Origin of the sequence: Lutibacter citreus, assembly GCF_003260195.1 — a bacterium.
In the GTDB taxonomy this organism is placed as follows: domain Bacteria; phylum Bacteroidota; class Bacteroidia; order Flavobacteriales; family Flavobacteriaceae; genus Lutibacter; species Lutibacter citreus.
Genome location: NZ_QEIH01000013.1, coordinates 1 through 57671 on the forward strand (window position 1 = coordinate 1; position 57671 = coordinate 57671).

General features: G+C 28.4%; 47 protein-coding genes (1 of these 47 running past the window's edge). 3 read left to right on the forward strand and 44 right to left on the reverse strand.

All coding sequences use genetic code 11. From position 1 onward, the window contains the following. The first annotated feature begins 100 nt into the window (after positions 1-100). From DAD81_RS19305 to DAD81_RS19315, 3 genes are all read left to right on the forward strand, one after another. A complete protein-coding gene (locus DAD81_RS19305) occupies positions 101-706 on the forward strand; it encodes a phage integrase N-terminal SAM-like domain-containing protein (protein WP_111709960.1) in 606 nt (201 codons plus the stop codon). A 504-nt stretch (positions 707-1210) separates the two neighbouring features. Continuing rightward, on the forward strand, positions 1211-2353 hold the full coding sequence (locus tag DAD81_RS19310) for a saccharopine dehydrogenase family protein (protein ID WP_111709961.1): 1143 nt from the start codon (positions 1211-1213) through the stop codon (positions 2351-2353). A 1124-nt stretch (positions 2354-3477) separates the two neighbouring features. Beyond that, on the forward strand, positions 3478-4932 hold the full coding sequence (locus tag DAD81_RS19315; protein WP_157961197.1) for a hypothetical protein: 1455 nt from the start codon (positions 3478-3480) through the stop codon (positions 4930-4932). 1388 nt (positions 4933-6320) lie between these two features. Here DAD81_RS19315 and DAD81_RS19320 read toward each other — a convergent pair. From DAD81_RS19320 to DAD81_RS19530, 44 genes are all read right to left on the reverse strand, one after another. After that, positions 6321-8684, reverse strand: coding sequence for a GumC family protein (locus DAD81_RS19320; RefSeq protein ID WP_111709963.1), 2364 nt, complete (start codon positions 8682-8684; stop codon positions 6321-6323). A gap of 3 nt (positions 8685-8687) precedes the next feature. Beyond that, a complete protein-coding gene (locus DAD81_RS19325; RefSeq protein WP_179950082.1) occupies positions 8688-9476 on the reverse strand; it encodes a polysaccharide biosynthesis/export family protein in 789 nt (262 codons plus the stop codon). 227 nt (positions 9477-9703) lie between these two features. Next, a complete protein-coding gene (locus DAD81_RS19330; RefSeq protein WP_111709965.1) occupies positions 9704-11095 on the reverse strand; it encodes an undecaprenyl-phosphate glucose phosphotransferase in 1392 nt (463 codons plus the stop codon). Positions 11096-11101: 6 nt separating this feature from the next. Beyond that, positions 11102-11842, reverse strand: a complete 741-nt coding sequence (locus DAD81_RS19335; protein ID WP_111709966.1) for a WecB/TagA/CpsF family glycosyltransferase — start codon at positions 11840-11842, stop codon at positions 11102-11104. Positions 11843-11862: 20 nt separating this feature from the next. Further along, a complete protein-coding gene (locus DAD81_RS19340; protein ID WP_111709967.1) occupies positions 11863-13023 on the reverse strand; it encodes a glycosyltransferase family 4 protein in 1161 nt (386 codons plus the stop codon). A gap of 5 nt (positions 13024-13028) precedes the next feature. Continuing rightward, the gene (locus DAD81_RS19345) at positions 13029-14204 is read right to left on the reverse strand and encodes a glycosyltransferase (protein ID WP_111709968.1); all 1176 of its coding nucleotides are present in this window, start codon (positions 14202-14204) and stop codon (positions 13029-13031) included. A 1-nt stretch (position 14205) separates the two neighbouring features. After that, complete coding sequence (locus tag DAD81_RS21170; RefSeq protein ID WP_111709969.1) at positions 14206-14727, reverse strand: acyltransferase; 522 nt, start codon at positions 14725-14727, stop codon at positions 14206-14208. A gap of 12 nt (positions 14728-14739) precedes the next feature. After that, positions 14740-15669: a phosphotransferase gene (locus DAD81_RS19355; protein ID WP_111709970.1), complete on the reverse strand. Its 930-nt coding sequence runs from the start codon at positions 15667-15669 to the stop codon at positions 14740-14742. Further along, entirely contained in the window at positions 15669-17018 is a 1350-nt protein-coding gene (locus tag DAD81_RS19360; protein WP_111709971.1) for a hypothetical protein, read from the reverse strand. The genes DAD81_RS19355 and DAD81_RS19360 overlap by 1 nt, the downstream gene beginning before the upstream one ends. Positions 17019-17120: 102 nt before the next feature. Further along, positions 17121-18044, reverse strand: coding sequence for a nucleotide-diphospho-sugar transferase (locus DAD81_RS19365; protein WP_111709972.1), 924 nt, complete (start codon positions 18042-18044; stop codon positions 17121-17123). An 18-nt stretch (positions 18045-18062) separates the two neighbouring features. After that, positions 18063-18884 (reverse strand): glycosyltransferase family 2 protein, encoded by an 822-nt coding sequence (locus tag DAD81_RS19370; RefSeq protein ID WP_111709973.1) that lies wholly within the window; start codon positions 18882-18884, stop codon positions 18063-18065. Then, positions 18866-20164, reverse strand: coding sequence for a hypothetical protein (locus tag DAD81_RS19375; protein WP_111709974.1), 1299 nt, complete (start codon positions 20162-20164; stop codon positions 18866-18868). The genes DAD81_RS19370 and DAD81_RS19375 overlap by 19 nt, the downstream gene beginning before the upstream one ends. A 66-nt stretch (positions 20165-20230) precedes the next feature. Next, positions 20231-20839, reverse strand: coding sequence for an acyltransferase (locus tag DAD81_RS19380; protein ID WP_111709975.1), 609 nt, complete (start codon positions 20837-20839; stop codon positions 20231-20233). A 3-nt stretch (positions 20840-20842) separates the two neighbouring features. Next, positions 20843-21511 carry a CatB-related O-acetyltransferase gene (locus tag DAD81_RS21205; RefSeq protein WP_111709976.1) on the reverse strand — a complete coding sequence of 223 codons (669 nt, stop codon included), beginning with the start codon at positions 21509-21511 and terminating at the stop codon, positions 20843-20845. A gap of 16 nt (positions 21512-21527) precedes the next feature. Next, on the reverse strand, positions 21528-22508 hold the full coding sequence (locus DAD81_RS19390) for a hypothetical protein (protein ID WP_111709977.1): 981 nt from the start codon (positions 22506-22508) through the stop codon (positions 21528-21530). A 119-nt stretch (positions 22509-22627) separates the two neighbouring features. Beyond that, positions 22628-23611, reverse strand: coding sequence for a glycosyltransferase family 2 protein (locus tag DAD81_RS19395; RefSeq protein ID WP_111709978.1), 984 nt, complete (start codon positions 23609-23611; stop codon positions 22628-22630). 3 nt (positions 23612-23614) lie between these two features. Then, positions 23615-24745, reverse strand: a complete 1131-nt coding sequence (locus tag DAD81_RS19400) for a polysaccharide pyruvyl transferase family protein (RefSeq protein ID WP_111709979.1) — start codon at positions 24743-24745, stop codon at positions 23615-23617. Positions 24746-24750: 5 nt separating this feature from the next. Continuing rightward, positions 24751-26121 (reverse strand): Coenzyme F420 hydrogenase/dehydrogenase, beta subunit C-terminal domain, encoded by a 1371-nt coding sequence (locus DAD81_RS19405; RefSeq protein WP_218939739.1) that lies wholly within the window; start codon positions 26119-26121, stop codon positions 24751-24753. A 3-nt stretch (positions 26122-26124) separates the two neighbouring features. Further along, positions 26125-27651 (reverse strand): MATE family efflux transporter, encoded by a 1527-nt coding sequence (locus DAD81_RS19410; RefSeq protein WP_111709980.1) that lies wholly within the window; start codon positions 27649-27651, stop codon positions 26125-26127. A 167-nt stretch (positions 27652-27818) separates the two neighbouring features. Further along, the gene (locus DAD81_RS19415) at positions 27819-28601 is read right to left on the reverse strand and encodes a hypothetical protein (RefSeq protein WP_111709981.1); all 783 of its coding nucleotides are present in this window, start codon (positions 28599-28601) and stop codon (positions 27819-27821) included. After that, positions 28602-30137: a lipopolysaccharide biosynthesis protein gene (locus DAD81_RS19420; protein ID WP_111709982.1), complete on the reverse strand. Its 1536-nt coding sequence runs from the start codon at positions 30135-30137 to the stop codon at positions 28602-28604. Beyond that, the gene (locus DAD81_RS19425) at positions 30138-31493 is read right to left on the reverse strand and encodes a UDP-glucose dehydrogenase family protein (RefSeq protein WP_111709983.1); all 1356 of its coding nucleotides are present in this window, start codon (positions 31491-31493) and stop codon (positions 30138-30140) included. Positions 31494-31577: 84 nt separating this feature from the next. Further along, positions 31578-31997: an adenylyltransferase/cytidyltransferase family protein gene (locus DAD81_RS19430; RefSeq protein ID WP_111709984.1), complete on the reverse strand. Its 420-nt coding sequence runs from the start codon at positions 31995-31997 to the stop codon at positions 31578-31580. A gap of 216 nt (positions 31998-32213) precedes the next feature. Beyond that, on the reverse strand, positions 32214-33164 hold the full coding sequence (locus DAD81_RS19435; protein WP_111709985.1) for a GDP-L-fucose synthase family protein: 951 nt from the start codon (positions 33162-33164) through the stop codon (positions 32214-32216). 148 nt (positions 33165-33312) lie between these two features. After that, positions 33313-34431: a GDP-mannose 4,6-dehydratase gene (gene gmd, locus DAD81_RS19440; protein WP_111709986.1), complete on the reverse strand. Its 1119-nt coding sequence runs from the start codon at positions 34429-34431 to the stop codon at positions 33313-33315. Between the two features lie 12 nt (positions 34432-34443). After that, entirely contained in the window at positions 34444-35442 is a 999-nt protein-coding gene (locus tag DAD81_RS19445; protein WP_111709987.1) for a mannose-1-phosphate guanylyltransferase, read from the reverse strand. Between the two features lie 557 nt (positions 35443-35999). After that, the gene (locus tag DAD81_RS19450) at positions 36000-36467 is read right to left on the reverse strand and encodes a UpxY family transcription antiterminator (protein ID WP_111710070.1); all 468 of its coding nucleotides are present in this window, start codon (positions 36465-36467) and stop codon (positions 36000-36002) included. 845 nt (positions 36468-37312) lie between these two features. Then, positions 37313-38143, reverse strand: coding sequence for an N-acetylmuramidase domain-containing protein (locus tag DAD81_RS19455; protein ID WP_111709988.1), 831 nt, complete (start codon positions 38141-38143; stop codon positions 37313-37315). Positions 38144-38330: 187 nt separating this feature from the next. Continuing rightward, positions 38331-39608, reverse strand: a complete 1278-nt coding sequence (locus DAD81_RS19460; RefSeq protein WP_111709989.1) for an ATP-binding protein — start codon at positions 39606-39608, stop codon at positions 38331-38333. A 325-nt stretch (positions 39609-39933) separates the two neighbouring features. Further along, the gene (locus DAD81_RS19465) at positions 39934-41214 is read right to left on the reverse strand and encodes an eCIS core domain-containing protein (protein ID WP_111709990.1); all 1281 of its coding nucleotides are present in this window, start codon (positions 41212-41214) and stop codon (positions 39934-39936) included. Positions 41215-41356: 142 nt separating this feature from the next. Continuing rightward, positions 41357-42445, reverse strand: a complete 1089-nt coding sequence (locus DAD81_RS19470; RefSeq protein ID WP_111709991.1) for a M12 family metallopeptidase — start codon at positions 42443-42445, stop codon at positions 41357-41359. Between the two features lie 62 nt (positions 42446-42507). Next, positions 42508-43947: a contractile injection system tape measure protein gene (locus tag DAD81_RS19475; RefSeq protein ID WP_111709992.1), complete on the reverse strand. Its 1440-nt coding sequence runs from the start codon at positions 43945-43947 to the stop codon at positions 42508-42510. Continuing rightward, positions 43931-44527, reverse strand: a complete 597-nt coding sequence (locus DAD81_RS19480; protein WP_111709993.1) for a hypothetical protein — start codon at positions 44525-44527, stop codon at positions 43931-43933. The genes DAD81_RS19475 and DAD81_RS19480 overlap by 17 nt, the downstream gene beginning before the upstream one ends. A gap of 17 nt (positions 44528-44544) precedes the next feature. Beyond that, positions 44545-47046, reverse strand: a complete 2502-nt coding sequence (locus tag DAD81_RS19485; RefSeq protein WP_111709994.1) for a hypothetical protein — start codon at positions 47044-47046, stop codon at positions 44545-44547. Beyond that, the gene (locus tag DAD81_RS19490) at positions 47043-50054 is read right to left on the reverse strand and encodes a hypothetical protein (RefSeq protein ID WP_111709995.1); all 3012 of its coding nucleotides are present in this window, start codon (positions 50052-50054) and stop codon (positions 47043-47045) included. Before DAD81_RS19490 ends, DAD81_RS19485 begins: the two co-directional genes overlap by 4 nt. Further along, positions 50051-53269, reverse strand: coding sequence for a baseplate J/gp47 family protein (locus tag DAD81_RS19495; RefSeq protein WP_111709996.1), 3219 nt, complete (start codon positions 53267-53269; stop codon positions 50051-50053). Before DAD81_RS19495 ends, DAD81_RS19490 begins: the two co-directional genes overlap by 4 nt. 5 nt (positions 53270-53274) lie before the next feature. Then, entirely contained in the window at positions 53275-53691 is a 417-nt protein-coding gene (locus DAD81_RS19500; protein WP_111709997.1) for a GPW/gp25 family protein, read from the reverse strand. A gap of 122 nt (positions 53692-53813) precedes the next feature. After that, positions 53814-54107 carry a PAAR domain-containing protein gene (locus DAD81_RS19505; protein ID WP_111709998.1) on the reverse strand — a complete coding sequence of 98 codons (294 nt, stop codon included), beginning with the start codon at positions 54105-54107 and terminating at the stop codon, positions 53814-53816. Position 54108: 1 nt separating this feature from the next. Continuing rightward, complete coding sequence (locus DAD81_RS19510) at positions 54109-55782, reverse strand: phage baseplate assembly protein V (RefSeq protein ID WP_111709999.1); 1674 nt, start codon at positions 55780-55782, stop codon at positions 54109-54111. A gap of 3 nt (positions 55783-55785) precedes the next feature. Then, on the reverse strand, positions 55786-56547 hold the full coding sequence (locus tag DAD81_RS19515; RefSeq protein WP_111710000.1) for a CIS tube protein: 762 nt from the start codon (positions 56545-56547) through the stop codon (positions 55786-55788). After that, positions 56544-56717: a DUF5908 family protein gene (locus DAD81_RS20775; RefSeq protein WP_157961198.1), complete on the reverse strand. Its 174-nt coding sequence runs from the start codon at positions 56715-56717 to the stop codon at positions 56544-56546. The genes DAD81_RS19515 and DAD81_RS20775 overlap by 4 nt, the downstream gene beginning before the upstream one ends. A gap of 11 nt (positions 56718-56728) precedes the next feature. Beyond that, positions 56729-57181 carry a phage tail protein gene (locus tag DAD81_RS19520; protein WP_111710001.1) on the reverse strand — a complete coding sequence of 151 codons (453 nt, stop codon included), beginning with the start codon at positions 57179-57181 and terminating at the stop codon, positions 56729-56731. A 3-nt stretch (positions 57182-57184) separates the two neighbouring features. Beyond that, positions 57185-57616 (reverse strand): phage tail protein, encoded by a 432-nt coding sequence (locus tag DAD81_RS19525; RefSeq protein ID WP_111710002.1) that lies wholly within the window; start codon positions 57614-57616, stop codon positions 57185-57187. Between the two features lie 27 nt (positions 57617-57643). Further along, a protein-coding gene (locus DAD81_RS19530) for a phage tail sheath C-terminal domain-containing protein (RefSeq protein WP_111710003.1) crosses the window boundary here: on the reverse strand, positions 57644-57671 show its 3' portion. Its footprint extends 1886 nt past the window's final position; the window shows 28 of its 1914 coding nt (coding positions 1887-1914); its start codon lies beyond the right edge, outside the window — the gene reads right to left on this strand; it ends in the stop codon at positions 57644-57646.

Genomic DNA, 57671 nt, shown 5'->3' on the forward strand with positions numbered 1-57671 from the left:
AACAATAAAACTGTTTAATACTGATAACAAACTACTTATACTCTTGAACACTTCAAATTCGATATTAAAATCAAATTAATTTTAATATATTTGAAATGCTATGAATCAAAATCACATCTCTTCTACAAAAGTTACTTTAAAAAAGGTAATTCACAGAAAAAAATCAGTTATTCTATTTATATTCAAATATGATGATAAAATAATTAATTTTTTGCGGCAAAAAAGTATTTTTAGATGGAGTAAAACTTTAAAAAGTTGGTATTGTGAATTTACTGATATAAACCTGAAAATTGTAAAAAAAGATATTGTTCCATTTCTTAAATTTACTTTTGATAAAGATAGTTTCAATTCTGAAAAATTAAAATATTATAAAAACAGAAATCTTTCTGATGAAAATAAAATACTTATAAATTATTATGTAAAGTATTTAAAAGGAAAAAAATATAGTGATAGTACTATTAAAACATATTTTGGATTTCTAGCTGATTTTATTGATTATGTACAACCTAAAATCATTTCCGATTTAACAAATAGAGATATTGAAAAATTTTTAGAGGATATGTTTGTTGCCAGAGAATATGGTATAAGTTCACAGAGACAATTTATTAGTGCTATTAAGTTATTTGCGGTTTTTTACCCAGAATGTAAAATTAAAGGTCTTGAGCTAACACTGTATTTTCCTGAAATAGGAAAACTAAAAAATTAAACAACTTATTACAAAAAAAGATAAAAAAAAGTTTCCATCCCAAAAAAACCTATAAAAAAGTAGGAATCAATTTAAAATTACTCATCATTGAGCAAATTCATTTTTTTAGCAGATTAGAATCGGGTATTTTTACATAAACCTTTTTAAGAGCATTTTTTCAACTCCCTATCTTTCCATGAAATTATATATGATGGTTTATTTTTTGTATTTTACATTATGCAAAGAAAAAAAAGAAAAAAATACTATTTTCAAGATAAACTTTTAAAAATAAAAGGTAATTTACTGGTGGCTTTATTATTTCTTTTAATTTGTATTGTATCTTTTTTTGTTTATAATTTAATTTATTAGGATTCTTACATTTTTACTAGATATAAATTTAGGTTTTGTTTTTATAATAATAAATAGATTATAACTAATAATTAAAACTGTAAAATTCTTTAGACTTAAGTTATAAAATCATTTCTAAATTCTAAAAGTTAGCCTAAAAATTTGTAACTTTCTTATATGAGAAAGCATTATAATATTGTTATTGCAGGAGCCGGTGGAATAGCAAAAGCAGTTGGTTTATTATTGGTGGAATGGAGTGAGGTAACACCAACTCTTTACATTGGAAATCGAACGCTTTCAAAAGCGTTAAAGGTAGCAAAATGGATTAAAGAAGGCACTAACAAACCTTGCTTCATTAAAGGTTTTCACCTTCCGGAAGAAGGCATTACCAATGAAATGGAAGAAATAATGCAGCAAAGTGATATTCTACTTGACTGCCTACCCGGTAGCTTAGCCCCTAAAATGGCTCAGTTTTCTAAAACTTTCCAATTACATTATGCAAACCTTACAGAATATGTTGCAGAAACTGAAAAAATAAAAGAATTGGCAAAGGATGCCAAAACAGGATTTGTACTTCAAACAGGTTTGGCCCCTGGCTACATAAACTTACTTGCGAACTTGCTTTATAAACAATTTTGTAATGACTTTGAAGTTGTTAAAGTAGACAAGCTAGAATTTAAAGTTGGAGCTCTAACTAAGCATGCCGTTTCACCACATTATTATGGATTTACATGGAGTCCGGTGGGTGTAGCAACTGAATATGTAAAAAACACTTTAGTTCTTAGAAATTTCAAAAAAACAATACTACCCGCCTTGTCGGAAACAGCTACAATTATTATTGATGGCATTACTTATGAAGAAGACTTAACATCTGGTGGTGCGGCAGATTTACCCGATGCACTATCAGATAAAGTATGTTCACTTGATTACAAAACCTTACGACATCCTGGACATTACAAATGGGTTAAACAACAACTAAGCAAATTAGGAAATACACCTAATGCCATTAAGTATTTACAACAAAAAATGCAAGGAATAATACCCCATATGGAAAATGACCAAATTATTTTATACGCTGCAGTTGAGGGTAAAGATAAATTAGGTGTTTTACGTAGACGAGAAATTAGCAAACGTATATTACCTCAAAAAGTAGGAAAACATAAATTGAGAGCTATTCAAACAACTACTGCAGCTCCTTTGGTTCAATCCGCTCAAATGTTGCTTGAAAACAATCTCCGTGGAGTTATCTTACAAAGCCAAATTAACCCTAAGGAATTTTTAAACGGAAATTATATTGTACCCATTTATGGAGAAGTGTAACTTAGAATTACCATTATACTTTGCCAAAATTCATGCTTACAGTTATTGCAATGAGTACTACAACTATACATCATTGACTATATTCAGAATGGTCAAATTTGTACATGAAAATAAAGTTCTTTGGAATAATAGAATATTAGGTATCAGTAAACTAGACGAAATAAAAAGATTAAAAGAACATCACTTTATACAGAAACCTTTATTTAAAACAAAAAACTGATTCAAATTTTTTTTCATCTTCTAACGGATAAAAAATAGTTTGAACCGAATAAATAAGCAAAAAAAGTTCAACCAATATTCAGTATAATACAAAATAATTTTCTTTTATTTCGGAGGTTAATTTCCATCTATTAATATAACACCAAGTTTTTTGGCTAGTTTTTCTAATTCAACTTCGTGCCCTTGAATATCACCATTTATATAATATTTCATAAACATATCCAATAATACTACTCCGAGTAAAATTAGTTTTAGAAATTTCTTCCTATTTCTCTATGAAACCATTTCTGATTCAAAATATTTTCTAGGTGAAATTTGTGAACATTGGGATACTAACTAACAAAAGAAATAATGAAAGATTATTTATATTTAGGAACAAATTAAACTATATATAGTTTTAAATATACCAATATTACTAAAGAAATTACAATTTAAATAATATTCTCATTATAAAGCTGTTAAAATCCGAAACAGTATGGTTCCCCCTTACTTTTTCTATGTTTATTTCTTGTAATAATTCAATTAAAAATAGTTATTTTTGCATCTTATTATTAAAAACAAATTTAAATTCTTTTAAACCCCAAAATTTAAATATTATGAATAATTACAATCGTATTAAAATCAGAAAATTCAACAATTACCTAACTCTAGGTACACTTCAAATAACTTTTAATTTAAAAATGACAAATTAATAAAAAAAACCTGAAATATTTGAAGAAAAATTAATCTCAAAGAACAATCTTAAAGTCTAAAATTATCCTTTTGAATAATAAAATACAAATGAAAGATTCAAAAAATCTTTTAAAAATTATAAAACTCAAAATAAAAACATCAAAATCAATTTGTTGTTTGGAAAATATAGACTTTATATTAAAATAAATTAAACCCCAAAAACCCCACCCAACATGATGAAAATTCCTATTTATTTCGTAATTCTATTTCTCACATTATCTTGTGTTGAAGATGATATTCTAATTACTGAGCAAGAAATTGTAAATAAAATTGATACACCTAAAATTATTAACTACACATATTTATTTACTGAACAAGCAAAAAACACCCTTAAAGAAAGATTTGAAACTGATTATGTTACAGGCTCTGGTTTTACTTCTGATTTTAGCCATATAAAAGATGCTCTACCTGATTTTTTAACTTCCCCTGACAAATATAGACCAGAGTTTGGCCTTAATTGGAATATCACACGAGGCGGAGAAATAATACATCAGGCAGGCTTGTATGCTTATGCTATGGAGGATGTTGAGATTGCTAATGTAGTTGCTGCTGAACTATTAGAAACAATTAACATGAATGACTTAAAGGATCCTTTTTGGGATATAAATCATAATTTTAGTATTCATTATGCATTAATGATTCAGACTTCAAAAGTCAAAAAATTAAAGGATACATATTATTTAATAAAGGGTCTTACAGATATTTTAACAGAGAATGAAAAAAATGACATTGAAACATGGTTTAAGGACTATAAAAATTTAGTACAGAATTGGTTTATGTCTCGTATGGACCACTATTTAGGAGCTAATTGGGAAAATATAGGTATTAGCAGAGCATATCCTGAAGGTCTTTTTCCAATTCAATACAATGATCCATTTCCTATTAAAAATAGCAAAGGTAATAACATGGTTGAATATGCGGTAACTTGGTTTCAAGACCACTTTAATAATAGAGTACTAGACCAAGTTGCTTACTTGCATTCTTGGGCCGTTTATAACGAAGATTTAGAGCTAGAACATTGTACTCGTGAATTTTTTAAATTGGCAATAAAATATGTGACTTGGTCTGATGGTACTTATTGGGAATTGATAAGAAATAATTCTAAAGACAATACACTTGGTGTATTTTATACTAATATTTCCTTAACTTCTTTGATTTATATGGCACATTTAGACTCCCAAGCAAATCATTTTCCAAACGATAAATTATATGATTTTAAAACTACCGACGGTATAATAAAAGGGTCTACCAATTTAACCGTAAAACCATATTTAGGAGGTAGTACGACTGATGGTATTACTAAAAAAAGTATAAAAACTTTAATTATGGGGCAATCTAAATATTTAAGAAATTCTGCAAATGGTGGTTGGAACGATGTAAGATTTAATAACGGAAAACCAATGTCTACGGTAAACACAAGAGAAAATTCAGTTATAGCTGCAATAGCTAATATCTACTATCAAGATAAAGACCTTAAAGATTATTATTTATATAATACTTCTGTTGGTTATCCACAAAAATTTGCTATTTATGAAGGTTACGGAACGGCTGAAGATTCTGGAGGATGGGCTAATCTTATAATTGGCGGCGCTTGGTTTGAACAAGAACAAAATTACAACAAATTCTAAACATAAATTTAAAAAGTATAATAATGCTTTATATTGAAATAAAACGTTATTATACTTTTTAAGTTAAGCAGTCATTTATTATTTCTCGAGAAAATTGTTGTCCCCACAACGGTAGTAATTCAAGAAAAGTAATAATACGACTGCCTTTAATTATTTCATTTTTTAATTATTAATTCAAATCTGGTTTTTATTAATAAGCCAATTTTATGCCCTTAACTCCATTTGAAAAATTAACACAACTAAAAAAACATAAAATACCAAAAATCTTTTTTCCTCAATTATATTATGAAGTTATATAGAGAGAGTTTTTCTATTTTATAATTAAGCAGCCATATATCATTTCTCGAGAAAATTGTCGTCCCCACAACGGTAGTAATTCAAGGAAAGTAATAATACGACTGCCTTTAATTATTTCATTTTTTCAATTATAAATTCAATTCTTATGTTTAATTAATAAGTTGATTTTGTGCCCTTAACTCCATTTGAAAAGTTGGTGCAAGCAATGAAAATCTAAAAAAATATTATATACTAACAGTCTTTTTTTCTCAATCATATTATATAGTTGTAAAAAAAGTTCTTATTTTTTATTAAGCAGCCATATATCATTTCTCAAGAAAATTGTCGTCCCCACAACGGTAGTAATTCAAGGAAAGTAATAATATGACTGCCTTTTAATTATTTCATTTTTTTAATTATAAATTCTATTCTAATTTTTAATTAATAAGCTCATTTTGTGCCCTTAACTCTATTTGAAATTATGTATTTATAAATTGTTTATACCTAATTATTTGATAATAAAACTTTAAGTTGATTATTCATTATAATAACTGTATGAGAATCTAACCTAATTACTATGAATTTGTGATTTTTAAAAGAGTTAAAACTCGATCTAGAGCAACAACATCTAAAGAATTCTACTATATTTAAACTCTAAATTAGCTTAAAGATTCCTCTACAGGGATTAATATTCAATCACCTTTAAGTTTATTTATTCATTTTTAAATTATTACTAATACTAAAAGCTTAATAATAATCTTAAGGTCAGTATGTATTTTTTCACCTAAAAATGTAAAATTCAAAATATTATTCAATTCAATAAGCTTTGAGATCCAAATTAACAAGTAAAATATGAAAATTGATATTGATATTGATATACATTCAAAGAAAAGTAATATTTGACTTATGTTATAAAAGAGATGAATCTTTAAATTCATAGTCATGCTCCTTGAGACATTCCATTATAAATTTCTATCAATAAAAAAATCAGAACTTAATACATTTAAATTTGTCATAATTTTTATTAAGCATAAACTTAAACTAATAGTAAAGAATTTGATACTTCCAATAAAAAGGAAGCATAATAACCTATCTTACTATTATAAAAGACATTAAAGTTTAAGTAGTTTTTTCCACCAAGACTTTTTAGTTAACTCTTCCCCATAACCATATCCATATCCATATACATAACCCCTTTCTAAATCAATATCATTCAGTACAACAGCCATATTAGATAGCCTTTTTTCTTCATATAATAACGCTGGAATTTCTAACATTCTTTTATCTAAATAATCTGCTCTAATAGCATACAAAAACAAATCAGCATGTTTACTTATTAACAGTGTGTCTGTTACTAATTTTACTGGAGAAGTATCTACAATAACATAGTCATAGTGCTCTTTTCCATACTTTAAAACTTCTTCAAAACGGCTACTTTGTAGTAATTCAGATGGGTTTGGAGCAACAACTCCAGCATGTATTACATCAATATTAAGGTTCTTTACAGTAGAAATTACATTTTTAATTAATAAAGATGTATCCGTTAAATAATGTGACAATCCTTTTCCAAATTTTATATCTAAGTATTCTTCCAATTTAGGTTTTCTCAAATCTGATCCAATCAATAACACTTTCTTATTAGATAGTGCCAAAACAGATGCTAAATTAACAGCAATAAAAGTTTTTCCTTCTCCAGAAACTGTAGAAGTCACAAAAATAGTTTTTGATTTTCCTTCAAAACCAACCAACATAAAATCTAAATTTGTTCGTAACATTCTAAAAGATTCAGCAATACCGCTTCTTTCCTCTTTACCTACCACTATTTTGTTAGTGCCCAAATATTTTGGAATATCTCCTATATAGGGCGCTTTTACAACAGCTTCAATATCTTTTCTGCTATGTACCTTATTATCTAATAAAAATTTAATATATAAAATAACAATTGGTATTATTAAACCTACCAATAGGAATGCTAAATAAACTATTTTTCTTTTTGGTGAAACAGGATATTTACTACCATGTGCTGCATCTATAATTTTTGCATTGGGAGCAGTTACAGCCAAGGAAATTGCATTTTCTTCTCTTTTTTCTAATAAGTATAAAAATAATGTTTCTGTAATTTTCTGTTGGCGTTCAATATCTCTATACTCTCTTTCTTGCCTGGGTACAGAAGAAATTTTTGAATTAAGACGATAATCTTGTTTTTGAATATCTTTCAATGAAATTTTCACAGTAGATTCTAAATTAGATAAACTTTGAAGAATACTAACTCTCGTTCTTCCAATCTGATCTTCTAAATTTAAAAGTATAGGATTTAACTTTCCTGAGCCTTTTTTCAATCTATTATAATTCAATAATAATTCATTATATTTTAAGGTACTTGCATTTAAATTAGCGTCTGCCAATCCTAAATTAGAAGGCACCAAATCATGTGTGTTTTCTTGCACATGTTTAGATACGAATTCTACTAACTTTAATTGTGTATTAAGGTCTACTATTTTCTGTTCAACATTGCTGTTAGTTGATAAAATTAATTGTGATTCGGCCTGTATATTTGTTAATTTATTCGTGGTTTTAAAGGTTTCAACACCTTTATCAACAACTGATAAATCTTCTCGTATTACATCCAAACGCTCAGTAATAAAAATATCTGTATCTTTTGCTATAGAACTTTTATCCTCAATTGCATTTTTATTGTACACTTCTACTAATTTATCTATAATATCTTTAGCTTTAGATCTTATTGGAAATGTCATGCTTAAATTAATTAAGCTTGATTTTTTGTCATTTGGCTCAATTGATACGGCATTTTTATAACTTTCAACAGTATCCTCTAAGGGTCTAATATATAAAAATAGTTCTTCATTTATATAATTCTCAATAGTTGATAAGGCGCTTAACTTAAATGAAATCCATTTATATGTTACTAGCTCTCCAAATGCATATTTACCAATAATTTCCTTGTCTTCATTAAGAATATTAAACGATTCTTTTGATAGGATTGAAATTCTAATAGCAGCACCTAATTTTGATAATTCTGGCTGATCTTCCCCAAATACAACAGCAAAAGGTGCATTATCCTTATATAGTTCAATATCCGCAACTTTTCCTACATTAAAAATACTAACATTCAATTGTAATTCCTTTACAACCGTTTCCATTAAAGACCTAGATCTTAAAATCCCAATTTCATTGTCAATATTTGCTTGTGAACCTCCAATTAGGCCTAAATCTTCAAAAGCAGATAACTCAGAAGACAATCCTCCATTTTTTTCATCGTCAATTAATATTGTTGAAGACACTTGATATTGTTGTGGAGTATACCTTAAATAAAAATAAGCAGCTAAAATTGAAAGCACACCGGCTATAAAAAACCATTTCCAATAAAACAAATACTTCTCAAATAGCTCTCTAAAATTAATAGATTCATCATCATCTTGAAAAATAGCATTAAAATTATTCATTTCTTTCTTCATAATTTATTTTATTAATATGGCTAAAATTGTAATTAAAATTGAAATAGACGAAAGAATTACTCCGGCATTTGAGCTAACCGCAGATGAATTTGATTTAGCCTTATTCGGAGCTATATAAAGCACATCATTTTGTGACATATAAAAATAGGGAGATTTAAACAATTCTTTATCCGTTAAATCTAAACGAATATACTGCCTCTTTTTATTTTGTTCTCGAATTAATGTTATGTCATTTCTTTTTCCATAAATTGATAAATCACCTGCTAAGCCTATAGCATCTAAAATAGAAATACGCTCATTTGTACTTGTATATGAACCTGGTTTATTTACCTCACCCAATACTGTAACTTTAAAATTTATTAACCTAATATTAACTAGCGGCTCTGTAATATAAGACGCTTTTAAAATATCACTTAACTTTGTTCTTAACTGCATTGTTGTTAATCCTGCTACTTGCAAACTCCCCAAAACTGGAAAATTAATAAAACCTTCAGCATCTACTAAATAATTTATTGGCTTTGCCATTCCTGATGCACCTTCTATAACCGGTGACTCATATAAATTAAACGCTAATGCTGTTTCTCCTTCTATTGCGGATACATGTATAGATAAAATATCACCTATTTGCAATTTAGGTTCAAAATTTATAATTTCTTCAAAACCTTCTAATTCAGACACTCCTTGAAAATAGGTAACCTTCTTAGGTGATGCACAACTTGCAAAAAGTACTACCAAACTAATAAAAAAAAATTTTAACATTCTTTTTTGTAATATTTTTTTATTCTTTTTCATTTTTAAAATATTCATTTAAACTTTTAAATTTTTTATATTAAATTAATCTGTTATTCTTTTTTATAAAATTAAATATTACGAATATAACTATTTCTAATAAAATGTTGTAACTTATATATCAATAACTAAATTTCTGAATTTGCTTCAATTCCCATAACCTTAATTTATGCTAATCAGGTAGTGCATATGATTAATTCAATGTTATTTTTATTTTGTTAAATTTTACACTAAAACGCATTTTTATCCCCACGAATAAATACCTGCCATGCGGTTAATACTATAATTTTAATATCTAACATTAATGTCCAATTTTCTATATACCATATATCTGCCTCTGCTCTATTAGCCATATCTTTTATTTCTTTGGTTTCCCCTCTAAAACCTTTTACTTGTGCCCAACCGGTTATTCCTGGTTTTGCAAAATGCCGTACCATAAATTTATGTACAGATTGCTTGTAGGAATCCGTATGTGCCAACATATGTGGTCTTGGACCTACAACAGACATATTACCAATTAAAACATTAAAAAACTGTGGCATTTCATCCAAACTTGTTTTTCGTAATATTTTACCTATAGAAGTTATTCTGGCATCATTTTTTGAAGCTTGTAAAGAATCGGAGTCAGTATTCACTGTCATACTTCTAAATTTTAAACATTTAAATGCTTCTCCATCTTTTCCGGAGCGCATTTGACTAAAAAAAATAGGTCCTTTACTATTTAATTTAATAAGTATCGCCAGTAATGGAAACAACCATACTCCAATAAAAACAAGCACAAATATTGCGAAAAATATATCAAATATACGTTTAGTAATCCTACTCGACATGCTTTCCAAAGGCTCTTTCCTTAAACCTAAGAATGCTAAATTATCAATATAATTCATATAAAACTTCTGAGAAAGATAATCGGTAAAATTAGGCATTACATTTACACGTATTAAATTATTATCTGCATAACTAATATATTTATTAATAAGATAAGATTGATTCGCCGGTAAAGAAATAAATAAGGAATCGGCCTGATTACTCTCTAAATAAGGAATTAATTCAGCTTCTGTTCCTTTAAAATAAGGTTGTAATGATTTTGGGATTTCAGTATCTGAAAATATATATTGTAACTTATAACCATTTTCTGGTTCTAACAATACATCTTTTATCAATTGTTCTATTTTTATATTATACCCTAAAATAATTACATTTCTGACATTATACCCTTTTTTACGATAAGCTTTAAAAACAACCACCAACATCATATGCCAGCAAATAAGCATAATTCCAAAAGACACAATAGTTATTAAAAAAAATTCTCTAGAAAATTTATAATCTATTCCAACATATAAAAATGCAGCACTTATCATGGCAAATACCGCAATACCATACACGGTTTTTGACACTATTTTATCCATGTGAATAATTCTTGGAAAATCGTACATTTTTAATTTGACGGTTATAATCCCCCAAAGTACTAACGCCCCTATATATGGAAAAACATATATCTTTCTTAAAGGATTTACTCCATTAAAAACAATATAACCTGCAGTTAAAAAAGCATTGCATAATAACAACGCATTTATTAAAAAAGCAGGAATTGGTAAGTATTTAATTCTTCCTTTTGGCATAGCTATTTATTTAATTTTTTCATTAAATAAGGTTTGAAACTTTTCATTTACTACATAATATACAAATTTTGTGTTTCCTATTAAATATCTGCGCCACATTCGTTTTGGTTCTTTTATAAGGCGATACAACCATTCTAAACCCATATTAACCATCCATTCTGGAGCTCTTTTCACAGTGCCAGCATAAAAATCAAATACAGCACCTATAGAACATATTACAGTAGTATTTAATTCATTTTTATGCTCGTATGCCCATTTTTCTTGTTTTGGTGCTGTCATACCAACAAAAAGAATATCTGGATGAAAAGCATTTACTTCAGCAATCATTTCATCCTCTTCTTCTTTAGAAAATATCACTTTATAAGGTGGTGAGTAACTACCTACTATTATAGCTGGATACTCCTTTTTAATTCTATTTTTTATAAGTTGCAGTGTACTCTCAGAAGCACCTAAATAAAATACTTTTTGACCTTTTAAATTAGCTTCTAAAAGTAAATGTTTATGTATATCCCAACCTGCAATTTTTTGAATTTTTTTATTGCCTAATAATTTAGCAGCAAACACTATACTAGTACCATCTGGCAACAACACATCACTTCTTTCTAATACCTCTGAAAAGTATGCGTCATTTTTTGCAATACAATACGAATACGCATTAATTGTATTTATATTGCATTTACTATCAGTTTTAATTTCTGATAGGTTTTTACTAAAAACACTATTTTTAACTGTTTCTGCTAAATTCATATGTGAGGAAATTCTATTAATTATAGTAATTTATTATATATAGTCTCTAAATTATTAAAATATACTTTTGAACTATACTTATTTTTAACCTTAATAAATGCATTTGCACCAAACTTTTGATATAAAGTATTATTATTCCATATTTTTTCGATGCAGCTAGCAAGCGAATTACTATTATTAGGTGAGAATAATAGACCATTAAAATTATCTTCAACAATCTCAGGGTAACCAGCCATATTTGGAGCTATTATTGGTAATTTATGTACCATAGCCTCAGGAAAAACCATTGGAAAACCTTCATACCAAATGCTTGATAAAACTAAACAACGTGCATTTTTATAAAAAGCTTCAAATTCCTTTCCAGAAAGCATACCTCTTAAAATAACATTTTCAGGGATTTCCAATTCCTTCTCATACCCTTCACGTATTCCCCCTGCTAATTGAAAAGAAATATGCGGTAATTTTTTAGCTGCAGCAAGTAATAATGGAATCCCTTTTTCTGGACTAATACGCCCCGCAAAAGCAATATAATTTCTTTCTTCAATATTGTAATCTACTTCCTTAATTTGTTTATTATAAAAATTTGGTAATACTTCACATTTCTCACTTGAAAAACCATTAGCTACTAATTTATTTTTTTGAAATTTAGTTAAACACAAAAACACATCTACATTACTAGTATAATATTCCCTTTTCCTTGCCCAAAAATTACGCAAAGCATACCCCGTACTTTTAAAAAAAGAGTTTTCACAATTATTGGAAATACAATTTAATTCTTTGTTTTTTCCTGTACATTTTTCACATATTTTATTATTATTAAAAAATAAACCATTTGGGCATAACAAACGATAGTTATGCACTGTTATAACAATAGGTATGCCCATTTTTTTTATAACAGGTAAAATGGCTGGTGAAACCAAAGGATATAAATTGTGAACATGAACTACATTCGGCTCTTCCTTTTTAATTAATTGTTTTATTTCTCTAATTGTTTTTAGATTATAAAAAGCTGTGAAAAACGACTTTATTTTACCAAATTTAATCGAAGTGATTTCTTCACTACTTCTAAAGTAAGTAACAACTTCATGCCCATTACTTCTTAACCAGTTAATTTGTGCTTCTACTACAGCTTCTTCCCCGCTGTAACTACTATATTTATTATGAATGATTAGTATTTTCAAAATTATTATTTATCTAAAATAGTTTTAATTCTTTTTATTTTAACCTCTTCCCTAAAATAATTGTTATAACAATTCATTATTTTATCTGATTCAACACTTAAAATATCATCATTTAGAAGCTTCTTTAATGATAATTTAATTTTTTCTAAATCATCATTGTATGATTCCAAATCAAATGAGAATCCAACTTTTTTATTTAAATAAACTTTATGTGCACCCGTATTTGTTACAAAAAAAGGAACACCGTAACTCATCGCTTCCAACAATGATGCAGCACCTGAGTCATGTAATGACATAGATACAAATAAAGATGCTTTTTTTAAATGAGATAGCATATCTTCTCTATGTTCAAACCTTTTAAAATGAAAAATATTTTTGTTTTCCAAGAAAGGTTTTATTTTATCGTAATAAGGACCATCACCAATTATTGTTAACGTATATTCTGTCTTATTTTCATTTGTAAATTCATAAAAAGCTTGAACAAATAAATGAGTCATTTTCCAATCTATTAATCTATTCGCAATAACTATTGTTTTGGATTTCTTCAACGTACTTATTTCTTTATCTTCATCAAAAACCATTATTTCGGTAGAAACTTTTTTGTGAAAAATTTTAGGAATCATATTTGCACTATCAGGCGATGAACAAATAATGTTAGTAGAATTTATACAACCTGCATAAAATAGAGGATTTATATAAATTGAATATCGCATCAATAATCGTAATAATTCTTTTATTATATCAATGATTTTAAATGCTGAAAGATATTTTATGGGAAAAGATTCTCCTCCTCCAATTGGCCCCCAAACAAACTTATATGGTAAAATAAAAAAAATAGGAGGAAAATACATTGGGGTAAAAGTGAGTTGGTGAATAATTACATTTTTATAGTTTTTATGGTTAAAAAGAAGATGTATAAAAACTAAAAATTGCCATATAAAATAATAAATACGTACTCCTAATATTTTTTTTAGAAATAAAAACCTTCTATTAAGGTCAATTCCTTTTACCTTTAAATTTTTATTTTTGAATAAAGAAGAAACGTCATTATTTTTTCTAGTTATTAAAAGAATTGATTCTTTTTCAAAAATATCTGAAATAGCCTTTGTCCAATAATAACCTACTCCTGGCTCAGAACCTTTATTTTCACAAGCATATGCTATAATAATTCGGTTTATCATATCACTTATTTTTTCTGTCTTTTATTTTTTTTGCAGGTACTCCTCCATAAATAGAATAACGCTCAACATCTTTAGTTACAACTGATCCTGCTCCAATAATTGAACCTTCACCAATTATTACACCAGGCATTAAAATACTCCGAGCTCCTATCCAGCAACCATCTTGTATCGTTACTCGTTTGCAGGGGAAATAACCTTGTTTAATTAGTGGTACTTCTATAGAATCATCTTTATGTCTTACAGAAAGAATAACAACATCAAAACCCATCATTACATTTTCTCCAATTATTGTATCGTTTGCGATACGAGCATTTTCACCAATTTGTGAATAATTCCCAATAATTATATTTCTACCTGTTCCAAAATAAGCTCCCTTTTTAATTACAATTTTTTTACCTGATTTGAGAAATATTTTTGAACAAAAAAAAGTTCTAAATTTATCTGAAATAGCACCTAAAGGCATCGATGAAGATGGTAAATATCTTCCTAAAAAGTAATATATTAATAAATATAAATTTTTCATGATTCTTTTGAACTAATTAAATGCAACACTTTTATTTGATAAAAAAATCTTTAATTGATAATAAGGCCTTACTAACCGATTGTTGTTTTTAGATGATTCAATTTTTAATTTGATATCACTAAATTCTAAAAGGTAATTTCCCCAATCATTAATTTCTAGCAATTTAAAAAAATTTGTAATCAACTCTTTATTTTTCTTTATTATTTCTTCAATTTTTATAGTTGGAGATAACAAAAATGAAGTTTGAAAAATATAGGTAAATAAATCATATCCTAATGGGTAAACACCTGCCATTTCCCAATCATAAATATAGAGTTTTCCTGAATCTAACATCATATTCCAAGGACAAAAATCACCGTGTGCAAAACAACTTTTACGTTTTGTAGCAAATATTCTATCTGTATTCAGATGTTGCTTTGACAATTCAATCAAAACACCAAGAATCTGCTCATCTATTTTTTGTTTTCCTAGAGGATTACCTTTTACTATGCTGGTTTTAATTATAGTATAATCATTTTCCGATGCTTGCAAGTATAATTTAGGAACAAAGTTTAGATGATTTAACTGTGCTAATACCTTACCTTCATTATCTACATTTTTACGGGCAATTTCACTTTCTGCATATTTCATAAAGAATTCTTCTCCACTTATAGAATCATAAGCTATGATACTTATCTTTTGCTCTACCCCTATAGTACCTTTATTAATAGCAAAAATAGCCGAATAAGGTAAATATTTTTTGAACCGTTTTATAGGTAAAACAGTGTCTATTGAGTCTTCTCTGCATAACTGACGAACAATCTTCATGTTTTTCCAAACAAACCAAAGTAAACTACCTGCAAAAGTATATGGATGATAAAAAGAAGCAAATAAAGGCTGTTGTTTAAACCCTTCTGGAAAATAATATTGCCTATTAAAGGGGTTGAAATAATAATACTTCATCAAGTTTTATTTTTTTTTGGAATTGATTTAAATCGTTTTCCTAACATATAAGTAATTTCATTCATACTATCATTTATAGATTTTTCAATTGATTGACTAGTATCAACCCAAACTGCACGTTTATGAGTACTACAAAATTTTGATAAAACATTGACTTGTCTTTTCACTTCTTCTAATGATAATTCTGGCTTTCGAGAATAAATTGCTTCTGGATCAGCGCCTAGACAAATTATTAAATCAGGTTCAGGAATAATAAATTGACCTAATCGCAATACCCAATCGGGTAAATTAACACGAGTACGTTGTTTATCAATTCTATAATCGTAATAATAACGATCAAAAATCCACACACTTGATTTGAATGCCTTTTTTGGGAAAATTTTTAATCCATATCCTAAAGTATAATCTAATAAATAATAGCTCCATCGTAAAATTGATCCAAAAAAACCTGAAGCTTCTTTACTGTGCGGATCCCTAACTGGGCCATCAAAATTTTCTTTTTCACCTATTAATTTAGCAATTGAAGGAAATTTGTTTGGCCGTAAATGCTCATAGTAAACGCTATTATGAAAAGCTTCGTTTAAAATTGGACTAATAGAATTGATAATTGTGCTTTTACCAGACCCATCCGTGCCTAAAAAGGCAATAGAATACCCAGGCTGTTTAAATACTCTTTTAATGTAGTTTATTTTATCTAATACATTCTTAATTTTTGAAAATGGACTATTATAAATTTGCTTAAACATAATTTCTCCAAGTATCATACTGTTTTCCTTTATTTCATTTTCTGATAAACCTTTAAAAACTATGTCTACAAAATTTTGTCCATACAATTGAAGAAAAAGCTTTTTGTATTTTTCTACATCTTTTGAAACTTCCGCTACAAACCCTTTAATATATTTATCTTTTGACCATGACTTATGAACTATTTCTTTTAAATAACCAATTAAATATGCCTTATTTAAATCTAAAACCTTAATTCCTTTATAAATAAAAATATTCCCCCTTATCTCCTTAATTGGAAAATATTCATGATTTTGAAAATAAAAACCTTTGAAGAACAAATCTACCTGTAAACCCCAAAATGGATTCTTTTGGCTAAGAATTCGATAAAATAAACCATTATTATTTATATAATAGGATGCTACATTTAACTGATTCTCCAATATTAAATTATTCAAAATATCTAAAAATTGACCAATATCTTTGGGAGAAACAATTATATCTAAATCACTTCCTCCTGTACTTTCAGGTAATTTCTCATACTCTCCTATCACAAAATAATCAATATTTGCATTTGATAAAGAAGAAAAAAGATTACTTAAAAAAAATTGTTTACTTATTAGCATATAATTTTAATATATTTAAAATAGGATGAAAAAAACACAAAACCCGTAATGAATTATAGAATATTATTAACTGAAAAATTATAAAATTTGGCAAAATTCTCTTTAAAATTTAAATTTTATAAAGTTTCCTATCTTGCCCTTGAATCCAATCCATTTTAATCGCTTAAACTCTTTCTGTTCCACTTTTATTTTTTCTAAACTAATATCTAAATTAGTGGGATGTTTCAAAGGCCATAACATCTTTCCATATTTCAAGTTTCTATAAGGATCCTCAGATGTTACATCATAATGAGTACCTCCTTCTGTTGTAATACCCGTATTCATAGATAAATTTGCTTTCATACTAATACACAATCCATTATTTGAAAGAACCGAAAAATTCCATCGAGTAGCCCAAGACTGAAGAGTTTTCAAATGAGTATATGCTCTATTCCAATAGTATTGTCTAAAACAAGCTTGAAAAAAACCATATTCTTTTATTAAAGAACGAAATGAATAATCAGGCCATTTACTCATACTCATATCCATTTTATTCCAAGCTCTCCTCCATGTTGCCCAACCCCAAATAAACGCATTATGTGCAAATATGTATTCATTAGAAACCACTTCGCTGCCATTTGTATTATGCGCACAAATCTGCATTACTTGCTCTTCATTTTTATATAGAGGCAATAACTCTTCACACAATCTGTAAAAATCTTGATGTAACACACAATCATCCTCAACAATTACACCAAATTCTACATGTTTAAAAAACCACGTAATAGCTCCATTAACAGCATTAGCACATCCCAAATTTTCATCTCTAAATAAGGTGTGAACTTCACACTCCCAATTAATCATATTAATTATAGTATTCCTAGTTTTTTCGCACAATTCCTTTTCTTCTTTTTTGTGTTTTCTAGGGCCATCCGCAGCAATATAAAGATGAGTTGGCTTATATTTTTTTATAGATTGAAAAGATTCTATAGCCACATCTTCTCGGCGAAAAATAAGAAATAAAATAGGTGTTTTACTATTTGTCATATAAGTTAATTTTTATTTTTAAAATAAGAAAAGTACTTTCATATGTATAGTTAAGAAATGAAAACATGCCATTATAATTCCATTATGCCTATAATCATATTTAAAAAATTCTATAGGATTATTACCCTGGGGTGCATACAATGATTTGATTCGTGTTGGAAGAGGTAAGTCTTTTTTCTTCCATGACTTTATCTCAGTATTTTCATCGCACATTCCAGAAATAATTGGAGCAATTACAATTCCTATTCCTTTAGCTCGAGCTCTTAATCCATAATCAAAATCACCGAGTGAATGATGAAAGATAAAATCATTCATTCCTACTTTTTTATATACATATCTAGGAATGAGAACTATATTACCATTAAAATAATCACAATCTTGATTTTCTCCGTTTGGAATTATTAATCCTTGGTTTTTCGATCTCCCCCCATAAGTAATTTTTTTATTATTATCAACACCACAAGTTGTACCTGTTATAATTTTATGATTCTTTTCTTTATTGGAGCTTTTTAATAATTCCATTAAACAATTATCAAAAATAAAAGTATCATCATTCAGCCATAGATAAAAATCATAATCATTAGTTTTAGAAGCAGTTTTCCAAGCTAAATGCATTCCTCTATTCCAAAATAAATTACCATCTCCTAGTATTATATTTACTTTTGGAAACTTTTCTTTTATGGCTTCTCCTGTCCCATCTGTAGAGCCATCATCAACCAAAAAAACCTCAAATATATAACCTAGTGGCATTTTATTTAAATAAAGAGCATTTAAACATTTTATTGTTTTATCCTTGCGGTTATGGCAAGAGAGCAGTATTGCTATTTCTTTAACACCCATTCCATTCTTTTTTTGTAAATATAAAATTCTAATTTTCGATAACGATTGTCAAAAATTCCTCGCACCCAAATAATAAATTCTTTATCTGACATAGCACGGAAGGATTTTGAAAAACACATACCTATGGAAATCCAAAGAAAAATATTAGATAAATCGAATCTATTATAATCTTCCACCCAAGCATAAGCCCAACGAAATGCTACATATAATCCCATAATTTTCATGAAAATATTACGAGATTTATTAACTGCCAAATAAGATGCTTTAAAAAATACCGAAAAATATAATAATACACCTATAAGCCCGGTCCAAGTAAAAACATTCATTATAGAAACCTCATTTGAAAATCGTTCCATTTTACCTGTTTTTAATTCGTCTGCCAAAAACCCACCAAAAGATGCTGAATCATTACCTCTAGCAGGCGTTCTCCCCAATAAAACATAATCATGTTTAAGGGCTGATTCTAAAACCTCTATGTATAAAAATGTACGAGTATCTACTGTAAGTTTTGCCTCTCTTTCTTCTCCTTCAACTTCGCTTACCGCTTTGTAATCTCCTTTAATGTATTCATCCATCTTAAAAACATTAAAAATACCACTCAAGCCTAATCCAAATAAAATTATTGGTAAAAAAAGAAGTAATAGTCTACCTATTTCCATTATTTTAGGTCCAACTAATAACCTTATATAATAAATACTAGCAAAAAATATTGGCACTACAAATTTTATAACATTACTACGTGCCCCTAAATCGGAAATAAAAACGATAGAAGTAAAAATAACTAGCACTAACTTCCACTTTTTATTTACTATAGGAAAAAATAAAAATAAAAAAGAAATTGGTATTAAATAGCGTCCTATTGCTTCAGTCCATATAAAAAAATAAAAAATGAAAAATGCGGGTAAACCATATATTAACCAGAACTGTAATATCCTTTGAACAATTCCTTTATTTGTAGTTATATAAATTGATAAAGGCATTAATAAAACCATGGTTGTTGATATTAAATTTTTCCATTCCCAATAATTTTCAGCAACAAATCCCCCCCTAACTATACAAATTATATTCCAAATTAAATATCCAAACAATACATAAAGAAATTTACGGTTTTCTTGATTAAAAAAATAGTTTTTTGACTTAACAAAAACAAACAAGGTTATAGCATAAATAAACCACCATATTGTAGTGTTTCCAATAGGTAAATCAGTCCAAGAATTTACTGATGAAACTGTAATCAACAATATTAGTATTGGAATTGTTTTTAATAAAAGTTTTCTCATTTCTTCAATTAATAAATTTAAATAGTAATATAAACCTCTATAATTAAAAAAAGCATTAATAAATAATTACTTTCCCTTCTTAATAAACTGTGCTGGATTACCAGCCCATATTTCATTTGAAGGGATATCCTTGGTTATTACAGAACAAGCACCAACAATAGAATTTTCACCTATAGTAACTCCTTTTAAAATGGTAGTATGTGCTCCTATGAAAACACTATCCTTTATTCTTACTTTACCCCATTTTGCGTATAATTTATCTTTTGATTTATCCATTCTTAAAGTAGCATCTAATGTGTGAAAATCTGTATCATAAATCACTGTATTACCTCCAATTGTAACGTCATTTCCAATTTCAATTTCATGATTACATACTATTGCTGTGGAACTCATTCCAACATTATTTCCAATTATCAATTTGCCCTCTACCCAAAAAATAGTTTTTTGCTGTCGTCCAATAATGTTATGATTAAAACCACTGTTAATTGATAGGTTTTTTCCAATTATAACTTTACCTCTGCGTGTAACAAATATTTTAACAATACCACGAACTGAAAGATTATTTGAAAATTTAACGCCATTTAAATAAAATACTAACTTTGCGTAAGGAGTATGAAAATAGCTTAATAATATTCGTTTTATTTTTCTGATTCCCTTATAGATAAACGTCACCATAGATTAGTTATTTAAACTATTAATTTTTTCTTTTATCTCATTTAAATCTAATTCCCACCATTTTGAATTAATGAGCCTGTTTATTTTGCCCATAGAGAAACGATGCTTTATTGTTTTAGCAGGAATACCTCCAACTATCGCATAAGGTGGAACATTTTTTGTAACTACTGCACCAGCCGCAATTACAGCTCCATCACCAATTGTAACTCCATCCATAATAATTACTCTTGTTCCAATCCATACGTCATTTCCAACTTTAATCGGTTTGTATTCTTCAAAATTAAGATTTTCATTAACAAATTTAACTCCTAAGGTGTTATGGGTTTTATAGAATAGAGTAGATGTAGAAAACAGATGTAAAGGATGTGCTCCAAGCCCCATTACAACATCATGTGCTATAGAACAATAATTACCAATTGAAGTATTTTGTATAAGTACATTTCTACTGCAATATGTATAATTACCTATATGACTATGATTAATTATTGCCCCTGTTAAAATGTGACTATGTTTCCCTATAGTTGAATCTGACGTAAAACTAGAACCTGCATCGATAATAGATTTTGGAAAACGTTTCTTATTTTCAATATCTCTAGCATTATCATTTGCCAACTTAATGAAACCCTTTATCAACCCTAATGGCATCCAATATATTCTTTTTAATAATTTCATAATTATTTTTAATAAGTTACCAATAACAAGCACCTTCTACCTGTTCTGCATTTTTAGGTTTATTTATATCTCCTGGTCTCTCCCAATGTTCGTTCATTAAACTTAAGTAACTCCCTCTTGAAATCCCCCATTCTTTAACCCCATAATTTGGATCTTCCCAACGTTTACCTCTAATACCAAACAACAGCTGCAAAGCACCACCTAAATGTACTGCTTTTTTACCGCTTCTTTTTACATGTGCAGCTAAAGGAAATCCATAGGCTCCTGCACCTATCAAACATATATCAAAATTTACTTTGTCAATTTCAGATTGCATATAATCAAGGGCTTCAAACCAAGTTTTAAATGAACTTTCGCCTCCTATACTTTGTACAGCTTTTATAGTAATTAATTCGAACGCTGGTAGCACTTCTTTATCAAACAAAATCGTTCGTTTTTTATACTGTGCCTCAATAGTTTCGTTAAAGGGATGTACTACTAAAACTTTTTTTCCTTTTAAAGCAGCCGTCCACGGAATGTTAGACCAAAAAGGCTCTAATAACCTAAGGTGCATATTTAAAGAATTATTGTTTCTATAGACATCAACTTTCTTTTCTTTAAATAACCATGAACCTAAAATGTCAACTTCTTTAATGTCTTTTAACATCAACTCACAAAATTGAGATAGATGTTTTATATCATTAGGAAAAAAACCTGCATTGTTCTGCATACTATCCATTAATTTTTTATTCCACCACCATTGTTCAGTTTTTCCTGTTATATAAGAACGGATTTTATTTTTATGGTTCTGTATAGCCAAATAATTTAATATCATGGATAACTCAAATGCACCAAAACGAGCAATCATGCAAGGAGCATCAGATAATAACTTGTCATATATTGTAATAGAAGCATGTTCTTTGTCCTGAATACCTCTTACAAGTTTAAAAAGTTGTTTCTTGATTGTTTGATAGATCTTACGGAGTGCTTTGAGTGAATATATAGTGAGATTATTCATTTAAGGTTTTTTTGATTTAAAATATAAATACATGTTACTTGTGGTTAAATAAAACTAGTGTTTAGTGGATACAAAATATTCAGAAATCATTTTTTAGGAATATTACTTCTAAATCTTATTTAATATAATATTTCTTTTTCAATCACTGTATTTCTTTTTATTGAATTCTTAAAAATAAAAATGTAATAAAAGAATCCTTTTGTAATTTTAGCTAAAAATTTGTAACGTGCTGCAAGTGCTAATATACGATTCCGCCCAGTGAAATTAAATGAATAATTTTTGGTGTTCAAATCTTCTCTTAATTTAGGGTAATATTCATCATCAAATTTAATCCAAGGAGAAAAAAAAGATCTTAATTGGGCTGAAATTTTATTTTTAAATAATATATCAGAGCAAGAATGTAATTCGTTTTCAAAAAAATTAGATTTAAGCGCGTAATATCTTTCAATATATATGGGGTGTACAATTTTATTATTCATTACAGAACCATCAGTATTAATATATTCATAAACAATATCTTTAATATTGCATACATTGTTAATAATGTTCTTGCTCATAAATAATTTAATTAGCACGTCTTCTCCTATTTTAATACTTTTATCAATATTAAATATACTATTATTTATAACCTTTCTTTTATATAGTGAAGCATATATAAATGCATAAGTATTACCTTTAAGAATACTTTCTATGTATTTTTTTTTATTTAAAATGCCTAAATCTTTATGTAACCATATACGGCTATCAGGTATACCAATTACCGAACCGTTTACTAAATCAACTGAATTATCAAAATAGCTTAAAAGAATAGCTAAGCAGTTAGGTTTTAATTTATCATCCGAGTCTAAAAACATGATATAATCTCCATTGGAAGCTAAAAAACCATTTTTTCTAGCAGAAGTAACTCCTTGATTATTTTGATTAATTAAAACAATATTGTGGTGTTTATTTGTAAAAGATTTGATGATTTCTATAGAATTATCAATACTACCATCATTAACGATAATAATTTCATAATTGTTATAGGTTTGAACTAGCACACTTTCTATGCATTCTGCAATCTTAGTTGCTGCATTATATACAGGTATAATAATACTAATCATCTATTATTTTTTAAGACTGTTTTTCAAGAAATCTAAAGATTTCTTTTTTTCAACTTCTAAAATTTTATTTACTAAATTATAATCAATTTTAGTTTTCAACACTTCTTTAATGCCTGATAAATCACTAACTAACCTATCTTCTAAATTAAATATTTTTAATATTGAATTAAATCTTTCCATTCCTCTAGCAACATTGCCAATAGTAATAAATTGTTTATTAAATAAAATGGAAAAAATAGTTCCATGAAAAGAATCTGTAATAATAAACTCACTTGATAAAAAACCCTCAATCCAATCTTCAACAGGAGGATAAATGCAATCTTCAATATTTTTTAAACTATCTTTAGTAGCTGCTTCAGGCATAATTTTAAATAATGGCAAATCAAAATATTTTTGAAAACTATCTTCAATATCCTTATTAGCATATTTAGGATCTAAAACATAGAACATAATTTGTTTCTTGTTTTTTAAGTTTTTATCTAATATGGCCTTATAATCTTCTACATTTAAAAGTAATGTTGGGTCTAAAACTAATGTTGCTTCTACACAATATTTTTCTTTGCATAACGTTACAGCTCCCTTTTCTCGTACCGATACGGCATCAAATTGCTTTAGCAAATTTGAACACTCCTCTAACTCTTTCTTTTTAAATTCATTATAATCAACACCAAAAGATGCCGCATAAGATATCTTTTTTGAACTTTTATCTCCTTTTAAAAAATCTAAAAAATAGGTTTGAATATTTGGTGAATATATTGGTCTCCATACTTGGTCACTTCCAACAATGTAACCATCAAAATTAATATTTTTTAATTGGTGTAAGTTTTTAGTTGTATATTTTTTTTCTGATAATTTTATATAAGTATTTTTGAATGCATCTGTATTTTGTGAAATAATTAGTTTTTGAACATTACTTATATAAAATGGTGATTTAATGTTTTCGCGTTTAATATATTTTTTAATTATAAATTTAATGTGCCCCTTTGCTTTAGACACCCACGAAGTGCTTTTAACAATATCTAACGTTTCGGAATCTAAATTAAATTCTTTTTTAAGTACTTTTTGAAATGCATATGCTTGTAATAGACCTCCGTAGTTATTGTGAATAGGTAGAGTAAGAATTGCTATTTTCATATTTTTTAGTTGAATATTTTTTTAATTCGTTTTATAATCGCTCTATGATAATGAGAAATTCGTGTTACCCTTTTTAGTAATTTTAAATCCTTCGCCATTTCTTTATCAAAAGAAAGGGCATTTGGGTGATATTTCCATTTTTGTAAACTTTCTCTTCGTACCTTTATACGTTGTTTTTGTACTAACTTAAAAGAAATATTAGTTTTTAAGTTTCCAAATCGTTTTGGTGGAACGAGAATATTTTGTTTTTCTGTTTTTTTTATACGGACTGAAAGCCCTGTTTGCCTATGATTAAAGCTGCCTTGTTGGGAAAAAATAAATTTATCTAAAGGTAGTGTCTCAATTCTTAATTTTCCAGAAGTAATTCCTTCCTGTAATATTTTATCAGCAAGAAAACTCCTAGTTACAATTACATTGGTACCTTTTCCTTCTTTATTAAAAGGTTCTAGCCATGCATCTCCTAAAGATATATCAGCTAATTCAGTAGTGACATCATCACAAAAATCACAAGCATTAGCTTTAAAAAGGCCTGTTCCCCACATATCTCCAAGAGAGCCCATTCTAATCAATTTTTTAGAGTTATCATCGGTACTTGAACAACCAAAAGAATAATCTCCTGCAGTGCTATTTAAATCTTTAATCCGAAATTGTGGTTTTTTTATGTTTTCTATTGGGATATTAACTTTACTGGCTAAATATTCTGTAAAAAAACTACTTTTTACACCTCCACAAATAATACCTACTAGAAAAGGAATTTTATCTTTTAATAAGGGTTCTGTGTGCTGTGCCAAACGAATAGCTTTTATAAAACATGCAACACCTACAATAGCAACTTTACCTTTTAATTTGTGGATTTCTGGCATTACTGTTGCTAAAGTAACAGGGAAATACCTCGTTTTTGCAGCTTCAGACAATTCTTTTCGGTTATTACTTATGCTGTATTCGTAATAAAAACCTGGTTTTGTTGATTGTTTTACTGAAAAAACATGATCTACAATTCCTCTTTCAATTAACTCTGTAAAAATATAAGTTGCTATTCCTCCAGAAGATGAATTTAAACGAAATTCATTTGCATACCCCGCATATATATTAACATATCTTCCAACTTTTTCTTGGTACTTAGTAGCCTTATCAAAATAAATTTCTGCTATTTCATTTTCAGTTTTGACTTCTTCTTTGGGAAATGGATTAAAAGGGCAAACTGTAATGCATTCACCATCAGAATCACATGAACTTATTTGTTCAGGTATTAGAAATCCATAGTCATTAATTTGTACTTCAAGAGCTTGCGAAGGACATTTGTAGATGCAAAGACCACAACCAATACACATGTCATTTTTCACGACTAAATCAATTACTTTAGGAATATTAATCATTCTTTATTTTTTTACTAATATTTTTTTTATTTTTTCTTGTATAAATATTTTTTCTTTAAGATCCAATCCAATTGAGTAAATCGCAAAAATGATTGAGATTATTGATGTAAAGCAAATAATTATTAATCTATATATGTCTTGTGGTAAAAACCATCTAATCATTATAGGTAAAATGAGGGCTAATAAGGAAACAGGTATTATTCTAAAAACTACATTTCTTAAATAATCAACAATTGATAATTTGACCAACGGGCTAATAATAATTAATCTTGAAAAAAGAGCAATTATTGAAATTAAAATACCAATATAGAATGTTATCTGGGGGCTATAACCCAATTTTAAAAACAAATAAGAAATAGGTAGATTTAATAATAATAGCCCTCCTACTACCCCTTGATAGAGCCTAATTTTACCTGAGGCTTGTGCTGCCGTCATTAATGGTCCAGAAATACTATTAATTAAAATATTAGTAAGAATTAGCTGAGTAAAAATTACTGTATAATCAGGAATGATTTTTAACCAAAGTTTAAGTATTGTTTCAGTTTCCAAGAGAATTGGTAGAGTTACAGCAAACAGTAAAAAAAAAGAAAATTTTGCACCTTGAAAAATTAAACCATGCATATATTTTAAGTCATTTCTAGCATAGGATTTGATAATTTGGGGGTTCATAGCCATTTGGAAATTACTTACAAACCCGTTCACAGCACTTTTGACTTGATTGGCTATACCACTAGCTGCATTTAATATAGGACCAAAGAAAATATTAAGTAGAATATTGATTCCTTGTCCGAATAATACGTATGCAGCGCTTCCCCAAAGATTCCATCCAGCATATTCCATTAATATTTTAAAAAGTGACTTATCCCAAAAAAATATATATTTAGTTTCTGTAAAATTTCTGTTAGCATAAATTATATATATTAATCTAATAATTACCGATACTACAAAGATTAATACAGCATATAATTCTAGTTTATCAAAATCAATCCATTGTAGCATTAATACAATTAATAATTTTAAACTTACTTCTAAAATGCTTAACCATGCGTAAACACTCATACGTTCATGAGCTATAATAATCGCATTATATGGCACACTGAAAACCGAAACCATAAATGAAAAAATTGAAAATTGAAAAACCCAATTGGCCGCAGACATTCGATTTTCAGGAATTGTTAATTGAGTATTTACCATCCATAATCCAATAGTTTCAGCAAGTATAAGAATTCCTATACCAATAATAATATGAATGTTCACACTCATATTAAAGACTCTAACTAATTGAGGAAAATCCTTTTTACCTAATTCAAAAGATAAAAAACGTTGGGTAGCTGATGACATTGAATTGTTAAAAAACCCCAACATAATTACAATACCTCCAACTACATTATATATACCAAAATCTTCAATACCTAGTGTGTTAAGTATAATTCGAGATGTATATAGAGATATCCCCATGATAAACATCATTCGTACGTATAGCAAAACAGTATTTTTTGCTATACGCTTATTGTTTTGATTTATAGACATTTATTTTTTTAATTATTTTTTTTTAAATGTATCTCATTTAGAGTGTTTTAGTTTTAACTTGTTTTAAAAGTGTTTGGATATTCAAAAATAGTTATAGAAACTCTAACCTAATAGCCTATTTGGATAAATTTCATTGGATAACATCGAGTATTGTAGAGATTTATTTATTACCTCTGCATTAAATCCCAATAACTACCTTTTAAACCATGTGTTACGAACATCCATTTTGCTCTAATTCTGCTTTTTAGTGTTAAAAGAGGTTTTATATAATACCCTCTTTTACTATAATCAACTTTATAATTAATACTCTCAAGGTGTTCTTTTGCATTTACCAACCATTTACCTTTATGTAAACAACCTGCTAAATCATAAATTATTGGTGTTTTTACATCTTTAGATAGACATGTAAACTTTAGTTTCATTTTATTAGCTCTTTTTGTCCCATACCACTCAGAAGTCCAAGGGTTTTCATGTGGTAAGGCCATTTCATAAAGTATGTTTTTTTTCCAAAAAGAAATTTGAAATGAAAACATATCTTTTGTGGGCGGAACCATAATTTCAATATCCTTAAATTTAGTTTTCTCTAATTCTCTATAATTTTGATTAACCAAACACATTGAATCTATATCATGATTTTTAAAATATTTAAAATACTCTTTCAACTTCTCATTATTTACATTCCCCATAAAAATATGATCAATCATCATCAATAATACATCATCAGTTTCAACTTTATCAAGACCTTTTCTAAATGTTTTTCCAAAACTACTTTGTTGTCCTACATTTGTACAAACTATATTAAGTTTTGAATGATTATAGATTTTACTCTCAGTATTTAAGTATATAATCCCCTTATAATCTGGCCAATACTTATGAAATAGATCAAAAAAAATAGGCCATAGATCACTATAAGCATCGGATGAACTTATAAAAATAGAATAATTTTTCATTTATAATTTTATATTATATTTTGAATAAAAATTTTGAAATATATTTGTAACATTACTTTTTTCATATTTAGTTAAGCCAATAAACCAAACAACAATAATAAAGGAGCAGGTACTAACTAAAAAAACTACTATAAACCTCCTTAAACCTTCTGATAAAAAATAATTAGGAATAAGTGCTATTAAATATATTATTAGAAAAGAAAAAACACTTTTAATTACTACAGTCTCTATAAACTCCTTAATTGATAAGCCACATTCTATTTTTCCAAAATATAGAGTAATTAATGCATTACAAATAGCGTAAATGATAAATACGATATATAATGTATTAGGTGGATAACCAAAAGAAAATAATATATAACCAACTACTAAAGGTAAAAAATTGAGGATTGCAGTATATGTTTGAAATTTTTTAATATTTCCAACAGCAGCAATTGAAGATGCTAATGTAAGAAAGAGCTGTTCTATTAAATTTCTCACCAACAATAATTGACAAAATAAAATAGCATATTCGGGTACTTTTTTTAACCAAAACCCAAAAATATAAGGCATTTCTAATATCACAGGTACGTAAAAAATGGTTAAAAGAAAAAAGGAAACCTTACTTCCAATAAATGAAGCTTTTAACATTAATTTTCTATCACCTGCCCCTTCACTTTTAACTATCATAGGGTTTAACGCCTTAAGCATAGTCCTAGCAAAAGTCCCCAATTGCCCGCTTATCTGCGCCGAAACACCTTGTGCAGCATTTACTGCAGTACCAAAAAACATATTAATTACAATACCTTGACCATAATTTGTAATTAAACTACTGGAAGAACCTAAAAAGCTCCAGCCAGCAAAATTGGTCATTTCTTTAAATAATGGTTTATTAAAATATTTTTTAAAATTAATGGTAACTTCTTTATATGTCCTGTGACAATATATTTGTCTAAGAATTAATAAAAACACAGACAAACAAGCCATTAAAAGCCCATAAATGTATAATTTATCTGAACTAGTATTGGTAATAAATAAGGCTATTACTAATTTTAAAACTGTATCAATAATACGCAAAATTGCCACTAACAACATGTTTTCGTGCGCATTGATTATTGCATCATACGGAACAGATATAATAGTAAAGAAAGTACTTACTATTAAAAATTGATAAATAAGTTTGGCAACATCTAAACGCTCTATATCTATCTTTAAAATACCATCAAATAAAAAATAACCTACCATTTCTAATAAAATAACTACAGCAATGGCAATAAAAAAATGTAATATCAAACTAATATTAAAAATATTTTTTTGTTTATTAAAATTTCCTTCACCTTGAGCAAATGACATAAACCGCTGCGAAGCTTGTGACATTGCCAAATTTAAAAATGTTAACATCGCTATTGCCCCGCCTACAACATTAAAGATCCCAAAATCATCAGCTCCTAAAGCAGCTAAAATTAAACGTGTAGTATATAAAGACATCAACACTGTGATGGCCATTTGAACGTATAATATTCCCGTATTTTTAGCTACGCGTTTTGCTTCTTTCATTTATAAAGTAAGCGTGATTTTTAATCTTTCATCCTTTTTCCCAATCTGATAATATTCAAATCCCTTTTCTTCTAATTTGTAATTGTTGTACTGGTTTCTACCATCAAAAATAATAGGGGATTTTAATTGCTTTTTAATCTCTTCAAAATCAGGAGAACGAAATTCTTTCCATTCTGTTAGTAAAATTAAAGCATCTGCATTTTCAACTGCATTGTATTTAAAGCTTACATAATTTATATTTTTAACACCCTTTAAATACATTTTTTTAGCTTCTCCTATGGCCTTAGGATCATAAGCATTTATAGTTGCGCCTCTTTTCACCAATTCATTTACTACATAAATAGCTGGTGCTTCTCTCATATCATCTGTACCTGGTTTAAAAGCCAAGCCCCACAAACCAAATGTAAGCCCAGTTAAATCTTCACCAAAACGTTTTACTACCTTTTGGGCAATTACAAGTTTTTGTGCATCATTAACCTCTTCAACTGCTGTAATTACTTTTGCTTCATAATTGTGCTCTGCTGCAATTTTTTGCAATGCTTTTACATCCTTTGGAAAGCAAGAACCTCCATAACCAGCTCCTGGATAAATAAAATTATAACCTATTCTTTTATCTGATCCTATCCCCGTACGTACCATATTGGCATCTGCTCCAACTCGCTCACATATATTTGCTATTTCATTCATAAATGAAATTTTTGTAGCTAACATTGCATTCGCGGCATATTTTGTCATTTCTGCAGAACGAATATCCATTGCTATAAATCGGTCATGCGACATACAAAATGGGGCATATAATTGCTTCATTTTTTCTTCTGCATCTTCATTATCTGAACCTATTACTACTCTATCTGGCTTCATAAAGTCATTAATTGCCGCTCCTTCCTTTAAAAATTCAGGATTAGATACCATATGAAACAAAATATTTTTCTCTCGTTTATCTAATTCATCTTGTATTGTAACTTTTACTTTATCAGCCGTACCAATTGGAACGGTTGATTTGTCTACAACAATAAGTTCTTTCTGCATAGTTGCTCCGATTTCTTTCGCAACTGCCAAAACATATTGTAAATCTGCTGAACCATCATCACCCATTGGTGTACCAACTGCTATAAATACAATACTGGCATCTTTTATTGCTTCTGGTAAACTATTTGTGAATTTTAAGTTCTTATTTTTTACATTCTTTAAAACCAAAGCTTCTAAACCTGGCTCATAAATAGGAAGGATTCCTTTTTTTAAATTTTCAACTTTTTCTGTATCTATATCTACACATGTTACTGTGTTTCCCATTTCTGAAAAACAAGTACCCGACACCAAGCCTACATAACCTGTTCCTATAATTACTAATTTCATATAAATTTTTTCTTTTTAAATAAATTTAAGCGATTAATTACTAGATAATTTCAGTATGATTAATTAAACTTCTTACAAACTTTTCTATTTATTATTTTCACGTTTATGAACTTCCTTACGTAGTCCACTGCTTGAAAATCTATGATCTCTGCGATTAAAATATAGTTGAATGTCATTTTCTATACAATAGGATTTACCAGTATAATCTTTATGCTCATATTCATCTCCTATAATACGTAAATCAATTTTAAAAGATTTTAAAATATCTTCCAAATCTTGCTCTGTTGTATAAGGCACAATTTCATCTACAAATTTGCAACCTTTTAATTGTATATAACGTTCTACAACTGTTTGAACCGGTTTATTTTTTTCTGGCCTGTCTATGGTTGGATCTGATTGTAATCCACATATTAAATAGTCACACTGGCTTTTGGCTTCTTCTAGCATTTTTATATGCCCAGCGTGTAATAAATCGAACGAACTAAAGGTAATTCCTACTTTCATAATACTATTTTTTGTTTTTATTAAACATACTTCTACAAACTGCTTTTACTGTTTTAACTCTTTATTGCCATTATAAGCTGTGATAAAAACATGTTATTCTCACTTTTAATTTTTTTATGCTTAAATTTTATTTTCGGAACCTAAAATTTAAGATTCGCCAGAGTTAATAAAAATCAGTGCAATATGTTGATTACTTTATATAACAATTTTAAAAACTTAACTCATTTTCAATTGTTTGAAAGAATCTTGATGTTCTAAAAACCACTTATAGGTTTCTTTAATACCATCCTGTAATTCTACTTGAGCTTTCCAACCCGATTTGTTTAGTTTAGAAACATCTAACAATTTACGCGGTGTGCCATCAGGTTTTTCTCTATCCCATACAATTTCACCTCTATGTCCCGTAATTTCCTGAATGGTTTCTGCCAATTGTTTAATAGTAATATCAGTTCCTGTTCCTACATTGTATAAATGTTCTGGCAAAATATTTTCTAATGTAAAAAGTACTGCTTTTGCTAAATCATCTACGTGTAAAAATTCACGCATTGGTTTTCCACTACCCCAAAGTTGAACAGAATTATTACTTATTTTAGCTTCATGAAATTTACGAAGCATTGCGGGCAAAACATGAGAAGATTTTAAATCGAAATTATCAAATGGACCATATAAATTGGTTGGCATTAAACTTACAAAATCCTTTTTGTATTGATTGCGAATAAATTGACAGAGTTTTACACCTGAAATTTTAGCAATTGCATATCCTTCATTTGTTGGTTCTAAAGAACCTGTTAATAAATACTCCTCTTTAAGTGGTTGAGGTGACAATTTAGGATAAATACAAGAACTTCCTAAAAAAATGAATTTTGCTACATTATTAGTATGTGCTTCCTGAATTAAATTATTTTGAATTTGTTGATTCTCTAATAAAAACTCAAATTGATTTTCACTATTGGCTAAGATCCCACCTACTTTTGCTGCAGCATCAATAATAGCTACTGGTTTTTCACTAGCTATAAAGGAACGAACATCAGCTTGATTACGAAGATCAAGCTCTGCACTAGTTTTACCAATTATATTAGTATAACCAGCAGTGGTTAGAGCTCGCCATATTGCTGAGCCTACCATTCCTCTGTGACCTGCAATGTATATTTTATCTGTTTTATTCATTGTTCTTTTGTTTAAATAGTATTGGATGATAAAGTAATATATTAGTTAATATGACATTGCCGAAGTCTTGCTTTTTATTCTATAGAAACACATCTTTACAAAGACCTATACTTCTAACTTAAATATTTCATCTTCTCAATTCCAAACATTATTCAAAATAGTTTAAGGTTTTGTATCCATTTTGTTGTAAATATTTATCTTTTTTCATTAAATCAATATCACCATGCATCATATCTTGAATTAATTGTTGCAAATCATATTTTGGTATCCATCCTAATTTTGTGTTTGCTTTTGTGGGATCTCCAATTAATAATTCAACTTCAGTAGGTCTAAAATATGCTGGATCTACAGCTAATACTTCTTTCCCTATTTCTACCTGATATTCTGAATTGTTACAAGCTTTTACATATGCTTTTTCTTCAATCCCAATTCCTTTAAACTCTAATTCAATTCCTACTTCAGCAAAACTAAGTCTCACAAATTCTCTTACTGAAGTTGTTTTCCCTGTTGCAATTACCCAATCTTCTGGTTCATCTGCTTGTAAAATCATCCACATCATGCGCACATAATCCTTTGCGTGTCCCCAATCTCGTTGTGCATCTAAATTACCTAAATAAACTTTATCTTGTAAACCTAAAGCTATACGTGCCGTAGCTCTTGTAATTTTACGGGTTACAAATGTTTCTCCTCGTATTGGTGATTCATGGTTAAATAAGATACCGTTACATGCATACATATTATATGCTTCTCTATAATTTACCGTAATCCAATAAGCATACATTTTAGCAACTGCATATGGAGAACGTGGATAAAAAGGTGTAGTTTCACTTTGTGGAACTTCTTGTACTTTTCCATACAATTCTGATGTTGAAGCCTGATAAATTTTTGTTTTTTTCTCAAGACCTAATAAACGAACTGCATCTAAAATTCTTAACGTTCCTAATCCATCAGCATTCCCTGTATATTCAGGTGTTTCAAAAGATACAGCTACATGACTCATTGCTGCCAAATTATAGATTTCATCTGGTTGAATTTCTTGAATCAAACGAATTAAATTTGTACTATCTGTCATGTCTCCATAATGTAAAACAAAGTTTCTGTTTTCAATATGAGGATCTTGGTATAAATGATCAATTCTATCTGTATTAAAAAGTGAAGAACGTCTCTTTAAGCCGTGAACTTCATATCCTTTTTTTAATAAAAATTCACTTAAATAGGCACCATCTTGACCTGTAACCCCTGTAATAAATGCTGTTTTCTTGCTCATAATTGTTTTTTTTTAATATAATAAATCTGAATTTTCTTTTTCTAAACTGTTGTAAATATCCTTAACTTTTTGAGAAACTTCTTTTTGTAGTATTAAATTGGCTGATGGTGTATGTACAAAAATTGCATTTTTAACACCTACAAATGCTGTATATAAATCTGAGCCAATTACCATATTTCCACTAGCATCAATAGGATAGTCTTTTGATGCTAAATACTCATATAAAGATTCAAATGAACCTAAATCCGACCATTGAAAAGTTGCTGGTACAACCTTAATTTTGGAACTTTTTTGCATCACTGAATAATCTATACTTATTGCTGGTATTTCTAATGATAAATTTAAATCTAAATTTCCATTTTTATTATGATTCCACGCTATTTTTGCCTTTTCATAAATATCTGGGGTAAACTTTTTTATTTCTTCTAAAATAACACTTGCTTTAAAGCAAAACATACCACTATTCCATAAAAATTGATTACTTTTTAAATATTCTTGTGCTTTTTCTAAATTTGGTTTTTCCACAAAAGAAAGTACTTCATCATCTTTATATTCAATATATCCATAACCTGTTTCTGGTTTGGTAGGCACAATTCCAAAAGTTACTATAAAATCATCTTTTGCCTTTTCAACAGCATTTTTAATTGTTTCTTCATATGCCAAATGGCCTTCAATTACGTGATCAGATGGTGTAACAATTAAAATATCATTAACATCAGCTGCCAATGCAGCAAATACAATTGCCGCAGTTGTATTTCTGGGTGTTGCCTCTATAATATCTATATAACCTGTTTTGGTTTTTTGAAGAATTTCCCGACTCAGATGACAATTATCTACATTTCCAACAACTATAATATTGTTAACTAAACCTGAATTTCTTTCCACAGTCATTTCGAACAATGATTTATTTTCAAATAAATCTAAGTACTGCTTGGGTTGACTTTTCCTTGATAAAGGCCATAATCTACTTCCAATTCCTCCTGTTAAAATTACATGTGTTATCTGATTCATTTTTTATTTTTTTAAGATAGTAATATAAAAAAATAGGGTATTCACCTAACTAGAAATTCTAATTAGGTCAATACCCTATTTATAACTTGACGTGGGGACAAATTCTTCATATTATATTATCAAATACAAAACTACCTTTAGTTTTATTTAATTTATTGTTTTTTCCTAAACATTAAAAATTAATTTTAATTTTATACATCACACTTAAATATAATTAAGTTATAAGATGTACATTAATAATCTTTTATACTTATTAATTAGAAATTTCTAACACTGCTAAAAACAACGAATGACCAAGTAATAGTAAATACTATTAACAGAACGAATAAAATAATTTGAGTTTTTTTCATAATTTTTTTTTTAAAGTTTGTAATTTCATGGCTTCGCCACATAAATCACATAAATGTGATTTACAAAATGCTTAGTTGATTGAGATTCTTGTTAAATAAAAACTTTATATGAACCTCTAATAAATTGATATTTTATAATAGGTTACTAATTCCAGTTTGTTTTATTTTATACAATTTTAAATTCGTATTAAATAAATGAACTAAAATCTATCTCTTCTTTTGCATGGTAATTTTAAGACCTAATCCTTTCAATATTATTTGAACTCGATTACCATTCACCTCGTTTACAATTCCTTCTAGATTTTTAAAATGCCCTTCTTTAATTGTATATTTATCTCCCGGACTTAAATTTTGAAGTTTAAAATCCATTGTCTCATTTTTAATCCATTTTTGAATTTCGGTAATCTCTCTATTATATACTATTGCCGGTTTTCCTAACCAATACATATAACGAACAATTCCTTGAACAGAAAAAGCCTTACTACGTTCAACTTCTGGCAATTGAACAAAAACATAACTTGGTATTAATGGAACTGTTACTTTCTTCTTTCTATCTGACCATTGACGTGTTTCAACAATCATTGGACAATAGGCTTTAATTCCTATATTACTTAATTCTTCAGCAACCCTCTTTTCCTTCTTAGGTTTTGTATATAAAACATACCAATCTTCCATATAACATTTAATTTTAGAATTAATAATAATTTTCACTTTTAAATAACTATGGAATTTTTAGATATTTCAATTGAGTTTACTAATTTTTAATCCCTATAATTATAAAATTTATTTAATCTTTATTTTTATTGAATTCCATGGCTTCGCCCTGAAAGTCACATAATTTGTCTTTCTAAAAAATGTATATCTAATTAAATAGATACTATTAATTTTGGGGTTGTTGTAATTACAAAAGGGGTATTGCAACTACTAAAGGGGGTTATTAAAAATACTTAGGGGTAATATTAATTGCAGGGGGGGCAATTTTATGGGGAAGAAACTTATTTCAATCAAAATAACTTTCTTTATTTATTCTGTAAACATAATATTATTTTTTAATTATAACTAATTATAAAAAAAAATATTTATTTAAAAATATATGTTTTTTTACCTCCTACTCTTTATCTACGGCACTTCAAGGTCTTTCAACCTGTTAATTTAATTGTATAAAAAGGTAAAATACAATATGCTAAATAATTTTACTTATTGCTAAAAATTAAAAATTAAATACTATTTAAGATGAATCTTCAACCAATAGCGTGATACTAATTTACTTAAATTAAGTTAGAATATCAATTAAAATGAGAATAAATTAATTCTAACTTTATTAAGAAGAACAAAAAAAATTACTTCAACAATATATTTAACCTTCTTTTTTATGAGATTAAAAAATTGAAAAGATAAAATCTCATCTAGATTAGAAATTACATTTTCTCTGTCAATATGCTTAAATTGAAAGCATTAATCAATTTACCTATTTAACCATATTAAGAATAAGGTTATTATAAAACTTGATATAGTACTAACTAATTCCATAACTTATATTTATTATATGCATTCTCTAATTTTATATCATATTTGTTTTTTTCATAGGCAGCACCATTATAACCTTTAGCGAAAGATGCCCAATTTTTAGATTTTAGATGATGAATAAGTCTATTTGCTTCGCAAAATTTACCAAAAGCAGATAAATGCGCTTTTTCATGTGTGTACATTTGTGATACAAAACTATCAATACTTGGAAAGCCAACTAATTTAAAATTAAAACCCATTATTTGAAAGGATCCATAGGAAGCAGATGCGTATGCAGCTTCGTGTACAGCATCTATATCACTCATTCCTGCAGCTTTTTCAAGTCTATCATACTCTTGTTTCCCTCCTTCATAATACTTTTTAGCCCATTTTTCATAGAGTACATTTTTTGTGTTATTTGAAACAAAATCTTCGGGGTTAAGACCTCTCTTTTTTAACTCTTTCCAAAAAATATGGCCTTCAAATAAAATACGTGGACGTCCATCAAGTAAGAACCCTTTCCCTAAGCTTTCTATTTCATTTACAGCTTTAACAACTGCTAATTCTAAATTATAATGATCTGCAAAATCTTGTAAGTCATTCTCTGATAAAAATTTATCATTAAATATAATTAAAGCATTTTGTGCTTCAATAAGTTTAGACCAGGTTTTTGCACCTACAATACCATCTATAATCAAACCATTTTTTTTCTGAAAATCCATTATGGCATTTTGACTGTCTAAACCAAAATAATTAGAAATAACTACGGTGTATCCTAATTCTACTAATATTTCTTCTAGTAAATGAACATCACTACCTGTACTGCGGTATCTAATTGTTTTCATAATTTGTTTGGTTTTATTATTACATATACAATTTCTATTCTCCTTTTTTTAATTATATTTTTTTTATAATTCATTCATGATAATAAAATCAAAAAGATATATTCAAAGTTACTCTCAAAGCTAAATCTAGACTTTAAAAAAATATAACAACCTTTTTATTCGTTTTATAAAACAAAAAAAAATTTAATCAATGCAGTTTTGTAAACATTTTCTCTTCTTTTTGAAACTCTATTCTTATAGCGTTTAGAATATTTTCTCTTGATATTTTTTTTTCTTTCTCTTCAGCAGCCTGTAAGCAGCTATATGTTATTGTATTCACTATTTGAGCTCCAGTCAGTTCGTAAGCTTCTGCTAATTTTTTTAGTAAATTTTCATCGACAGAAATAGGTTTTGGAATTGCCATTTTCCATAGTTGTAATCTTTCTTGCGCATTGGGCTTTGTAAACATAATCATGGCATTAAACCTACGTATAAATGCCTGGTCAATATTATTTTTATAATTACTAGCCAAAATTACTACTCCATTAAAATTTTCAATTCGTTGTAATAAATAACTTACCCCTTGATTTGCAAAACGATCTTGAGCAGAACGAGTATTGGTGCGCTTTCCAAATAAAGAATCTGCTTCATCAAAAAAAAGTATCCAATCTTTATTTTCTGCTCTAATAAATATTTTTTCAAGATTTTTTTCAGTTTCTCCTATATATTTAGATACTATTTGTGATAAATCTATACGATAAACAGGACGATTAAATTCTTTTCCTAATAACGACACTGTTAATGTTTTTCCAGTTCCTGACGGGCCGTAAAACAATGCTTTATACCCAGGAGAAACTCGTTTTTCCATTGCCCAGTCTTCACGTAAGGTTTTATGGTGCTTAATCCACAAGCGCAACTGATCAATTTGTACAAGCGTTTTTTTATTTAAAACTAAATCTTCCCACTCCATTAATGTAGAAAGCTCTTTTGCAGGGAAATCAGGTCCAAATTTTGGTTTCAGCAGTTTTCCATACATTAATAAACTAAGGCTTTCTTGTGGTAAAATAATTTTTCCACTCATAAAAGGCATTCCTTCTTTTACCGAAGATATATATAAAATTTGCTCTTTAAAAAACCAATGTTCCGTTTCAAAATATGATTGTAGTAATAATCGTTTTTTAACATCATTTCTTCCTGTAATATGTTGAATAGTCTCTCCGGTAGGTTGCATGCTTCTATATTGCTCATCTTTAATACCTCCCCATTCTGGAAATTCTCCTCCATTAGGATGTAGTTCATTAAAAATACTTTCATAAAAACCGGAAAAAACATGAGGAGCCAATACCATTAAAATAATTAAAGCTTCTTCTTGAGAAGTTTCTCGTTGTAATATTTCAGAAAAAGTATTACGAAAATCTAAAGTTTCCCTCCCCTGTTCTTCTTGTAATTGTTGAATGATGTATTTTCTTAGATTTTGAAATGGCATAGGTTTCTTATTTTATAAAAACATTTTCTTAAAGTATAAACTCCTTTTTACATACTGATTAATAAGACTCAACAGTAAACTCATCCTATTATTTACATTTCTTAGTTCGTTTAATTTATGTATTACCCAATCTAAAACAATATTATTTTAGTGATTTAAATTTGTCTCATTATAATCCATTTTAAGCAAAACAATAATGCATCAGATTTTTTTACTTATTTATTATTTTGTGTAGATAATTATTTTATGAAAATTAATTCATATCTATTATATTTAATAAATAATCAAAAAATGTTAAATCAAATATTTTTTAAAGTTACTTTTTTTAGCTGCAAGAGTTATTTTTACCACCACAGGCAGATTCAAATTCATCACTAATAGCAATATTATTTATATCTGCTACAAATTGCTCTATACAATGTGCATTCCCCATAGTTCTACCATTATAGTCACTTGTATTAAAAAATGTATGAGAGGTCTCATGAATTATTGTTAAAGCTCTATCCGGTAAAGTTGAGCTATTCCAAAACGGTAAGCAAAAATATATTCTTCGTAGACCAAAACTAGCACCAGCCCATGTATCGGTTCCGCAAAAGGCATAATCTGTAATACAGGTATATTTCATAGTTCCACTAGCCAAAATTCTACGTATTTCAGAATACCAATGTATTAATCTAGTAGCTCCTCTGCTTCCCCTCCAAAATGAATCATTTTCAGAATTAAATCTTCTAAATCTAAGATTAATTGAGGTGCCAAAACAATCAGAAAATGTGGGCCAACCAGGTGTTTCTCCTTTATTTACAATTTCATTTCTATAATATTCTAATTCTAAAATCACATTGTCTAAATAAGATATTGCAGTATTATTTGCAGTTTCTATGAATCCTACAGGATCTAAATTACCTATAACCCTCATTGTGGGGTGGTCTGGATCATAATTTCCACAGCTAACATCATTAGTTTCAACTGATTTTTGTATCATCTTCCTTTGAATCCCACCCTGCTGCAAAGTATGCGTCAACTCATGTGCCAATAAATGTTTGCCAGAATTAGAACTCGGATTGTATTTCCCTTCATTAAAATAAATATCATTCCCCACAGTAAAAGCTTGTGCATTTAATTCTTTTGATAATTGAATTGCATTGCTTCCTGTATGAATTTTCACATCTGAAAAGTCCGTTCCAAAACGACTTTCCATGTAATTACGAGTATTATTACTCATATTATTTCCACTTCCTTTGCTACTGTTAATTTGCGAAGAAATTTGGTTTGAAGCTGTACTTTCTCCCGATGAACTTAATGCTGATTTTTGAATATATGGCGAAATACTTTCTGCTATTGGTTTTTTTTGGATTTCTTCCTTTTCACAATCAGAGCATTTACGTTGTACTAAAGCACCAGTTTGTAATTTTGCTTGCACCTGAGCATCTGACATGTTTACTACTTTATCTGCAACACTATCTGCTTCTATTTCATAAGCGTCGTCTGATGCACCAATACTTAGTTTTTTTTGAACAACTAACGGACTAAAAAAAGGATTGTTCTTTTTTGATGCTGCTTGGTTATTCGCTCTATTTTCTTTTTTTTGAAATATTACAGTGTTCATAATTTCTAAAATTTATGGTTATTCCTAAAGTTTACAAGCCCATTAGAAACCTTGTTGTTCTTATAATTAAATAATTAAAAGTAAGATCTTTAACTTCACCAATGTCTGAGTTATTAATTTAAATAAGTATTCAAAAATCATATTACCAAACCATTATACAAGTATTTCCTGCACTGGTTTTATAGTAAAGCTTTAAATTAATGATGTATTTTTTATTTTTTAATAGCTTTAAATTTATATGTGAATTTCTATCTTCTCCGCTATCATCATCACCAGAAATATATTCGTTTTCTCCATCTACAACTTCAGACAAAACCATAACTGTATCCATAAATCCAAAAGTTTGAATGGTGTATGTTCTGGTTTCTTCTGGTATAAATACAAAATTAGCCTGCTCTCCATTTGCTAAAGAAATTACCTCTGAATGAAATGGTTTTATATCTAAAAAAGTTCGTTTATCTATTTTAGGATAAAATTGTTTTACCCAAGTAATATCACGTTCTGAAAGTCCGTCTTCTGGAAATAATCCATTTTGATATTGTGATGGAGACATAATCATACCATTTCCAAAAGGATAATGCATAATAGAGTTTGGATCCCAACTAGAACCTTGCACTATATCAGGGTTTATTTTTCTGATAATATTATGGAAGGTTTTATCTCTACTCCAAAAATTAGGGGCCCCTGCCAATTCATTATAAACAGCTTCTTCATTCCATATAATACCTGCATTAGGATTTTGATGTTCATGTGGCAACCCTAAAGCATGGCCTATTTCATGTAAAATAGTATCCTGGTCGTTTATTATATCCCAGCCAAAATTCATTGTTCTTTGCTCTTTGGGAATCCCCCAGCTATCTCTTCCTACATAAGACCAGGCTCCTTCTCCTTTGGCAAAACCAATGCGAATGTGAGATTCTAATATGTTGCTTGTTTCTTCAAATTCTAAACCTATACCTAAGCTTTTCCATTTTTTAAAACCATTTTTAACCGCTACCTCCTCTGTATTGGTTCCTTTCCATAAGTTATTTCTTTGATTGCCTGTACTATCTGTAACTGTTGAAAAAAAAGAGTTGTCTTTAAAAAAATAGTACTTTAATACTGTTCCTGCTACCCATTTTTTTTCCATCATAATAATGGCTTCCATCCTAATTGGATTCATTCCTACCTCAAAATTTCTACTTTTTATCATAGGTAGGTTACAATAGTGATTTTTGTGTACTGCTTTCATAGTTTATTGTTTTAGTTAGTAATAAATTTTAAATTCTTAATCAACTCCTTTGGTTTGTTAAATCAAGTCCAATAACAGTTTAAGAGTTCCTTCATCCAAGGAGTTTTTATCATTCCCAACCCCCAGGGTAATTGATCAAGCAGTATATCTATGCTTTGTTGTTCTGCTACAAGTTTATAATTTCCATTTGCTATTATTTCAAGCTTTCCATTTCGTTGTAAAAAACTTTCTTGTAATCCAGAAACTGATGTGTTTTTTAAAACTTTCCAATGTTCAATAACCGATTTTAATAAACTCTCACATTGTTTTTTTTCGTCTGAAGTAATTTTCCAATCCGTAATAACCGGTTGGTTAATAGGAACTCCACAGAGTATTTTGTTTAAGATTAAATCATTTTCAAAAACGTCCTCTTTACCTATAATAAGGTATTGTAATAAAAGCACTGCTCTATGCTTTACTTGCGTATTTTTCCAATGATTATCTTTTGTTAAATACCCTATGTTTTTAAACAATAATTTTAAAAAAGGATGAAGAATTATTAATCCAGAATTTATGATATACCAATATTCTGTAATTGCTTCTTTTTCTTTCAGATTGTTATAATCTTCTAGAACTTTAGTTATAACATTATTTAAATCATTGTCTTGTTTACTTCTTGCAATTTCATTTTTACTAAAATCATTTATTGAAAACTGTTCTATTAAACTACTTAAATAAGTTTCTTTTTTAAAAGTGGTTTTTAAATGATGAACTATATTCTTTGTTGCACTAGAATTAAATCCAAAATAGTTGTGGCAATCTCTAATTATTGTTTCTTTTTCTGATTTTATTAATCTATTATTTCTTTTAAAAAAAGCTAACCAGTAGAAATAATTAAATAAATTTTCATAATGTTTAAGATTGGATATTTTTATTTTTTTAATTTCATTTTGAAATCCTATTAACGAATTATCTTCAGTAAATAATAATGTTAATTTTTGGTGAATGTCTTCTGGAATATTTAAACTCCACCTTAATATAGCTGGTATATTATTTGCTAAATTATTCATTAGTTTTTGAGCAAATACATTATCAACTACCAATTCATGATAAATAACTAATAATTCTTCAGAAATAGCATTACTTTTTAGTGTACCGGTTAACAAATAATCTATAAATAATTGTTGTGTATATAGCTTGAAATCTATTTTTTGATTGCTATTTACGGCTCCGTCATTTTGATAATTAATACTGTTAATATTAGATTGAAAATACGTTTCAACTTGAGAAAGACTCTCCTCTACTAATTTTTCTTTCCAGTTTTTTAAATTTGTATTTGGAATAGTAATGGGTAAATAATCAATAGATATAACATTGTTTGGGTTATCATATTGTTTAATAAGAGTATCTAGTTTAGGATATAGATTATATTTCAGTACATCCGCAACTTCATCTTTTAAAAGATGTGCAGTTTGTTCTTTTGAACAGTTAATATGAATGCTATGTTTATGAATTAGGTGCATGTAGGCAAACTGTTGTTTTTACTTTAGCCGAAGAAAATTTCATTTCAGGTAAACTTGAGAATCCTAAAAAATCAAATTCAACCCATAACCCATCTGAATTACTTATAAAAGTAATTGTAATAGATAATGGTAAATGCTGTTTTGCCTGTGTAGCAGCATTAGCATTGGTAGCTCTGGTAGTTGTTGTTATGTCTACTGGAACAACAAAACTGAAAACAAGTTTATTTTTCTGTATTTTAGTTATAATCTCTTTTAACTCTTCTTCTCTATCTGTTTCAAGAGAAAAAAGATACTTGTTTAAATCGTTTATTTTACGAATTCCTAATTCAAAATTAAAATTGAATAAGTCTCCAGCCTCTCCTTTAAATCCTGTTAAGGACGATTCTAATTTATTCCTTCCTTCATCAATTCCACTAACAAAAAAGTGAAAAGAACCTTGTTGTTCTGTATTTGAAATAGGTGTGGATTCTGTATATTCCAATACCTTAGTTAAAGTTTCTCTTACTCTTTCTGCTTTATTTCCTATTCCATCTTGTATTTCATTTATAGCTTTTACAGCTTGATTTCTTGTTGTTGGCATAATTATATATTTTTTAGTTATAGTTTATTTGTGAAAAAGTCGTTTTTATCAAAATCATCTCCATCAAAATCTGCAACTATTGGTTCAGTATTTGCATTTTCTAGTATTAGATTTATGTTATTTCCATTTGAACAGCATATATAAGGCAAGAAAAAATCAGCTAAAATAATTTGATTAGGAATTGTTTCAATAGTAGTTTCTATTGCTTCTAATTCTGGCTGCTTTTGTATGAAAGTATCAATATATTTTTCTAAATGTGTTGCTTTTTCTTTTGGCAATTGAGTTGAGGCGTAACTTGAAAACATTTTTTTAAAGTTCGCTAAATGTGTACCTGTTGTTTTAGATACATTTACAATACCTTTATATTTCACTATCTTCTTTTTTTCATCTTTAGTGAAAATATCCTTGCTTTTATAAGCTGTTGCATCTTGATAAATCATTATAAATGTTCCTCCTTTTGAAACACCTGCTTTATGTTCCATACCTGGATGTTTCTCTATAAATTTCTTCAAGGTTATGTCTTCTCCAATGGTAGTCCATTTTTCTTGAGCAGCTTGAAATAATGCTCTAAATTCTCCTTTTTGACAAACCAATACAATCGCATCTAAATGATCTATAAGATCTTCAGCAAAAGTTGGGTTTTTATCGTTAGGTAAATTTTTAAAAATTGCTTCTCTTTGTTCTTCTGCTTTTCCCTCTATTTTTTCATAAGTATTAATAAAAGTGTAGTATATCTTAATAAACTCAACTAAAGATTCCTTCATTAAATTTCTTCCTTTTTTTAAATCTCTTATAAAAATGTTTAGAATTGTTGTGTTACTAAAATAAGGAGTAATAGCGTTATAATTATCTTCAAACCAGTCTATTAATTTTCCAATTACATTTTCCCAATCTCTACTAACTAAATCATAATCTAATTCCATATCACCAAAATCACCTTTAAATATGCTAATATCTAGTCGTTTATTTTCATATTCCGTTGCATTTAAAGCAATAACTTTAAAAGGTAATCTATAAGAATTTTTAATGGCTTCTAAAGTTTTTAAAGCATAAGTGTACTCTTGCCCTACATGCCCTTCTATTCTAAAAAAGTTATAAGATTCTATATCAAATTTTAATGGAATATTTATAGCATCATTATCTGGGTTGTATTCTTCAGAATGATAACTAAGTATATTATGTTGTTTGTTTTTAAAAGTGAGTTTTGGAGACCATTTATTATTTAAATCTTTTATTTCATTATAATAAAATGGAATTGCTCTTTCAGATAGTTGTTGACTACCTAATAATGATGGTGTTATTTTAATTCCTTTTTTTTCTACTTCATTTTCCCGTAAACTAAAATAGTCAATCTGATGAATTAATTTCTCTAACAGAATTTGTAATTCTATTTTATTATTATCAGTTTGAGCTAAAATACCTGTTTTAATAAAGGTTGTTCTAAAATAATGTAAATTACTATCTAGAGGTAATTCTTTTGTTGAAAACTCTGTACTCCCCAATAATAGATGAAATGGGAATTTTTGTTTATTAGGACAACATACCTCTGGGTGACAAGTATGAAAAGTAACAATTTCATTATAAGTTGCTACTATGTCAGCCATCCAATCCCAAACATATTGTTTATGAAAATTATTTATATTTTGTTGTATTAATTCTATCCTAGTTAATACATTTCCTAATCGTCCATATTTTGATAAGGAACTAAAAGAATTATAATAACGTTCATATACTTTTTTTATAACTTTACTAATGTTGTTTTTGGATGAATCTATAAGCTCATCAAACAATGAAAGAACTTGAGCACCTGTTACAAGATTAGTTTTAGGAGTATTATATCTAGGCAATACAAGCGTATCAAAATGATAATTTACACACTCATTTAAACCTAAAGGGAATTTTTTAATAAAGCTTTGTTTTATTAATAATGGTCTAATTTTAAACTCAATATGTTTTCCACTTTCTTTACAATCTGTAGTAACACAGTTTTTTTCATTCATTAAATTCACCTCTAACAAAAGCATTACTATTTTATCTTTTAAAATAGCTGTTGTTAATTTTTCAACCTTTTTAACGCTATTGTTTTCTTTTTTAAGATCTGTTTCTTTTATAAGTTCTTCAATTTCTCCTAGAGAATGATAAAAACCTTCAGTTATTGCTGTTTCTTCATCCAAAATCTCTGAACTACGGTATTTGTAGATTTCTTTTAAGTAATTTTCATTACCAAAATCAGGAGCTAAAAAGTTATCAGAGATTGTTGTTTTTTTATAATAAGTATAACTACCAGCTTCAAATGGAATTAAAAATCCTAAGGATGTAATTCCAGTTCCACAGCTAATATTTATTGTAGTGGCATTCGGTTTTTGTAATTCCAGTCCACACACAATTCCCATACCTAAAAGATGGATTCGTGAAGCTCTATCTTGTTCTTCAAGATAACTCACCAGTCCATTTAAATGCTTTTGACTAAGCACCTGATCGGCTTCAAAAATAGGATATTTTGTATTTAGTAGTGTCATGATTGTATATTTTGTAATGTCCCCAAGGAACTGTTGTTTAATATGATAGGGTTATCTAACTCACTTTCTTTACAGTCATATAATGTACCTTCATCGTAAATAGAATTAAGTTCTTTTAATTGTATAATAAGAGCTGCTAATGCCGAGCTATATAAATTCTTTACAGATTCATCTAAAGACTCATTGCAATAGATTTCTTTAAGTGTTTTATATGCTTCAATCCATTTAGAATATACTTCTTGAAAGCGTATCATATCCTCTTGTCCAACCCAACAAATTTTCATTAATACGTGAGCTGGTGCTTCTTGTCTAATTATTTGTTCTGCATATTTTCTGAAGTGCCTATTTCTAAAACGTGCTAACCAACCAGGCAATACCATTGTTACTTTAAATGAATATGGATCATTGTTTACTTCTAAATTACAATCATCATTTAAACAGACAGATAATAATTCATTATCTGGAAATAATGGGCGTAATAATAGATGTTCAATACAATAAAAATTTTCTAATCGTGTATTTATTGCTTGGTACAATTTTGAGATATAGTCATTTGCATCTTTTTTAGAATTAAAATTCTTTATCAATTGTACTATTCGTTTTCCATTCTTATTTATAAAATGAATACGATTATTTGCTGTATTTGAAACTCGATAAGAACTACTATTATTTATAAGTAGGTGTGCTAATTCCCAACGCTCTTCTAAAGTTAAAGAATTGTTATTAAAAAGCTTAAATTGTAATATACCTATCTCTGTTTCATATTTCCAGGTTGTTTTAGGCTGTATATCAACAATATTTTTTAAATAAGTATTATTAATACCTAATAACCCAGCAATGCGGTTTTCATAACCTCCACGTTCTCCTATTCCCCATTCATGTAATAGATTTATTGATTTTTCTTGACAATAATTAATCCCTAAACCTCTGCCATAACTACGTTTTGGGTATTGGCTTAAGAAATTTTGTTTATCTGTTATTAGTTCTTCTTCTTGAATCGCTAATTCTGCTAGTCCTTGTGCATTTTGCTGCATGGTAAACATCATAAAACTATAGTCATTAAATGATTCTCCAAAACGAGCTAAAAGATGATCTAATACTCTATTTCTACGGTTATAAAAAAGCTTTTTATCTTCATAAACAGATCTTCTTTCTTTTTTTTCTGAAGGAGATAAAACCTCTTTAAATGTTTTTGCATATACTTCTTCACTAAAGTCTTTTGCTTCAATTCCAGATATTTCTTTCAAATACTGTGGAAAATATGTTTCCTCAATTGGATTGATATCAAATAGATCTTTAGCTTTATAAAGTTGATTAAAAAAATCAGCTAACATTTGATCAAAATGCTGTAAATATGCTTTTAATTGTTTTGCTTGTGCTTTACGCAGTTCAGTTGCCTTATTAGACAATTGTCCTTTACCAATTCCATACGTTTCAGGAAAGTCATCTTGAATAGTAAAATATTTATCAAGTTGATAATGTGTTCCTTTTTGTTTTGGAAAATCTTTATCATGCCCTTCTAATTTAAAGGTGTCATTTTCCGTTTTTAAATAATATATACCTTGTTCAATTTCTAGTCCGTTTTTATCAGGAATAAGAAATGGTATTCCATCTCTAAAGAGTAATAATTTTGATTTTTGTAAGTTAAAAACTGGTTTCTGTTTACCATTAAGTTGTATGCACCATGGTTCACTTTTAGCATTTTCTATTGGGTTATCTAATTCATTATAAGCAGTTAACATTAAATTATTCACTGCTTTCACCCCTTCAACACCCATTAAATCTGCAATTATATCTGACGCATGAATACATGTTGGAAGTTGGGTGTTTTCTATTTCTTTATCAATTAAAAAACCATGCTCTAATTGTGGTCCTGAGAAAATTTCTTTAGGATTAAACCCTTTATCTAACATCTGATTTAAAGTATAAAAACGAATAGGAGGATTTAAAATAAAATCTATAGTTTGCTGTATTTTAGCCAATACTTCTTCTGCATCAGCAGTTGTCTCTAATTCAATATCAGCACAAATTCCTATTTCAATATCAGATACAATATCAATACATAACCAATCTTCAGTAAAATTTCTATTGTTATTTAATCTTTCTTTTATTTTAATAAGTGTAATATCAAAAGCTTCTTTTTTACCCAAAAAAGTTTCTATAACATCAATTATTGGATCACTTTTTTCAAAATGAATTTTTAATTCAGTAAGCTCCGTATTATCTTGAGGTACTACAGTAAATGTGTGTGTTTGTAATGGGTTTACCTTTTGTTTCACAGTAATTTTCACAACCTCATCTACTATTTTTACGGTTTTTCCTGTAATTTTACCAAGCGTGTTTATGTCTTTTAACAGAAAAGCTTTTTCATCTGTCCAAGCATTAAATTCGGGAACAATTTTTACTTCAATAAACTGATCGTCTTTTGACCAAGAATACAGTGTACTAACTTTATTTAATTCTCCATATTCTATATTGTCACTAAATTCTACAATTACTTTATTCAAACCACGTATAGGTAGTTTGGATAGTGAATTATTATATTTGTCTTTATTTTTTAGACTAAGTTTATCTTCTTTCACATTAAGATAAATAGGAATTTCATTAGTTAAAGGTTTATAATACCCTAAATCATCTTTAATTTCTTGGTGATGTATTATCCAAGCATTATTTACCCCTTCAATGTCTATAAATAATTTTCTATAATCTAAGTTGGTTAAAGCCGCATTGGTTAATATTTCTCTTGCTGAGAAAAAAGTACCATTATTAATATTCCCATTTTCATCTGATAATAAATCTTGAATATCAAAATTTGTACGATATCCTAATTCACTAATAGCATAAGCTAATACCTCTAAAATTGTAATTCCTGGGTCGTGCGTATTATAATCCGTCCATAATTTATGAGAAAGTGTTTCTATATATTTTAAACCTTCAGCTCTAAGAAAAGAAAAATCTTGCGATGGTTTTAAAATCCTATTTTTTTTTATGTGGTATTCCGTTTTCATGAGCAACAAGGTTTGTTAGTTAATATGAGGTGTTCATGTGGAATAAATAGACTGTAAGGAGTATTAGGAATAATTTTATTCACTACTATTTTACTTTTGCTTAAATCTATATTTTCAGAATTTTTTTTAAGCGTATGATGTTTTACTACAAAATCTGAGATATAATCTACAAATAATTGTTTTTCAATCAATTGTATGAGCTCTGATTTTTCAATTTCCGATTGAAAAGTAACTTCCTCAGTATTGTTATAAGCCCAAGGACTCAAATACGTATTAATTACATCTTGCAACTGTTGTTTGTAAATAATTTCATCTCCTCCTGGTATTTCTCTATATGTTACTTGAAATTGTAATTCTAACTTTTCAAGTTCAGGTGTTTTTACATTAATACGAACATGTGGTGATGCTTTTTTCTCTAGAAACATTTTTATTCGAGACATTGTACCTAAGTCTACCAAAGGTTTCCAAATAATATTTGTTTCTTTTCCTTTGGCTTTTGCCACGGGAATTATAGTAACATAACCTGCTCCTGTATTGGCTATTTCACCTATATTCTCACTTTCTCTTTTATCATATCTAAAATGATTTAAGCATTTCACTCGGAATACTTCAGGAAAATTATCCAAAATCAACTTTTCATAATCCCAAATGGTAATGGCTCTGTCTTTATGTCTTAATCGCTCACTAACTCTTTGATAAAAAAGAGCATCTGTCTCTTTAATTTTCCCTCCAAAAGATGTGTAAGGTTGAGAAATTGACTTTATCTCATTTTTTGGTTTATATAATTTAGAAATGGTTTCTGCTTCAGTATTTTCAGTAAATAGAAGTCCTGAATTTTCAAAATCAAAAAGTGTTGCTTTTAAAGCTTGAGCGTGAACTCCAAGAATATCACAAACTGCATCAAGAGCATTGTTATTTTTGTTTGGAGCAACAATTTTTATCCAAAACACGTTAGAAAAAAATTGTGTTTGTTCACTTAATTCAATTGTTTCGGGAACTGTAAATTGCACAATTCCTGACTGGGTTAAATTATTAGTTCCTTCAATCAAGTTTCCTTTTTCAAAAGATTGCCATATATTTTTATTTAGATACTGCCATTCTAAGTTTATTGTATTTTGCCTAGGATTTGCCGTACCTTCTGCTACTTGAATTAAGAGATTAATAGCATTTCCCGGAAGTGTATTTTTAAGTCCAATATAAAAAACTCCTTTATCTTCTATATCCGGAAGAATTGTTTTGGTTAAAGTTGTTAATTCTTTATAACCACTTGGATAAAGGTGATAGCTAGAAAAAGAGTTTCCGCTAGACCCTATTATTGTTCCTATTTTTATGGTGTCTTCAACTTCATACCAAAAAGTAATATTATTTACTGTTGGAATGTACGGAAGTGTTGTTTTATCTGATGCCGCTGTTATATAATTTTCTAAATATTTTTCATTACCATAGTTTGCTAAATTCTGTAAACTTATTTTTACAAAGCCTTCACTATCTTTTTCAGTTAATGGTAAATTTTCAGAAAAACTGAACGATGTTTTACTGAGATTTCTAAAAAAATATAATGAGTTCCAACTTCCTTGACTTCCAGAAACTTCTGAACTCCAATTTCCTTGTTTTAAAAACTTTAAATCGGTATTTTCAGGTAAAAACCAATCGTTTTTATCAGTTTCAATATTTAGAAGCCCTATTGCTCCATTTTTTTGAAAAAACTCATTACAAGAAAAAACCATTCCATTTCCAGTTCTTGGAACAGCTCCAAAAGGTTGAAAAGATTTTGTATGATCTACTTCTCCTACATCAGAAAATAAACGGAATTGTTTGTAATCCGCTACATTTACTTTAATGGTAATAGTTTCAAAAGAGGTTTCATGTAATTTACCTTCTTTTGTATTTATTTTTAATACAGGAAAAGGTGTATTTAGTTTTGCTCCTTCGTGTAATTCTGAATTAAATGGAATAATAGCTTTTTCATCTGTAGTAATTATAAACTGTATTGCATTGGGATTTCCAGTAACATCTTCTGGAGTTAATTGTATCCATTCTTTTGCTCCTGTTAGATAAAAATTATAATGGTTTTTATCTATTTGAGCCATCCCATTAAAGGTTAGCGTTATTGTTCTTAAACCACCACGTAAAAACAATAATGGACTGGCTATTGCAAGCCCTAATTCCTTCGATTTTTTTACCTTAGGGAAGGCTTTAAAATTATCTCCTGAAGCATTTTTATCTGTTAAATCTTCAAAATAATAAGTAGTATTATTTCCTATTGCAGCTCCATACAGATTTAAAATTTTTGCATGATTTATAGCTGTATCTCCTGTAGATTTATAATATTTATTTTTTCCTACTTTATCTTTTCCTGCTATAAATACACTGTTTTTATCCACCAAAAATGGAATTTGGTTTTTATTCGGTTCAATACATAAATGAACATAATCCGGTTTAGCAGTCTCAGAAGAAAGATGCAATATTTTTTTATAATAGAAATCTAAATGACGTTTTGTAAAATGATTAAGATCTTCTTGAGCAATTCCAAAGAGTTTTAAAAAAGCTAAAAACAAAGCATACTGAGGTGTATGAGATGCATAAGAATTTAGGTTTTCTTGTAATTGAATACTACTTTTTTTCTTCCAATCATTTAGTAAGCCAAATAAATTTTGAATTTTCTTGTTAAATAAATGATGTTGTAATGTAAAACGCACATCGTCTATATCTGCTTCTTTTGTAGGTGTTTCCAATCTTTCAACTATCATTTCTAATAATGATTTTATTGTTGGAACAGTTGCTTTTAAATATTCTTTAAATTGTATTTCATTTGAAATATGTTCTATTTTATCTTCAATATTTTTAAAAGTATTTTCAATATTTTTAAAGAAATCAACTATTATTTTTCTTCTAATAGTAGCATCTGGTTCAAAAAGTAATGTCCTTTTTTTTAACTTTAAATCTGTTAAATATTGATTAGTATCTAAAATTGAGATTTGTGCCAATACAGCTGTAGATTCCCATTGAAAAAAAGAACTCCAATTTCCTAGTAATACATTATTAGGATTATAATAATTAAGATGTTCTGATAATGTATTTGTAGCTATAATGAAGTCTTCAATAGTACGTTCATCAACTTTTATATAATCAGTTTTTAGAGCATGGAGTATCCGAGAAGTTTGTGTACTTCCAGCAGAATTATGAGTTGCTATGTCTGGTTGGCAATTTGACATGTTTTTTATTTTTTAATATATGTTCCTTCTTTTATATAGAAAGGATAAACATAGTTTAGTCTTGAATTTGTAGCTCTAATAGTATAATGTATTTGTATGTTAATCATTCCTTCAATCATTTTATTTGGATTCGTAAAAAAAATATCATCTAATATAATTCTAGGCTCATGCATTGTAATAGCCTTTTCAATAATTCTTTTTACTTTGGTTAAAAATGTTACCGTTATAGTTTCAAAAGACATGGTGTTAATTTCACAACCATAATCTGACCTTAATACGCGCTCACCTAAATTGGTGGTTAATAGTATATGTAAACTTTGTTGAATATCTTCTGCATCATTAACCATCTCTACAGATTTTTCACTAAGGTTAAATGTTGGTGGAAAACTCCATCCTGTTCCTAAAAAATGTTCTTTTTTCATATGTCTATTTTATAATTTTTAAAGGTCATACTTCAACTCCGTTCTGTACAAGCAGGTTTTTCGCTACTTGTATTTTGTTTGGTCATAAACTTTTCAACATTCTAGTCTCATGTTTTTTTAATTTACCCTCCTATTAATACTGTTGCACAGCCAATAACTATAGTGCCACCATGCGCTGTACTATCTCCCATTCTTGCAGCAGGTTTTCCCCCAATAAGTACTGTACTTGACCCTGCTATTATTGTGTCTGGCGGTCCACTACAGGTGCACATATCTCCAACTACTGCAGCAGGTTGCCCACCAATAAGCACTGTTACGTTACCTCCTGGTAATATGGGTCCACCCACATGAGGAGCTCCACCTGGATTTAACATCGGGCAAACGTGCATGTCATTTAATCTTGCTGCTAATCCCATATTAATTTAGTTGTATTAATGATCCTGATATTTCCATAACTCCTGATGCTTTTATAGTGTTTTGAATACCTTCAATAGTTATATTTCCTGATGCCTTTAGATTAATATCACTGGCACTTTCTAACGTTATACCATTTTGATTCATTATTAGTTTATTTCCGTTTTCGTCTTCTAAAACAAATCCTTTTTCATTATCACTTATTAAAAGTTTATTTCCATTATCAGTACTTATTTCTACCGATTTGTCTTCATCATTTATAAGGATTTTTGTGTTTTCTTTTGATACAAACCCTTGTACATAATTGTCTTCCGTTATAGGTAATGGTGGTGGATTGGCACTACTATATAGTTTTCCAAGAATAACAGGAGTATCTGGATTATTATTGAAACAACCTATTATAACTTCATCATCTATTTCAGGAATAAAAAATCCCCCACGTTCATTTCCTGCTTGAATAGAAGAAAGTCGTGCCCAAACACCTTCGTCATTTTCTGGTAAGGTTGAAGGGATTCTAACTTTAATTCTAAATTCATTTTCGGGGTCATCAACAATTTGTGTAACAACTCCTATTTGTAATCCATTAACATTATTGGTTTGGCCTATACGTTGAGCAGTATTTGTGCTAGATGAACTAATATTTTCCGCAAAAGAGTTATTGTTTTCTAAACCAAAATTATATGATGTATCCCAACACCCGTTTTCTATAATATGATGCTCTACGCTAATTAATAATGGTTTTCCATCAATTTTAGAGTTTACTTTTTCAGTTTGTAAATATTCACCACATTTAGTGCTAATATTACCATAGGTTTTTAGTTTTCCTTTAATGCTGACTAAAGAGTGTTTTGCAGCCCTTGCTTTTGCCATTTGTTCAATGGTTTCCTTTTTATAGCTAATAGTTCCCATTTCTAAAACTTCAGTTCCAGATGTATTTGTTGCTTCTGTTGGACTAGTTACTGTTATTGTTCTTTGATCTTTAGGATTCCAATATCTTAGCTCTACATTACCAACAATTTCTTCTTCTTTTGCTTCAAATTCAAATACATTAGTACCGTTCTTGGCAACATATTTTATAGTTTTTTCGGGCTCAATACTATTATAAATGTTATACTCTCCTTCACGCATATTGGTCATAAAGCCCAAACTATCCATATATCCAACAATATAATCCCAAGCGGATGTCCCTGGGTTTTTAGTAACAATTTCTTCTCCGTAAGTCTCTAAATCAACTGATCCATTTTTAGTTACATTTACTTTCTGTAAAAAACGATTCATTTTAGTTTCAAAATTCTCATTAGCCACCTGTTCTAATTCAGCAATTAGGTTTATACTAGTATCTTTACAATCTAATTTAATTTCAAAACCAACTTCTGGATATACATTTTTTTCTAATCTGAATATCATCCCTTTAAATATGGTTTTCATTCCTTCATTAGAACTTATTTTTATTTCTATAAGTTTATTTATTTCTAAACTGACTTTTTCTAAATATTGCTTTCCTGAACCAATATCTGGGTTAGCTTCAATAAATCGAAGTTTAGCAGAAGGAATTTTATTTAATTCATAATGAATTTCTACCTTTTTAAGATAAGTATGTAACTCTGTTAGAACTCCATCTATATGAATTTCTATTTGAAGCACTTTGTATTTTGGTATGTATGGCGTTATACTCATTTTTTATTTTAATGGTGGTAAAATTATGTTTTGACCTGCAGATAGTCTCTTAAAAGTCAGTAAATTATTAGCTTTCGCAACATCAATATAATATTGATTTTCGTTATATGTTTTTTCTGCTAAGAGTGTTAGTTTATTATGCTGCTCAATTATTCTTTGATGCGTAACATCTGGAGATTGTTGATTTTGTTCCGCTTGCATTTCTTCATAAGATTGAGTTCCTTTAAACTTACATGTTGCCGTAGCTCTAATTGGTCTTCCATCTTTTCTAAACATTTTATATTGAACAGTTATACTTGTAAGCCTACACTCTAAGAGATAACCGCCCCATATTAAACGTAGATATCTAGTTTGGTGTTTATCTCCGTTATATCCTGATACTAATTTTTTAAATTCTTCTAATTCTTCTTCAATAGTTGCAGCTTCTTCAAAAGGGTTTCCTATTGCTGGTTTTAATACATCAATTAAACTTTCTCCTAAAGGAAGTTTTGTTACTTTTCCGTCTTTAATTTTTGCTGGAGGTATTACTCCTGAGCTATCAAAAATAAAATCAAAACTTACTTCCTCACTTCCAATTTTATTAAACTGTAAACTCTGATTAGAAGTACCTATAGCTTGTCCTTCACAGAATTCTACATTTTTATTTATAGTATAACTCTCAGGGTTTACCTGAACAAAAATGGTTTTCAATGGTAGATTAAATCCATCATCTGCATAGACTTCTATCCGCATTTTATCTATTATTCCTAAGGCTCCTCCAATCATCTCTCTTGCTTTTCTTTAAGTATTTCTAATATATTTCGAGTACAAGTTTTTATAATTTCAGCTTTAAGCTCTTTTATGTTATTAACAGAATTAGCAGTTGTTTTATATTGCTGTTTCTGTGAATCGTTTACTTGTATTTTAATATGTAATTCTTTAATTTCTATTGGCATGATATTGTTTTTTACGGCAATGGTAATTCTTTAAAGAATTGATATTTTAAAGTAAATGTTTCTATAACTAATGAATTCTCTTCAGCATTAAAATCCGAAACTTGTAAACCAACGGGTATAGCTTGTGAAACGTACCAAACTTTTACAGGGTCATGTTTTTCATTAAGTAAAGAAATGACAAGATTAGCTGGGTGATAAACAAAATTTTGTATTGCATTATCTACCCATAGTTTTAACCCTGATAGTTCTTCAGTTAATCCTCTTTTAAGTACTAAATTTTCATAAGTACTTCTTTTAGGAAGATTAATTTTAAACTTATTCTGACCTCCTTCAGAGATCGTCTCCATCTCTACCGTTGACCTTAAACCTCCCACACTTTGAAATTTAGTATCTATACTTAATTGTGGTAGGAGTTCAAAAATAACAGAGAAATGAAAACCGCTTAATGGCATCTTATCTGGCATATTCTATACGTGTTCTTGAGTAACTCCATGGTTCGCAATTACTGCTTCTGTAATAGCAATTGCATTTTCCTCCGATTTTAAATCTGTGAATTTTAAAGATGTAATAAAACAGTCTTTAACTTTCCATACAATTACTGGCTCATGTACTTCATTTAAGAGTGATACAGTAATGTCTCTTTTTTCTACAGTATTTAAAGCAACTGTATTATACCATTGATAAAATTCATCATCATTATGAAATACACCTCTTTTAAGTGTTAAATCACTTAATTTATGCATTCCTGGCATTTTTTTCTTAAAGTACTCTGGACTTGAGCCCTCTCTATATTCTAAGATTTCTAATTCTTTATTTAATCCCGAAACTTCTTGAAATCCTATTTGAGTACCTCCCCATTCTACACTGAAATGGAACTTTGGTAATGGAAAATCTGGCATAATTTTATTTTTTTATAGTTAATTTTTTTATGATTTTTGCTGTGTTTGAATAAAT

Bases quoted from the DNA above. Each gene is read 5' to 3' on its own strand.
- DAD81_RS19365 (WP_111709972.1), bottom strand. From the start codon at position 18,044: ATGACAAATAGTAAAACACCTATTTTATTTCTTATTTTTCGCCGAGAA.
- DAD81_RS19475 (WP_111709992.1), bottom strand. From the start codon at position 43,947: ATGCACCTAATTCATAAACATAGCATTCATATTAACTGTTCAAAAGAA.
- DAD81_RS19405 (WP_218939739.1), bottom strand. From the start codon at position 26,121: ATGATTAATATTCCTAAAGTAATTGATTTAGTCGTGAAAAATGACATG.
- DAD81_RS19510 (WP_111709999.1), bottom strand. From the start codon at position 55,782: ATGAGTATAACGCCATACATACCAAAATACAAAGTGCTTCAAATAGAA.
- DAD81_RS19435 (WP_111709985.1), bottom strand. From the start codon at position 33,164: ATGAATAAAACAGATAAAATATACATTGCAGGTCACAGAGGAATGGTA.
- DAD81_RS19470 (WP_111709991.1), bottom strand. From the start codon at position 42,445: ATGAAAGCAGTACACAAAAATCACTATTGTAACCTACCTATGATAAAA.
- DAD81_RS19465 (WP_111709990.1), bottom strand. From the start codon at position 41,214: ATGAACACTGTAATATTTCAAAAAAAAGAAAATAGAGCGAATAACCAA.
- DAD81_RS19390 (WP_111709977.1), bottom strand. From the start codon at position 22,508: ATGAATAATCTCACTATATATTCACTCAAAGCACTCCGTAAGATCTAT.
- DAD81_RS19360 (WP_111709971.1), bottom strand. From the start codon at position 17,018: ATGCTAATAAGTAAACAATTTTTTTTAAGTAATCTTTTTTCTTCTTTA.
- DAD81_RS19400 (WP_111709979.1), bottom strand. From the start codon at position 24,745: ATGAAAATAGCAATTCTTACTCTACCTATTCACAATAACTACGGAGGT.
- DAD81_RS19430 (WP_111709984.1), bottom strand. From the start codon at position 31,997: ATGAAAGTAGGAATTACCTTTAGTTCGTTCGATTTATTACACGCTGGG.
- DAD81_RS19395 (WP_111709978.1), bottom strand. From the start codon at position 23,611: ATGATTAGTATTATTATACCTGTATATAATGCAGCAACTAAGATTGCA.
- DAD81_RS19425 (WP_111709983.1), bottom strand. From the start codon at position 31,493: ATGAAATTAGTAATTATAGGAACAGGTTATGTAGGCTTGGTGTCGGGT.
- DAD81_RS19420 (WP_111709982.1), bottom strand. From the start codon at position 30,137: ATGAAAGAAGCAAAACGCGTAGCTAAAAATACGGGAATATTATACGTT.
- DAD81_RS19375 (WP_111709974.1), bottom strand. From the start codon at position 20,164: ATGAGAAAACTTTTATTAAAAACAATTCCAATACTAATATTGTTGATT.
- gmd (WP_111709986.1), bottom strand. From the start codon at position 34,431: ATGAGCAAGAAAACAGCATTTATTACAGGGGTTACAGGTCAAGATGGT.
- DAD81_RS19315 (WP_157961197.1), top strand. From the start codon at position 3,478: ATGATGAAAATTCCTATTTATTTCGTAATTCTATTTCTCACATTATCT.
- DAD81_RS19410 (WP_111709980.1), bottom strand. From the start codon at position 27,651: ATGTCTATAAATCAAAACAATAAGCGTATAGCAAAAAATACTGTTTTG.
- DAD81_RS19325 (WP_179950082.1), bottom strand. From the start codon at position 9,476: ATGAAAAAGAATAAAAAAATATTACAAAAAAGAATGTTAAAATTTTTT.
- DAD81_RS19495 (WP_111709996.1), bottom strand. From the start codon at position 53,269: ATGTCAAATTGCCAACCAGACATAGCAACTCATAATTCTGCTGGAAGT.
- DAD81_RS19455 (WP_111709988.1), bottom strand. From the start codon at position 38,143: ATGAAAACAATTAGATACCGCAGTACAGGTAGTGATGTTCATTTACTA.
- DAD81_RS19485 (WP_111709994.1), bottom strand. From the start codon at position 47,046: ATGACACTACTAAATACAAAATATCCTATTTTTGAAGCCGATCAGGTG.
- DAD81_RS19310 (WP_111709961.1), top strand. From the start codon at position 1,211: ATGAGAAAGCATTATAATATTGTTATTGCAGGAGCCGGTGGAATAGCA.
- DAD81_RS21170 (WP_111709969.1), bottom strand. From the start codon at position 14,727: ATGAAAAATTTATATTTATTAATATATTACTTTTTAGGAAGATATTTA.
- DAD81_RS19505 (WP_111709998.1), bottom strand. From the start codon at position 54,107: ATGGGATTAGCAGCAAGATTAAATGACATGCACGTTTGCCCGATGTTA.
- DAD81_RS19345 (WP_111709968.1), bottom strand. From the start codon at position 14,204: ATGATAAACCGAATTATTATAGCATATGCTTGTGAAAATAAAGGTTCT.
- DAD81_RS20775 (WP_157961198.1), bottom strand. From the start codon at position 56,717: ATGCCAATAGAAATTAAAGAATTACATATTAAAATACAAGTAAACGAT.
- DAD81_RS19335 (WP_111709966.1), bottom strand. From the start codon at position 11,842: ATGAATTTAGCAGAAACAGTTAAAAATAGTGTTTTTAGTAAAAACCTA.
- DAD81_RS19500 (WP_111709997.1), bottom strand. From the start codon at position 53,691: ATGAAAAAAGAACATTTTTTAGGAACAGGATGGAGTTTTCCACCAACA.
- DAD81_RS19480 (WP_111709993.1), bottom strand. From the start codon at position 44,527: ATGCCAACAACAAGAAATCAAGCTGTAAAAGCTATAAATGAAATACAA.
- DAD81_RS19460 (WP_111709989.1), bottom strand. From the start codon at position 39,608: ATGCCATTTCAAAATCTAAGAAAATACATCATTCAACAATTACAAGAA.
- DAD81_RS19450 (WP_111710070.1), bottom strand. From the start codon at position 36,467: ATGGAAGATTGGTATGTTTTATATACAAAACCTAAGAAGGAAAAGAGG.
- DAD81_RS19380 (WP_111709975.1), bottom strand. From the start codon at position 20,839: ATGGTGACGTTTATCTATAAGGGAATCAGAAAAATAAAACGAATATTA.
- DAD81_RS19320 (WP_111709963.1), bottom strand. From the start codon at position 8,684: ATGAAGAAAGAAATGAATAATTTTAATGCTATTTTTCAAGATGATGAT.
- DAD81_RS19330 (WP_111709965.1), bottom strand. From the start codon at position 11,095: ATGCCAAAAGGAAGAATTAAATACTTACCAATTCCTGCTTTTTTAATA.
- DAD81_RS19370 (WP_111709973.1), bottom strand. From the start codon at position 18,884: ATGGGTGTTAAAGAAATAGCAATACTGCTCTCTTGCCATAACCGCAAG.
- DAD81_RS19520 (WP_111710001.1), bottom strand. From the start codon at position 57,181: ATGCCAGATAAGATGCCATTAAGCGGTTTTCATTTCTCTGTTATTTTT.
- DAD81_RS19525 (WP_111710002.1), bottom strand. From the start codon at position 57,616: ATGCCAGATTTTCCATTACCAAAGTTCCATTTCAGTGTAGAATGGGGA.
- DAD81_RS19305 (WP_111709960.1), top strand. From the start codon at position 101: ATGAATCAAAATCACATCTCTTCTACAAAAGTTACTTTAAAAAAGGTA.
- DAD81_RS19515 (WP_111710000.1), bottom strand. From the start codon at position 56,547: ATGATTGGAGGAGCCTTAGGAATAATAGATAAAATGCGGATAGAAGTC.
- DAD81_RS21205 (WP_111709976.1), bottom strand. From the start codon at position 21,511: ATGAAATTATTAAAAAGAATATATTGGATGCCATTAGGGTTGATAAAG.
- DAD81_RS19355 (WP_111709970.1), bottom strand. From the start codon at position 15,669: ATGAAGTATTATTATTTCAACCCCTTTAATAGGCAATATTATTTTCCA.
- DAD81_RS19415 (WP_111709981.1), bottom strand. From the start codon at position 28,601: ATGAAAAATTATTCTATTTTTATAAGTTCATCCGATGCTTATAGTGAT.
- DAD81_RS19490 (WP_111709995.1), bottom strand. From the start codon at position 50,054: ATGAAAACGGAATACCACATAAAAAAAAATAGGATTTTAAAACCATCG.
- DAD81_RS19445 (WP_111709987.1), bottom strand. From the start codon at position 35,442: ATGAATCAGATAACACATGTAATTTTAACAGGAGGAATTGGAAGTAGA.